Below are 55,589 nucleotides of genomic sequence, written 5' to 3' on the forward strand. Positions count from 1 at the left end.
TCGGCGTTCGACGCCACGCTCGACCTGGTGACCGGGCGGTACCCGAGCGACGAGTTCGCCGAACTCCGCCCGCGGTTGGTCTGGGACCGCGTGCACGGCACCCTGACCGGACGCCCCGGGGCCCAGCGCCTCGCGGTGACGAGCGGTGGCACGATCCCGGACCGCGGCATGTTCGGCGTGTTCATGGTGGGCGAGAAGGCGTCCCGGGTCGGCGAGCTCGACGAGGAGATGGTCTACGAGTCGCGCGTCGGCGACGTGTTCGCCCTCGGCGCCACGAGCTGGCGGATCGAGGAGATCACCCACGACCGGGTCATCGTCAGTCCGGCGTTCGGCCAGCCCGGCCGTGTGCCGTTCTGGAAAGGCGACGGCATCGGCCGTCCGGCCGAGCTCGGTCGGGCCACGGGTGCCTTCGTGCGCGAGGTCGAGGGCGCCTCGGACGACGACGCCCGCGCCCGGGTCGCCGCCGGCGGCCTCGACGAGCGCGCCGTCACGAACCTGCTGACCTTCCTGCGCGACCAGCGCGCGGCCACCGGTCACGTACCGAACGACACCACGCTCGTGGTCGAGCGCTTCCGCGACGAACTCGGCGACTGGCGGCTCATCCTGCACTCGCCGTACGGCATGCAGGTGCACGCGCCGTGGGCCCTGGCGGTCGCGGCACGTCTGCGCGAACGGCACGGCATCGACGGTGACGCGATGGCCGCCGACGACGGCATCGTGGTGCGCATCCCCGAGACCGACGCCGAACCGCCGGGTGCCGACCTGTTCGTGTTCGAGCGCGACGATCTCGAGGCGCTCGTCACCGACGAGGTCGGCGGGTCGGCCCTGTTCGCCGCGCGGTTCCGGGAGTGTGCGGCACGCGCCCTGCTGCTGCCTCGGCGGAACCCCGGCCAGCGGTCCCCCCTGTGGCAGCAGCGCCAGCGGGCCTCGCAGTTGCTCGAGGTGGCCCGGAAGTACCCGTCCTTCCCGATCGTGCTCGAGACCGTGCGCGAGGTGCTCCAGGACGTCTACGACGTGCCCGCCCTGCTCGCGATCGCCGACGAGATCGCCGGACGCCGCATCCGCCTGGTCGAGACCGAGACCGAGACGCCGTCACCCTTCGCCCGTTCCATCCTGTTCGGGTACGTCGCCGCGTTCATGTACGAGGGCGACTCGCCGCTCGCCGAGCGTCGGGCAGCGGCGCTCTCGCTCGACTCGACGCTGCTCGGCGAGCTACTCGGTCGGGCCGAACTGCGGGAACTGCTCGACCCGGCGGTCATCGCCTCGGTCGAACAGGACCTGCAGCGACTGTCGCCGGACCGCCGCGCCCGCGACGCCGAGGGACTCGTCGACGTGCTGCGGCTCGTCGGCGCCCTGGGCCTGGACGAGGCCGTCGACCGGAGCTGGCTCGCAGGGTCCCCGGACCGCGGGGCGGCCGACACCGAGGTCCAGGGGATCCTCACCGCGCTCGAGCGAGACCGCCGCGTGCTGTCCTTCTCGCACGCCGGGGCCACCCGCTGGGCCGTCATCGAGGACGCCTCGCGCCTGCGTGACGCGCTCGGGGTCCCGCTGCCGATCGGTGTGCCCACCGCGTTCATCGAACCCGTCGCCGACCCGCTCGGTGACCTGGTCGGCCGGTACGCCCGCTCGCACGGGCCGTTCTCGGCGCAGGAGGCCGCCAGCCGTCTGGGCCTCGGGATCGCCGTGGTGCAGGACACCCTGCGTCGGCTCGTCGCCGACCGCCGTGTCGTGGAGGGCGAGTTCCGCCCGGACCGCCAGGGCGCCGAGTGGTGCGACGCCGAGGTCCTGCGCCGGATCCGCACCAAGTCCCTCGCAGCCCTGCGGCACGAGGTCGAACCGGTCTCACCGGACACCCTCGCCCGGTTCCTGCCGGCGTGGCAGCACGTGCAGACCCCCGGCACTCGCGGTGGGCTGCGCGGCGTCGACGGGGTCCTGCAGGTGATCGACCAGCTCGCCGGGGTCGCCCTGCCCGCGAGCGCGTGGGAGACCCTGGTGCTGCCGTCACGCGTCACCGACTACTCCACGAGCATGCTCGACGAGCTCACCGCCACGGGTGAGGTCCTGTGGTCCGGCGGGGGCACCCTGCCCGGCAACGACGGGTGGGTGCGCCTGCACTTGGCGGACACGGCCGCGACCACGCTCGCCGAGCCCTCCGGCGACGAGACCACCGAGCTGCAACGCGACGTGCTCGGTGCCTTGGCCGGTGGTGGTGCGTACTTCTTCCGCCAGCTCGGGCAGGCCGTCGGCAGCACCGAGGACCAGGCCCTGACGACGGCGCTGTGGGATCTCGTCTGGGCCGGGCAGATCACGAACGACACGTTCGCTCCGCTGCGCGCGATGCTCGGCGGCAAGGCGAAGAGCAGCAGCGCTCCGCGAGCCCGCGCCTACCGCGGGCGCCGACGTCCGACGATGCCGACGCAGTCCGGTCCGCCGTCCGTCGGTGGTCGCTGGTCTCTGCTCCCCCTGGCCGAATCCGACTCGACCCTGCGGGCTGCCGCGACCGCCGAACAGCTGCTCGAGCGCTACGGGGTCGTCACCCGCGGTGCCGTGCAGGTCGAGGGGGTCCGGGGTGGGTTCGCGGGCGTCTACCGGGTGCTCTCGCGGTTCGAGGAGTCCGGCCGTGCCCGTCGCGGGTACTTCGTCGAGGGGCTCGGCGCCGCGCAGTTCGCCACCGGCCCGACGGTGGACCGGCTCCGGACCTACGCCCGCGACCTCGGTGAGGACGAGCGCGCCGAGCCGGACCGGAATCGCGAGGCCCTGACGCTCGCCGCGACCGACCCGGCGAACCCGTTCGGGGCGTCGCTGCCCTGGCCGACCGGGGACGCCGGTGCCGCCCCGGCGATCGATGCGGACGGGGCCGACGACGCCACCGGGAGCGGCCCGGAGAGCCCGAAGACCACGCGCGGGCACCGACCCGGGCGGAAGGCCGGGGCGCTCGTCACGACCGTCGACGGCAAGCTCACCGTGTACGTCGAGCGCGGCGGCAAGTCGGTGCTGACCTTCACCGACGATCCCGCGGACCTCGCCGCGGCCGCCGCGTCGATCGCCGGCATCGTCCGGACCGGGCTGCGGAAGCTGTCGGTCGAGCGCGTCGACGGCGACTTCGTGCTCGAGACACCGCTCGGCGGCGCACTCCGCGAGGCGGGGTTCACGGCGACCCCGCAGGGACTGCGGCTCCGTGTGTGAGGCGAGCCGCGCCTCCCGGCTGGTCCGCGCGCACGCACCGGCGGTGACCCGTGCCTGAAGGCGACACCGTGTACCGGGCTGCCCGCCGCCTGCACACCGCGCTGGCGGGGAAGGTCCTGACGAGGAGCGACTTCCGGGTGCCCGCCTTCGCGACCCTCGACCTGGTCGGCCGCACCGTGGACGAGGTGGTCCCGCGCGGCAAGCACCTACTGCACCGGATCGGGGACCTGACCGTGCACTCGCACCTCAAGATGGAGGGTCGGTGGGACGTCTGTGCGCCCGGCGACCGCTGGCGACGGCCGGCGCACCAGGCACGGGCGATCCTGGACGCCGAGGGGGTCTCGACCGTCGGCTTCGCGCTCGGGGTGCTCGAGGTCGTCCCCCGCGACCGGGAGTCCGAGGTCGTCGGACACCTGGGGCCCGACCTGCTCGGCCCCGACTGGGACGCCGACCTCGCGCTCGCCAACCTGATGCAGGACCCTGAGCGTCCGGTCGGGCTGGCGCTGCTCGACCAGCGGGTGCTCGCCGGGCTCGGCAACGTGTACCGGAACGAACTCTGCTTCCTGCGCGGCGTACTGCCGACGCGTCCGGTGGGACAGGTCCCCGACCCGGCGCGGACGATCACGCTCGCCAGCCGACTGATCCTGGCGAACCGCGACCGCAGTGCCCGGGTGACCACCGGCGTCGACCGCCCGGGCCGGCGGTTCTGGGTCTACGGCCGCGCTGGCAAGCCGTGTCTGCGGTGCGGGACCCCGATCCGACACGGCGAACTCGGCGACTCCGAGCTCACCCTGCGCGACACCTACTGGTGTCCGCGCTGTCAGACCTAGCCGGAGACCTCCCTCAGGCCGCGGATGCGGAGCGGCCGGGGAGCGTCCGACGGCGGAGTGCAGGGTCGAGGACGGCTGGCGGGTCGTACTGCTGGTCGAGCCGCCCGACGTCGGTCCCCGGTGGGACGATCGCGTCGATGCGGTCGAGCACGTCGTCGGTGAGTGCCACGTCGACGCCCGCGAGCAGGTCCTCGAGCTGCTCCATCGAGCGCGGTCCGATCAACGCACTCGTGACCCCGGGGTGCGCGATCGCGAACGCCATCGCCAGGTGGGTCATCGGGATCCCGGTGTCCTCGGAGAGCGCGATCACCTGCTCCACGGCGTCGATCCGGCGCTCGTCGCTGTTGTGCCGGAACATCTGCACGCGTGCGAGGTCGGACTCCTGTCCCCGGCGGAACCGCCCCGTGAGCATGCCGCCGGCGAGGGGACTCCAGACCAGTGCGCCCATCCCGTACCGCTGCACGACCGGGAGCACCTCGCGCTCGATGCCGCGGTTGAGGATCGAGTAGGTGGGCTGCTCGCTGCGGAAACGCTCGAGGCCGCGGCGCTCGGAGGTCCACTGCGCCTCGACCTGCATCGACGCCGGGAAGTCCGACGAGCCGATCGCTCGCACCTTGCCGCTCCGGACCAGGTCGGTGAGGGCGGACAGGGTCTCCTCGAGGTCGACGGTGTCGTCCGGCCGGTGCGCCTGGTACAGGTCGATGTGATCGGTCTGCAGGCGGCGCAGCGAGTCCTCGACCGCGGTCGTGATCCAGCGACGGGAGTTGCCGCGACGGTTCGGGTCGTCACCCATCGGGCCGTTGAACTTGGTGGCGAGGACGACGTCGTCGCGCCGCCCCTTGAGCGCCTTGCCGATCAGGGTCTCGGACCCGCCCTGCGAGTAGCGGTCTGCGGTGTCGATGATGTTGATGCCGGCGTCGAGCGCCCGGTGGACGATGCGGATGGAGTCCTGCTCGTCACCGTTGCCGATACGGCCGTCGGTGCCGAGCATCATCGCGCCGAGTGCGAACGGGCTGACCTGGATGCCGGTGCGGCCGAGGGTGCGGTACTGCATGTGCGTTCCTCCTGTCGATGGCGCTCCGGTGCACGGTGCCGTACTGTGGCCCGAAGTGGAACGCTCTTCCGGAACTATACGGAATGGCTTTCCGCTTACGCAAGAGGAGGATCCATGCGCGCCGACGCCCGTCGCAACGCCGACGCCCTGACCGACGCCGCCAAGGCCGTCTTTGCCAGTGACGGCGTCGATGCGCCCGCCAAGGTGATCGCAGAGCGGGCCGGAGTGGGCGTGGGCACGCTCTACCGACACTTCCCGCAGCGCTCGGATCTGGTCGTCGCAGTGTTCCAACAGGCCGTGGACACCTGCGCCGACGCCGCCGCCGAGCTCGCGGCGACCGCGGCCCCGGACGACGCCCTTGCCCTTTGGCTGCAACGGTTCACCGAGTTCGTCGCGACGAAGCGTGGGCTCGCCGCGGCGCTGCACTCCGGCGATCCGGCATTCGAAGCGCTGCCCGGGTACTTCCTCGGGCGACTCGGGGACGCCCTCACCGGCCTGCTCTCGGCAGCGGTCGAGGCGGGCACCATCCGGGCGGACGTCGATGCTCCACAGCTCCTCCGCGCCGTGGCGGACCTGTGCCACGGCGCACCCACCACCGAGCAGAGCCAACTCCTGGTCGGCCTGCTCGTCGACGGGCTCCGGTACCGCGCGACGGGCTGATCCGTGTCAGCGGATCTGGTGCAGTCGCTCCGCCGCGGTCGACCGGACGGCCTCGGTCACCCGTTCGAGCAGCGGTGACGCGAGGTTCCAGCGCTGCCACCACAGGGCGACGTCGGCGTGACGACCGGGGGCGAGTTCCACGAGGGCGCCGCGCTCGATCGCTCCGAGGCACTGGGCCTCGGGCAGCAGCCCCCATCCGAACCCGAGCGTGACCGCATGGGCGAAGTCGGCGGAGGTGGGCACGAAGTGGCGCGGCCCGCCGGGGGCGTGCCCGAGCACCTGGCGCAGGTACCCCTGCTGCAGGTCGTCGTCGCGGTCGTAGTCGACGAGCGGGACCTGATCGAGCCGCCGGAGCATCCGCCGTTCGGTCCCGGTGTCGCCGAGGTAGCGGGCGACGAACCCCGGCGATGCCACGGCCCGGTACCGGTCGATGCCGAGCGGCACGGACGAGCAGCCCTGCACGGGGTCCGCCTCGGCCGTCACCGCACCCATCACCGTGCCGGCACGCAGGAGTTCGGCGGTGCGGTCCTGGTCCTCGCGGTGCAGGTCGAAGACCACCTCGGTGTCGGCCCGGACGAGGGCGAGGGCGTCGAGGAACCAGGTGGCGAGCGAGTCGGCGTTCACGGCAAGCGGGATCGACGGCACGACCGAGCCCCCACCACCGAGGGCGCGCGTGGTCTCCTCGTCGAGCAGGCGCACCTGCCGCGCGTGCCGCAGGACCACCTCGCCGTCGGCGGTCGGCCGCACCGGGGTGGTGCGCTGGAGCAGCACGCGGCCGACCTGCTGTTCCATCGACTTGATCCGCTGCGACACGGCGGACGGCGTGATCGACAGCGCGCGGGCCGCAGCGTCGAGGGTGCCGTGGTCGACCGCGGCCAAGAGCGTCTCGAGGTGTTCGCGCTGGAACCGGGGCATGCAGCTGAGCTTACGGTGCTGCAGGAAGATGAGCTGTACTGCACGCTCGTCGCGCTCTAGCGTCGGTGGGGTGACCGATCTCCTCCCACTGCTCTCGGGCCTCGGCACGGGACTCGCCCTGATCGTCGCGATCGGTGCGCAGAACACCTACCTGCTCCGGCTCGCCGTCAGCGCGGGGCTCCGGGTCGTGGCGGCCGCGGTCGTGCTGTGTGCCGCCTCGGACGCGCTGCTCATCGTCGCGGGGGTGCTCGGGGTCGGCGCCGTGGTCGAGCGGTTCCCCGTCGCGCTCCTGGTGATCCGGTTCATCGGTGCCGCGTTCCTGCTCACCTACGGGGTGCTCGCGGCGCGGCGGGCGCTGCGGCCCTCGGGGGACGCGATGCGGGTGGCCGACGGGGCGGCGGACGACGGGGTGGTGGGCTCCGGCGCGGACGCGGGCGCGGGCGCGGGGGCCAGCGCGACCACCGGCACGGCGTCGGCGGCGGGGCGGACGCGCACCGTGCCTCCCGGCCAGGTGGTGACCATGCGGAAGGCCGTGCTGACCATGCTCGTCTTCACGTGGGCCAACCCGCACGTCTACCTGGACACGCTGGTGTTCCTCGGGTCGGTCGCGAACCAGCGGGGCCCGGACGACCGCTGGCTCTGGACGGTCGGCGCGGTCGCGGCGAGCTGCCTGTGGTTCGGTGCGCTCGGGTTCGGCGGGCGGCTGCTGCGGCCGCTGTTCGAGAAGCCGCTGACGTGGCGGGTGTTCGACGGTCTGGTCGCCGTGGTGATGCTCGCCTTCGGCGTCCTGCTGGTCGTCGGGGCCTAGCGCACCACGAAACGGACACAGCACCACGCGACGACGCGGTGCTGTGTCCGGAACCTGGTTCCGGCGGGAACGGGAACGGGAACGGGAGCGCCCCCTACTGCAGGCCCTTGCCGACGCGGCTGTTGCGGCGGCTGTAGCCGAAGTAGATCGCGAACCCGATGACGAGCCAGATGACGAACCGGAGCCAGGTCTCGACCTCGAGGTTCAGCATCAACCAGAAGCACAGCACCGCCGACAGGATCGGGATCACGGGCGACCACGGCACGCGGAACGAGCGCGGCGCATCCGGACGGGACCTCCGCAGCACGATGATGCCGATCGACACCAGCACGAAGGCCGACAGGGTGCCGATGTTGATCATGCCCTCGAGCTTGTCCACGGCGGTGAAGCCGGCGAGCAGTGCGACGACGACCCCCGCGACGACCTGCACGCGGACCGGCGTCTGGGTCTTCGGGTTCGTCTTCGAGAACCAGCGCGGCAGCAGGCCGTCTCGGCTCATCGCGAAGACGATGCGGGACAGACCGAGCAGCAGCACCATGACGACGGTGGTCAGGCCGATCAGGGAGCCGATGGCGATGATGCCGGCGGCCCACGGCAGCCCGACGATGTCGAACGCCGACGCCAGGGACGGCGCCTTCTCCTCCGCCAGGCGCTGGTACGACACCATGCCCGTGATGACGATGCTGACCCCGACGTAGAGCAGCGTCACGATGCCGAGGCCGATGAAGATGCCGCGCGGCAGCGTCTTCTGCGGGTTCTCGGTCTCCTCCGCGCTGGTCGCGACGACGTCGAACCCGATGAAGGCGAAGAACACCAGGGATGCTGCGGCGAGGAGCCCGAAGACGCCGTACTGGGCGGGCTCGGAACCGGTGAACCAGGACACGAGCGACTGGGTCCAGACGCTGCCCTCGGCGCCCTTGGCGGGCTCGGACGGCGGGATGAACGGGGTGAAGTTCGCAGCCTTGACGAAGAACGCGCCCGCGACGATGACGAACACGACGATCGCGACCTTGATCACCGTGATGACGGCCGAGACCCGCGACGACAGGCGGGTACCGAAGGCGAGCAGCACCGTGAAGACCCCGACGATGAGCACCGGCCCCCAGGTGAACGGGATCGGGCCGAGCTCGATCGTGCTCGGCAGGGTCACGCCGAAGACGTCGAACGCGGTGCTGAGGTAGATGCCCCAGTACTTCGCGATCACGGCGCTCGCGGTCAGGGTCTCGAGGATCAGGTCCCACCCGACGATCCAGGCGAGCAGCTCGCCCATCGTGGCGTAGGTGAACGTGTACGCGGAGCCGGCGACGGGGATCGTCGAGGCGAACTCGGCGTAGCACATGATCGCCAGGCCGCAGGTGACGGCGGCGAGCAGGAACGAGATGATGACGCCGGGTCCGGCGAAGTTCGCGGCGGCGTTCGCGCCGACCGAGAAGATGCCGGCGCCGACGGCGACCGCGATGCCCATCGCCGCGATGTCGAACGTCTTGAGGGAGCGTTTCAGGGACCTGCCCTGCTCCTCGGAATCGGCCAGGGAGGCCTCGATCGACTTGATGCGGAGCTTCGGTGCCATGGGTGGATCCCGTCATCGGCTGGCGGCGGACCCCGCGAGAGTACTGGTGTACCAGCCCGTCACGCAAACAGCGCGCATGCACGGCCCACGTCAGCACGTGGTGCCGGACGCGGCCAGGAGGCCCGGGTCGGCTCAGACGGACCGGCGCCAGTCCCGCAGGAACCGCGCTCCGGCCTCGTCGTGGATCACACCGTCGGGTGCGGTGAGCACCTCGTACGGCGTGGTCGGGACGCCGTCGGCGGGACGCACGTCGACGTGCGCGACGTCGTGACCGTGCGCGTGCAGCCAGTCGGCCATGGCGTAGTCGCTGCGGGAGTCGCCCATGGTGCGCCAGGCGATCGGGAGTTCGCCGTCCTGGCCGAGGAGCTCGAGGGAGCGCTCGGCACCGAGGTCCTTGCCGCTGCGGTCGGACTCGACGTCGGTCGAGATGATCGTCGGGTCGATCCGCCACTGCACGGCACCGTCGGCGTCGGGTCGCACGTCGTCGAGCCGGCGCACGCCGAGGCCGCGGCGCTCGAGGGCTGCCATCGCCTTCGCGTCGAACTCCGGCTGGCGGGCGAGGTACGTGGCGTTCGGCACCTCGACGCGCTGCTCGATGGACACCATCGCGCGCTTGGTCTCGTCGAAGAACACCAGGTCGGCGTACTCGGTGCGGACCAGCTCGCGCATCTCGTCGGCGTAGTCACGCGGGAGCGCCAGGTCCTCGGCGACGGTCAGCTCACCCATGCCGCCGTCGTACTGCGGGCCGATCGAGCACCACACGGCGCCCTTCTCGCAGACGGCGTGCACCCGGCCGCCCTCGGCGAGGCCACCGGCGAGCAGCGGACCGACGACCTCGGTGCGGATGAACGCGTCACTCCGTCCGGTGTTGAAGACGATCGGGATGCCCTCGGCGGCGAACGCCACGAGGTCCTCGACGATGCTCGGGATCGCGATCGTGCGGGAGACCGGACTGGCGATGGGTCCGTCGACGTCGAGCAGGAGACCGAGGCGGGGTGCGTTCACCCGACCATCCTCTCGCAGTCAGCTGCTGGGCGAGACGATCCGTCCGAGCACGCGGTCGATCAGGGTGGCCAGCGTCGCGGGATCCGGGACGTGCCCCTGACCCGGCACCTCGGTGTACTCGGAGCCGGGGACCGCCTCGACCACCGCGCGGGCCGCACCGCGCATCCACTCGAGGCCGTCGCCGCCCGCACCGACGAGCACGGGGACACCGACCGCTGCGGCGACCCGCTCGGGCACCGCGAGGCCGTTCATCACACGGACCTCGCGGCTGAGCACGTGGGCATCGACGACGAGGGACCGCCAGAGCGCCCCCTTCAGCCGGATCGCCGTGATCTGGCCCATCGGGATCCCGAGCACCTGCGCCAGGAACCCGCGCACGGCCTGGGCGCGACGGCCGGCGGCGACGTGCTCGTCGAGCAGGTCGGCGAAGACGACGTCGTCGGCGTGCGGGTCCACCGAGGCGCGGTACGGCGGCTCCCACAGGACGGCCCCGTCGACGGGGAGCCCGGTGGCGAGGCCGTGCAGGACGACACCGGCGCCGACGCAGATGCCGACGGCGGTGGTGGGCGCGCCGACGCTCTCGACGACGGCGCGGAGGTCGTCGACCTCGCGCTCGATCGACCACGGTGCCGTGTCGCCGCTGCCACCGCGGCCTCGCCGGTCGTAGGTCACGACCCGGTGGGCTGCGCCGAGCTCGGCGACCAGGCGGTCGACGTACGGGGTGCCTCGGTGGTCGAAGGCGCCGCCCACGACGACGACCGCCGGGCCGCTCCCTGCCTCGGACACGGCGATGGCGGTGCCGTCGGAGGAAACGACCGTTCGGTCGACGGGAGGGAGCATGGATTCCTTTGCGCGAGGTGGTCGACGGCGTTGCGTCGAGCCTCGGGCAGGCCGTGCGGGTACCGGTCTCCCGAGTGTCGCAGCCCCCGGTGCCGCTGTCTCCCCCCGCTTCGAGGGCAGAGCGCCCGGGAACGCCCCTCGGCGGTGCGGGCGGCGGAGCTGGTGACCGGCACCTGGACGGCGTCCGCTCGCCGCACGGTCGCCCCGCCAGCGGTCTCGGTAGATCTCCCGTCGGCGAGCACTTTGTACAAGTCAGACGAGCGCCGTCGTCCCGACCGACTCTCGTTCGAGCAGGGAGCGCTTCACGTCCAGCCCCCACGCGAAGCCGCCGAGCGTGCCGTCCGAGCGGAGCACCCGGTGGCACGGGACGAACAGTGCCGGGGCGTTCCGGGCGCAGACGCTCGCCGCTGCGCGGACCGCGTCGGGTCGCCCCATGGCCGCCGCGAAGCCGGTGTAGGTCAGGGTGCCGCCGGCCGGGATGCGCCGGAGCTGCCGCCACCCCTCGGTGAAGAGCTCGGTGCCGAACTGCCGTACGGGCACCTGCATCGCGTGCTCGACCTCGCCCGAGTAGAAGGCGTCGACCGCGTCCGCGGAGGCCACGACACCGTCGAGCACGCGGTCGGGCCGGTGCCGGTCGGTCAGGCGGCCGAGGATCCGGTCGAGGGAGTCGGTCCAGCCCGAAGCGAGGACGCGCCCCTCGGCATCTTCGAGCACGGTGAACGGCCCGTCGGGGGTGTCCAGGGTCTGGATGGTTGCGTCGGTCATCGGTCGTCCTTCCGGGAGTCCAGGGGTGCACGGTGTGCACGGACACCGGCGGTCGTGGTCATCGCGCGGTCGATGATCGGTCGCCAGCAGTGCATCGTGAGGTAGCTCCGCCAGGGGGCCACCTGCTCTGACCATAGGGAGAGCTCGCGCGCCGTACCGGGCAGCCCGAGTTCCTGTGCACCGTTCCGCACGGCGAGGTCACTGTGGAGGAAGATGTCGGGGTGGTGCCGGACCCGCAGCGCGACGTAGTCGGCCGTCCACGGCCCGATGCCCTTCACCGCGAGGAGTCCGGCGCGCAGGTCGCCGCGGGACTGCGCCCCGTCCACCACCAGGGACCCGTCGGCGAGCGCCGCGGCGACGCGCAGGATCGTGTCCACCCGCGCCGCCGGCCCGCGCAGGACCTCGTGCCCGCGCTCCGCGATGACCGCAGCGGGCGGGAACAGCAGCCCACCGGACAGGATCGCGTCGGGCACGCCCGCTCCGAGCGCTTCGACGAGCCGGGTCTGCGCCGTCCGTGCGGCCGCCACCGAGACCTGCTGCCCGATGAGGGTTCGGAACAGGACCTCGTGGGCGTCCACCGCCCCGGGCAACCGGAGGCCGGGCACCCGGGCGACGGGGCCGGCGAGCTCGGGCACGGCACTGAGGACGGCATCCACGGCGACGGGATCGGCGTCGAGGTCGAACAGCGAGCGGGCCCGCGCCACGAGCGCCGGCAGGTCGGCGAGGTCGGTGACCCGCACCCGCAGGTCGATCCCGGCGTCCCGCTCGGCCACGCCGGGGACGGCGGCCGACGCGCTGAACCAGCCAGGGCCTCCCGGCAGGCCCACCAGGCGTCCGTACGACACGACACGACCATCGGGGTCCACGTCCACCTGCTCGGTGCCCGGCAGGGCGTGCAACGCGTGCCAGTCGAGCAGGCCCTGCGCGTCGAAGGGCGCGCGGGCCGGCAGGTGCACGTGCAGTGCGCCGTCCACGCCACCCGTGCCGGGCCGCTCGCCCCGACCGCCGCGACCACCCCGCCGAGCGCGGAGTTCGGACGGGGTGACGGCGAAGACCTCGCGCACGGTGTCGTTGAACTGGCGGACGCTCGCGAACCCGGCGGCGAAGGCGACGTCCGTCATGGGCAGGTCCGACGACGTCAGCAGGGTCCGCGCCGTCTGCGCCCGGTGCGCCCGGCTGAGCGCCTTCGGGCCGGCGCCGAGTTCGGCGGTCATGATCCGGTTCAGCTGCCGCTCGGAGTACCCCACCCGCGCGGCGAGCCCGGGGACGCCGTCCCGTTCGACGACGCCGTCGAGGACCAGGCGCATGGCGCGGCCGGCGACGTCCTCGCGGAGGTCCCACTCCGGGCTGCCCGGGGTCGCCTCGGGCAGGCAGCGCTTGCAGGCGCGGAAGCCGGCGAGGTGTGCGGCGGCGCTCGTGCGGAAGAAGGTGACGCCGGTGATCCTCGGTGTGCGGGCGGGGCAGCTCGGCCGGCAGTAGATGCCGGTGGAGTGCACGGCGGTGACGAACTGACCGTCGAAGCGTGCGTCGCGCGACGCGACCGCGCGGTGCCGCTCGGCGTGCAGCGCGTCGGTCTCCGGCATGGTCATGCACTCAGCCTGACACGCGCCCCCGACGCCGACCGGCGGGAATCGGACGGAGCAGTGCACGGCCGGGAGGCGCGGATACCGTGGTCCGGATGACCCTCGCTGACGACGTGGCCGGCCTCGACGACCTGCCGTTCCGGACCGACGTGGAGATCGCACTGCTGCTCGTCTCGCGACGGCACCGCTACGAGGGGCGGCCTGCTGACGGCGCGCTGCCGGTCCGACCGACGGACCCGGACGAGCTGCGCGACCGGATCGAGTTGCGCGCTGGTCTGGGGATCGTCGGCGATCGGTACTTCGCGTCACGGGCGCACGTGCACGCCTCCGTCACCCTCATCGGTCTGGAGGGACTCGAGGCAGCGGCCGCCGAGATCGGAGCACCCGTGGACCCGTCCGCGACCCGTCGGAACGTGTTCCTGCGCGGCGCCGACGTCGAGGCCCTGCGCGGCGGACCGTTCGCGCTGACGAGCACGAGCGGCGGCTCCGGTCCGGTCCGGTTCCGCGGGTACCGGCCGGCGAACCCGTGCGCGTGGATGGACCACGAGGTGGCGGCTGGCGCGTTCCGGGCGATGCGCGGCCGGGGCGGGGTCCGGTGCGACCCGGAGTCCGACGGCATCCTCGCCCTCGGCCCCGCGGTGCTCCGCACGGCCCGCCCCGCGGCGCTCGGCTGACGCGCTGCGTCAGGCGGTGAGCGCCTGCTCGATCGCGTCGACGAACGCCGGCAGGTCATCCGGCGTGCGCGAGGTGACGAAGCCGCCGTCGACCTGGACCTCCTGGTCGACCCACTCGGCACCGGCGTTCCGGACGTCGGTCTGCAGCGACGGGAACGACGTGATCGTCTTCCCGGGCAGGACTCCGGCCTCGACCAGCGCCCACGGACCGTGGCAGATCGCCGCGACCGGCTTGTTCGCCTCGACGAAGGCCTTCACGAGCGAGATCGCCGAGTTGTCCTGACGCAGGGTGTCGGCGTTGATGGTGCCGCCGGGGATGACGAGGGCGTCGAACCCGGTCACGTTGACACCGGCGATGGTGGTGTCAGGTTCGAGGGACTTGCCGGGGTCCTTGTCGCCGACGAGGGTGTCGATCGATCCGGACTGCTGGGCCGCGACCGTCACGATCGCACCGCGCTCGCGGAGCTGCTCGGTGGGGACGACGATCTCGTCCTGCTCCACCCCGTAGTTCGTCGCGATGACGAGGACCTTCTTGCCGTCGAGGGTTGCCATGGTGGTCGCTCCTTCCGCGGCCCGGTCGTTCCGGCCGCACACCCGAGCGTCGTCGGGGCCGGCTGGGCAGGCGTGGAGGAGCGGCTCGGGGCCCGGTCGGGTGGTCGCGACACCCCGCTCACGTCCGCCGGGTGGTCACGAAGTGTCGCCTGGCGGCGGCGCAGCCGACGGTTCCTGACCACTCGGCGCAGGCCGCGCGGGTGTCCTGACCGGCTGGCAGGCGGCCGACGGGGCGTGCAGGACGGGCGCCGCGCTCAGCCGCGGATGCGGAAGGCGTCGCCGTCGCGCTCGACGGTGAGCCCGTCGTACCCGTGGACCCGGTGCAGGCCGGCCGTCACGGGGTCCTCGAGCGGACCGACGACGACGGTGGTGGCGCCGGAGGCGATCGCGGACTCGAGCCCGGCGGGGGCGTCCTCGAACGCCACGCAATCGGCGGCGTCGACGCCGAGCAGCGCCGCGCCGCGCAGGTACCCGTCGGGGTGCGGCTTACCCTGCTCGACGTCCTCGGACGGCACGAACGCCGCCGGCACCGCGAACCCCGCGGCGACCATCCGGCTCGCGGCGAGGTCGCGCGGCGCACTCGTCACGAGCGCCACCGGGACACCGACGTCGACGAGCCGCTGCACGAAGGCGACGGCGCCGGGGATCTCGGAGATGCCCTCGGTGTTCGCGCTCTCCTCGGCGACCAGCTCGGCGGCGATCCGCTGCTGCTCGGCGAGGGGCAGGTCGGGCAGGAAGCGCCGCAGGGTGTCGATCGCCTGCCGTCCGTGCGAGAACGCGAGGATGTCGGCCGGATCGATGTCCCGCGCCTGGCCGAAGCGGGTCCAGGTGGCCTCGACCACCGCGGTCGAGTCGACGAGGGTCCCGTCCATGTCGAAGAGGACCCCGGACGCCACGATGTCGATCACGCGCCCGACCCTAGCCCACCGCACCGGACCGCACCGCACCCGCACCCGCACCGAGTGTGCAGAAGACGTCGAGTCAGCGCGCGGGAGCCGACGTCTTCTCCTCACTCGATGGAAGAGCGCGCTCGGACGTACCGCGTCAGCAGCACGTCGCCCGCGCCGCGCAGCACGTGGACCGGCCGCATCCGCCGGAGCTCCGGGGACGCACCGCTGGCGATGCGGGGGCCGGCGCCACCCTCGAGCGACGGGTCGATCGTCAGGGTCAGCTCGTCGACGGCATCAGCCGCGATGAGCGCCCCGAGGAACGACGGACCGCCCTCGCAGTGGATCGTGCCGAGGCCACGTTCCGCCAGGGCACGGCGGACCAGCCCGACGTCCACCGAGTCCGGGTCCGAATGCGCGCTGCACGCCACAACGTCCGCGACCTCGGCCAGCGCACGACCGCGTGCGGACGCCGCCGCCGACACCGACGCCGACGTCAGCACGATCGGCCGGACCGGTGCCTCGGTGAACACCCTCGACGACGGATCGAGCGACAGGGAGCCCGTCACGATCGCGAAGACCGGGTGGTCGGGCTTGCCGTGCGCGCGTCGCCAGGTCACGTCGGCGTCGTGCAGGACCATCGGCCCGTACCCCTCGTCGCGGACGGTGCCGGCGGCGACGAGCACGACGTCGGCGACCCGGCGGAGCAGGTCGAACACACGAAGGTCGTCGTCGCCGCCGAGCGACCCCGACAGCCCACCGGCCGAGGCGGACCCGTCGAGGGTCGCGACGAAGTTCACCCGCAACCAGGGCTCCCCGGCCCCGGCGGTGTAGAGCCCGATCAGGTCCTCGTCGGACAGGTCGGCGATCGTGGGGGGCAGGACGTTCACGTGTTGTGCCTCGATTCCACCGGTGCCCGCCACCCGAGCGTGGCCTCGACCATGCGCATCGCGTCGACGCTCTCGGCGACGTCGTGCATCCGGACGATCCGGGCACCGAGCATCGCGCTCACGGTCGCGACGGCGAGGGACCCGGAGAGTCGTCCGCCACGGGGGCGTCCGAGCGACTCCCCCACGAAGTCCTTGTTCGACACGGCCGCGAGCACCGGGTACCCGAGCGCGACGACCTCGGGCAGCCGCCGGGTGAGTTCGAGCGTGTGCACGGTGTTCTTGTGCAGGTCGTGCCCCGGGTCGACGATGATCCGTGACTCCGGGATGCCCGCGGCGAGCGCCCGGTCGATCCGTTCGCGCAGGAACGCGACGACCTCGCCCGCGATGTCGTCGTAGTGCGGGGGCGCAGGCAGCGGGCGCCGGGGTGCGGCGAGCGAGTGCGTGATGACGATCGTGGCGTCGGAGTCCGCGACGACGGCCGCCATCCGCGCGTCGGACAACCCGGTGGTGTCGTTCACGACGCTCGCACCCGCAGCGATGGCCGTGGCCGCGACCTCGGGTCGGAAGGTGTCGACGCTGATGACGACGTCGGACTCCTGCGACAGCTGGGCGACGACGGGGACGACGCGGTCGATCTCGTCGGACGCGGGCAGCTCCGGCCCGGGGGCGAACTTCACACCGCCGATGTCCACCCAGTCGGCGCCCTGCTCGGCGGCGCGGACCGCGGCCGCGACTGCCCGGTCGAGCTCGAAGGTGGCCCCGCGGTCATGGAACGAGTCGGGGGTGCGGTTCACGATCGCCATGACGGCGATGCGGCGGTCGAAGTCGATGGTGCGGCGTCCGAGCGTGCGGACCGGGTGGCGCAGGTCCGGCACGACCCAGCCGGGTCCGTCGGGGAGGCCCGTCATGCGTCCGCCCCGGTGCTCGCGCCGTGCCCGGCGTCGGTCCCACGCCCGGCGCCGATGAGCGCGATGGCCTCGGCCCGCCCCGCGACGTCGGCCAGCGATCCCGTCGCCGCCACCGTCACGGTCGTCGAACCGGTCTGCCGCTCCCCACGGGTCGTCACGCACTGGTGCTGCGCGTCCAGGACCACGAGGACTCCCTCGGCGCCGAGCCCCTCGGCGATCGTCGCGGCGACCTGTTCGCCGAGCCGCTCCTGCAGCTGCGGACGCGACGCCACGGCGTCGAGCACGCGGGCGAGGGTGCCGAGTCCGATCAGGCGGTCGCCCGGCGCGTAGGCCAGGTGCGCGACCCCGAGGAACGGCAGCAGGTGGTGTTCGCAGACGGACCGGAACTCCACGTCGCGGACGATGACGAGCCGGCCGCGCTCGCCGTCCTCGGCGTGCACGGTGCCCTCGCGGGCGATGGCCACGGCGTCCGTGCCGATGCCGGAGAAGAACTCGGCGTACGAGTCGGCGACCCGAGCGGGCGTGCGTTCGAGTTCGGGGCGATCGGGATCCTCGCCGATGCCGAGCAGGAGTTCGCGCACGGCGGCCTCGACGCGGGCACGGTCCATGCGTGACATCACCCGCCCATCCAACACCAGCCATGGCCGGAGAACGCGAGCGCGGGCACAGCGTGACGTCCCCCGGAGACGCAGGCCGAGCCTCCCGGACGAACGTGAGTCCTGTGCGGATCCCGTGACACGCCCGAAACCCAGCAGCCTCTAAACTTGCTCGGTGAGCGCCCCGCAGACCGACACCCCGCCCCGGAACCGCTTCGCGACCGGCCTCGATCGATTCTTCTCCGTCACGCAGCGCGGATCGACGATCCCCCGTGAGGTCCGTGGTGGCCTCGTCTCGTTCGTGACGATGGCGTACATCGTCATCCTGAACCCGCTGATCCTCGGTGGGTTCAGCGCCGACCAGGCCGCGAAGGACGTCTCGGGCGGTTGGCTCGAGAACGCTCAGGTCGCCGCCGCCACCGGCCTCGTCGCCGGTGTCATGACGATCGCGATGGGGGTCATCGCGAACCTGCCGTTCGGCATCGCCGCGGGCCTCGGGATCAACTCGTTCCTCGCCGTGAGCGTCGTGCAGCAGGTCACCTGGGCCGAGGCCATGGGCCTGGTCGTCATCAACGGCGTGATCATCGTGGTCCTCGCGTTGACCGGCATCCGGACGATGATCTTCACCGCGGTCCCCGCCCAGCTCAAGGCCGCGATCACCGTCGGCATCGGCCTGTTCATCGCCTTCATCGGGCTCGTCGACTCCGGCTTCGTGCGGTCCTCCGGGCTCGCGTCGCCGCCGCTGCAGCTCGGCGAGGACGGCTCCGTCGGCGCCCTGCCGACCATCGTGTTCCTGATCGGGCTCATCATCATCGGGACGCTCATGGCCCGCCGGGTCAAGGGCGCGCTGCTCATCGGCATCGTCGCGACGACGATCATCGCGATCATCCTGCAGGCGATCTTCCAGGTGCCGACCTCGGTCGACTCGAAGACCGGCTGGAACCTCAACGCCCCGGGCCTGCCCAGTGCACTGTTCGCCCTGCCCGACCTGTCCCTCGTCGGGCACGCCGACGTCTTCGGCGCGTTCACCCGCATCGGTCCGCTGGCCGCGTCGATGCTCGTCTTCACCCTCGTCTTCACGAACTTCTTCGACGCGATGGGCACCATGACCGGGCTCGCCAAGGCCGCCGGCGTCGCGAAGCCGGACGGCACGTTCCCGCGCCTGAAGTCGGCGCTCGTCGTCGAGGGCGTCGGTGCGATCGCCGGCGGTGGCGCCTCGGTGTCGTCGAACACGGTGTTCATCGACTCGGCCTCCGGCATCGGCGAGGGTGCCCGGACGGGCATGGCCTCGGTCGTCACCGGCCTGCTGTTCCTGGCGTCGATGTTCCTGACCCCGCTCACCCAGGTCGTCCCGCTCGAGGTCGCGGCCGCCGGGCTCGTCGTCGTCGGTGCGCTCATGGTCGCGCAGGTGGCGGACATCTCGTGGAGCGACTTCGGGTCGGCCCTGCCGGCGTTCCTGACGATCGTCGTCATGCCGCTGACCTACTCGATCGCGAACGGCATCGGTGCCGGCTTCGTCAGCTGGGTGCTCATCAAGCTGCTGTCCGGCCGCGGTCGCGAGGTCTCGTGGCTGCTCTACGTCGTCGCCGCGGGCTTCCTGCTGTACTTCGCGCGGGGGCCGCTGGAGGCGTTGCTCGGCGTCGGCTGACGCTGTTCGCTGGGCCTGGCTGGGCCTGGCTGGGCCTGGCTGGGCCTGGCTGGGCCTGGCCTGGCGCAAGACGCCGTCGTGTCATCGAGGCGCCGCCGAATCCGGCGGCGTCTCGACGTTTCCGGGGCGTCTTCCGCAGGACGCCGGCGTCTTCCGCAGGCCGCGTCGGCCGCGTCGGCCGCGTCGGCCTGGAGGCCCGCGCTCAGTCCGGCAGGTCGCTCGGCGTCGCCTCGTGGTGGCGCTGGTCCTGGGTGCGACGGTCTTCCTTCATGCCCGCCTCGAACAGGTGGCGGCGGCCCTGCACGAGCTCGTCGCGCGCGGTGCGCTCGAGCTCCTTGGCCAGGGCGTAGTACCCGTCGTCGTAGTCCTCGACGATCTGGAACGTCCAGCGGCCCGCGATGACGTTGCGGCCCACGAGTTCGGTGTCGATCCGGTCGGCGAGCTCGGTGTGCCCGGCCTTCCGCAGCTGCTCGACCGCCTCGCCGAGGTTCAGGTCAGCGGTGCCGGTCAGCCGGTGGAACCCGTACAGCAGGCCGCGGGCGTGCTCGATGACCTCGACCGCGGCGGACAGGCTGCCGAGCGCCTCGACCGTGGCCTCGGACACCCCCTCGGGAACCTGGTGCTGCGCGTCGGGGCCCTGATCGTCGTTCGTCATGGGTCCCGTCTACACGACGGCTGCCGAGGCCGAGCGCAGTCACTTCGTCTGGTTGGGGTGGTGGGTGTGCACGTCGGTGATGCACACCACCCGGTCATCCACGTCGACCGTGAACCAGATCCGGGCGCCGCGCTTCAGCTCGAACTGACGACGCGTCCACTCCCGGCCGGAGTGTCGAACCACACCGAGTTCCCCGCGCAGGGCGTGGCAGGACAGGTCCTCGGTCAACGGATCCGTGGTCAGCCGATCCCACGCGGCAGCGACTGCGTTCCGCTGCACCGCCACCACGTCGCGCCACCCCTGTTCCGCGCCGCGCGTCCCGAAGACGATCGTGTACTCCGTCGAACGGATCGGCCGGGGGACCCCGCCGCGCCGGCCCGCCACCGCGTCAGGGCTTCTCGACGCGGATCGGCTCAGCGAGGATCTCCGGCTCTCCGGTGTCCCAGCCCGCTGCGATCGCCTCGGCACTGTTGCGCCACGCCTGCATCTCGAGCAGGAGCCTGCGCGGCTGCCGGAGCGAGAACGAGCCACGGGCGACGTCGACGATCTCCCGGGCGAAGCGCTGCTGGTCTGCGGCGCTGAGGAGCTTGATCCACGGGTACGGGATCGCCAGCCGATCGTGGAGTGGCAGTTGCTCGTTGAGCGTCACCGCGGCGATGAGCTGCGCCGCGATGTCCAGGACCGCGTCGTCGTCGTCGGACCGTTCCTTCGTGGTGAGGACGAGGGGCTTCCCGTCGCGACGGGTGACCTCGAGCGGGGCTTCTTCCGCGGCGGCGAACACCTGCCTGGCGTGGCGGGAGAGGTCAGAGGACTGCACCGACCGTCGGGATCGGGGCGGAGCGACGAGCGTCATGGATCCAGCCTATTCAGAACGTGTTCTGAACGCAACGGTCGGTTGCGACGCCGGAGGTCGACACCTACCATTCGAACACACGTTCGAACGAGGAGACCCCGATGATGATCACCGACACGGCTGCCACGGTGTGGTGGGCCGAAGGCACGCCGACCCGGCTGGTGTGGGCCGGACGGCGCTGGCGGGTGAGCGACACCCCCACGCGGTTGACCGTGACGCGTGCGGAGCTGCCCACCGCGATCACCCATGCGCCCGAACGCACCGTGGGCTGGCGGTTCCAGGCGACCAGCGACGACGGCGAGGCCCTGGTGGTCGACATCGTGCCGCAGGGTGCCGGCTGGGGCGTGGCCCGGACATGGACGTGACCGGCCCGGACCGCTACCGTCCGGACATGGACAGGTGGATCGCACTGCTGCGCGGGGTCAACGTGAACGGCATCACGATCCGGAGCGCCGAGCTCGCGGACCTCTTCCGAGGGCTCGGGTTCGACGACGTCCGCACCGTGCTCGCCTCGGGCAACGTCGTGTTCTCCGCCGACGTGCCCGCCGATCGGCTCAAGACGTCGATCGAGCAGGGGCTGCGCGACCGGTTCGGGTACGACGCCTGGATCGTGCTCGTCCGGCACGACGCCCTCGCGGCCGTGGTCGACGGTCTCCCCTTCGAGCGTGCCGACGATCGGCACGACTACGTCGTGTTCGGGTCCGACGACGGTGCGCTCGACGCCTTGGTCGCGGACCTCGGACTCGACGACTCGGTCGAGCAGGTCACCCGCGGGGACGGGGTCGTCTACTGGTCGTGTCCGAAGGGGTTGAGTACCGACACCGTGTTCGCCAAGCGGGCCGGCGCCGCACGCTTCAAGCGCTCGACGACGACCCGCAACACGAACACCCTGCGGAAGCTCCTGTGACACTCGGCACGCTGCACCACGTCGAGCTCCGCACCGCCGACCTCGACACCGCCGCCTGGGCCTGGGGCTGGCTGCTCGGAGAACTCGGCTACGAGCCGTTCCAGGGCTGGGAGCACGGCCGGAGCTGGCGGCTCGGCCCGTTGTACGTCGTCCTCGAATCAGCGCCACTGGACGGCGACCACGACCGCCGTCGGCCGGGGCTCAGCCACCTGGCGTTCCACGCCGGTGCTGCCGACACGGTGGAGCGACTCTGGGCCGAGGCTCCCGATCACGGCTGGGCACGCCTGTACGAGGACCGACACCCGTTCGCCGGTGGCCCGGAGCACCACGCGGCCTTCCTCGAGGACGCCGAGCGGTTCAAGGTGGAGCTCGTCGCCAGCTGACGGTGCCCCCGACGCCCGGGTGGCTCAGGCCTGGGGCGGCTGGCCGTTGCTCGCCATGGTGCCGCCGTCCACCGGCAGGATCGCGCCCGTGATGAACGAGGCCGCGTCGCTGGCCAGGAACAGCACTGCCTCGGCGACCTCCTCGGAGCGTCCGCCACGACCGAGGGCGATGCGTTCGACGAACTTCGACTGCAGTGCCTCGTCCTCCGCCTGCTCCTGCGTCAGGTCGGTCCAGATGAGCCCCGGCGCGACGGCGTTCACCCGGACACCGAACTGCCCGTTGTCGAGCGCAGCGGCCTTCGTGAAGTTCGTCACGCCGCCCTTCGCCGCGTTGTAGGGGCTCATCCGCCAGTCCGCGTCCTCGCCGGAGACCGATGAGGTGTTGACGATCGAACCCTTCGTCTCGCGGAGGAACGGCAGGGCCGCCCGGGTGCCGTAGAACACACCGGACAGGTCCGTCTCGATGACCCGGCGCCACTCGGCGGTGCTGATGTCGGTGATGTCGCCCGAGCTGAAGGTGCCGGCGTTGTTCACCAGGACGTCGAGCCGGTCGAACCGGTCGATCGCCGCCCCGACGACGGTCTCCCAGTCCTCCGGGCTGGCGACGTCGGCGTGCAGGGCGACGACCCGGTCGGTCGGCAGCGAGTCGCCCACCGCGCGCACCTTCTCCTCGACGCTGTCGGTCAGGACGACCGATGCGCCCTCGTCGATGAACGCCCGTACGGTCGCTTCACCGATGCCGGACCCTGCGCCCGTGACGATCGCGACCTTGCCCTCGAACCGGTTGCCCATGATGTCTCCTCTCGTTGCACGAACCGTGCCCGGGGAGACGCCATCGACCCCAGGGGCACGGCTGACCACGGTGCCCCGGGGCGACTGAACGGGTTCGGAGGCGCCCGGAACGGCAGCGAGATGCAACTCCGCCCCGGAACCGCGAGGCGGAACCGGGGCGGAGTGGCAACTGGGCGCGACGCGCGCGGTCCGTCAGCCGGTCGAGTCGTCGAGGTCGAAGTCGCGCTCCAGGGAGATCGTCGGGATCGACGCCGTGATGACCGACCCATCGGCACGCAGCGTGCCCTGGATGTCGCTCGTGGTCGGGGCGTGCCCGGACATCCGCGGTCCCTGGTGCGACAGCGACACCACAGTGGGCTCGCCCGCCGCGATGTCCCACTGCTGGTTGTGCACCCAGACGGTGAAGCCCGAACCGGTCTCGACGGTGAACGTCATGGTGTCCTGCTCGAGGTCGACCCGCACCCGCGACCCACGCACCGTCAGGCGGTAGGTCAACCGGTCCCAGTGCCGCGGCAGCCGCGGGTTGAAGGTCATCCGCCCGCCGTGGTCGCGCATGCCGCCGAAGCCGTTGACGAGCGCGCCCCAGATGCCACCGGTCGACGCGATGTGCACGCCGTCCGACGTGTTGCCGTGCAGGTCCGCCAGGTCGACGTAGAGCGCCGTCTGGAAGTACTGGTCGGCGAGGTCGTGGTACCCGACCTCGGCCGCCATGATCGACTGCACGACCGCGGACAGTGTGGAGTCGCCGGTGGTCAGCGCGTCGTAGTAGTCGAAGTCGCGGCGCTTCTCGGCCGCCGTGAACTCGTGCCCCTGCAGGAACAGGGCCAGCACGACGTCGGCCTGCTTGAGCACCTGGAACCGGTAGATCACCAGCGGGTGGTAGTGGAGCAGCAGCGGGCGCTTCGACTCGGGGGTGTTCTCGAGGTCCCACAGTTCCTTGTCCAGGAACTGGGCGTCCTGCGGGTGGATGCCGCGGTGCGGGTCGAAGGGGATCTCCATCGATTCGGCGGCGTGCTCCCACTCGACGACCTCGTCGGGGCGCAGACCGGTCCTGCGGACCATGCGGTCGTACTCTTCCGCATCGTCGGCGGCGAGCTCGCGGCAGGCGTTGACGGCGAACCACAGGTTCGCCCGCGCCATCACGTTCGTGTAGAGGTTGTCATCGACGACAGTGGTGTACTCGTCGGGTCCGGTGACGCCGTCGATGTGGAACTTCTTGTCGCCGTTCGAGCGCCAGAAGCCGAGGTCGGCCCACAGACGCGCGGTCTCCACCAGGACGTCGATCGCACCGCGCTTCAGGAACTCGCGGTCGCCCGAGGCCTGCACGTACTGCATCAGGGCATGCGCGATGTCGGCGTCGATGTGGTACTGCGCGGTGCCGGCGGCGTAGTACGCGCTCGACTCTTCGCCGTTGATCGTCCGCCACGGGAACAGGGCTCCGCGCTGGTTCAGCTCGCGGGCACGGGCCCGCGCCGCGTCGAGCATGTTGTAGCGGAAACGCAGTGCGTTCCGGGCGACGATCGGCGCCGTGTACGACAGGAACGGCAGGACGTAGATCTCCATGTCCCAGAAGTAGTGGCCGCCGTAGCCGGAGCCGGTGACGCCCTTCGCCGCGATGCCGTGCCCGTCGGTGCGGGCGGTCGCCTGCGCGAGCTGGAAGAGGTTCCAGCGGACGGCCTGCTGGATAGCGGGCTGGCCGGCGATCTCGACGTCGCTGCGGGCCCAGTAGTCATCGAGCCACCCGCGCTGCTTCGCGAAGGTCTCATCGACGTTCTCGGCGTGTGCACGGTCGAGCGTGCGGTCGCAGCGGTCGGCGAGTTCGCGCACCGGTACCCCGCGGGAGGTGTGGTACACCACGTGCTTGACGAGCCGGATCGGCTGCCCGGCGCGGGCCTGCACCCGGTACACGTGCTTCGCCAGGTCGTCCTCGATCGACGAGGACTCGTCCCAGCTGTTCTCGGTCTCGAGGTGGTGCTCGACGCCCACGCAGATCGTCATGCCGGAACTCGCCGCCTGGTAACCGAGCACCGCGCGGCCGCCGGTGCTCCGCTTGAGCTTCGGCAGGAGCACGCGCTCCGTGAACGACTCGGCCTTGCGCGGGTCGAAGGCGTTCGCCGCCGCCCGCATCCCCGCGTGGTACTCGTCCTGCACGTCCTGGCGGTTGAGGATCTGGCTGGACAGCAGGATCGAGGCGTCCGCGTCGAGCACGGTCACCTCGTAGTCGATGACGGCGAGGTGCCGGTCGGTGAACGACACGAGTCGGCGCGAGCGGATGAGCACGCGTTTGCCCGACGGCGTCGACCACTCGGTCTCGCGGAACAGGTACCCGCCGCGGAACTCGAGCCGACGGGTGTGCCGGAGGATGTCGGCTTCGGCCAGGACGAGCGGCTCGTCGTCGACGTAGAGGCGGATCACCTTCGCGTCGGGCGCGTTGATGATCGTCTGCCCGGTCTTCGCGAAGCCGAAGGCGTCCTCCGCGTGGCGGATGGGCCAGGTCTCGTGGAACCCGTTGATGTACGTGCCGTACTGCACGCCGCCGCGCCCCTCGTCGAGGTTGCCGCGCAGGCCGAGGTACCCGTTGCCGACGGCGAAGTTCGTCTCGGCGACGCCCTGCTGGTCGGGGGAGTACTCGGTCTCGACGAGTGCCCACTCGTCGATCGGGTAACGGACGCGGTCGAGGGGGTCCGAGGTGATGGGGTTCATGCTGCTCCGTGGAAGGGAGGGAGATTGGGGGGCGTCGATGTGGCCGAGAGGCGCGGCTCGCCTCGGCCTGCCGGTCTACGTCGTGCTCGTGGCCGGGGCGGGCAGCTCGTCGAGGAGTTCGGCGAGGTCGGACACCACGACGTCCGCGCCGTGCGCACGCAGGGCATCAGCACCGGCGCCGCGGTCGACACCGACGACGAGGCCGAACGCCCCGTTCCGACCGGCTTCGACCCCGCTGGTGGCGTCCTCGACCACGACGCACTCGGCGGCCGTGAGCCCGAACCGCGTCGCAGCGTCCAGGTAGGTGTCCGGGGCGGGCTTGCCGGCCAGGCCGTCCTGACGTGCGACGAGCCCGTCGACCACCACGGGGAACCGGTCGAGGATGCCGGCAGTCCGGAGCACCGAGGTGGCGTTCGCCGAGCTGGAGACCACGGCGACGGCCATGCCGGCATCGATCGCCGCGGTGAGGAACCGCAACGACCCGGGGTAGGGCTCCACCCCGTGCTCGTCGAGCTCGGCCGTGAACTCCGCGTTCTTCCGGTTGCCGAGACCGCACACCGTGTCCGCGTCTGGCGGGTCGTCGGGGGTGCCCTGCGGCAGGTCGACGCCGCGGGACTCGAGCAGGGACCGGACACCGTCGTAGCGCGGCTTGCCGTCGATGTACGCGAAGTAGTCCTGCTCCGTGTACGGCGCGACACCGTGCGCGGCCAGGTACGGGGTGAAGAGCCGGCTCCACGCCCGCATGTGCACGTCGGCGGTCGGGGTGAGCACGCCGTCGAGGTCGAACAGGAGCGCTCGCTGGTCGGCGAGTCGCGCGGGCGTGCGCTGGTCCTGCGTCGTCATCTGCGGTCCTCCGGGGACGGTGTCGTGGGACGTTGGCTCCCGCCGAGTCTAGGACCGGTCCAGTGGGCGTGTTCCGATGCGCCGCACCCTGTGGACGGAGTCCACCCGGGCGTCGAGTGTGGAGGACGAGTCTCGACCACGATCCACCTGTGAGGGCTCGGAGAGACGCACGGGCACGCTGACCCGGACGAAAGGCACGACCATGACCAGCGACACCGCAGCCCCGCCGCACGACGGCACGCAGTCGAAGCTCCGACAGGCGATCACCGGCCCGCTGCTGTACCTCTTCATCCTCGGGGACGTCCTCGGCGCCGGTATCTACGCCCTGATGGGGACCCTGTCGAAGGACGTCGGCGGTGCGCTCTGGGCACCGCTCGTCCTCGCGCTCCTGCTCGCCCTGCTGACGGCCGGCTCGTACGCCGAACTCGTGACGAAGTACCCGAAGGCTGGCGGCGCAGCGGTCTTCGCCGAGCGCGCGTACAAGTCGCCGATCGTCTCGTTCCTGGTCGGCTTCAGCATGCTCGCGGCCGGTGTCACGAGCGCCGCGGGCCTGTCGCTCGCGTTCGCCGGGGACTACCTCGGCACCTTCGTCGACCTGCCGCCGGTCCCGACCGCGATCGTCTTCCTCGCCCTGATCGCGTGCCTGAACGCCCGCGGCATCTCCGACTCGCTCAAGAGCAACGTCGTGATGACGATCATCGAGGTCACCGGCCTCGTCATCGTGATCGTGGTCGTCGCGGTGATGCTCGGCGGCGGTGGCGGTGACGTCTCGCGCATCGGGGAGTTCCCGGCCGACGCGAACCCCGCGCTCGCGACCCTGAGCGCCGCGATCGTCGCGTACTACTCGTTCGTCGGCTTCGAGACCTCGGCGAACATCGCGGAGGAGGTCCGCGAGCCCCGCCGTGTGTACCCGAAGGCCCTGTTCGGTGCCCTCGCCACGGCCGGCGTCGTCTACGTCCTCGTCGCGCTCGCCAGCTCCATCGCGCTCCCCGCCTCGGAGCTGTCCGACTCGAGCGGTCCGCTGCTCGCCGTGGTCTCCGCCAGCGGCGTCCCGATCCCCGACTGGGTCTTCAGCCTCATCGCCCTGGTCGCTGTCGCGAACGGTGCCCTGTTGACGATGATCATGTCGAGCCGCGTCACCTACGGCATGGCCGAGCAGCGACTGCTGCCCGGCCTGCTCGCGAAGGTCCTGCCGAACCGGAAGACCCCGTGGACCGCGATCATCGCGACCACCATCGTCGCGATGCTCCTGACCCTCGTCGGTGACGTCGGAGTCCTGGCAGAGACGGTCGTCCTCCTGTTGCTCTTCGTGTTCATCAGCACCAACGTCGCCGTCCTGGTGCTCCGCCGTGACCGCGTCGAGCACGACCACTTCCGGGTCTGGACGTTCGTCCCGGTCCTCGGCGTCCTGTCGTGCATCCTCCTGCTGACGCAGCAGAGCGGCCAGGTGTGGCTCTACGCCGCGATCCTGCTCGCCGTGGGTGTGGTGCTGTACTTCGTCGCCCGGTTCACCGGTCGCCGTTCCGGCCGCGACCACGAGGCGGGCGTGATCCACTGATGCCAGCGCACCACGGGCCTCCAGGCAGACCGTCTGGAGGCCCGTGGTGCGTCCGCCGGGCAGCACACGTGCTCAGCGCAGGTCGCGCACCCAGGCCTCGACCGCGTCCGCGATCTGCTGGCGGGCATCAGCACGGCTGATGGTCGCCGTGCGGTCGCCCGGCTGGTCGCCGTAGGCGCCGAAGTCGGCGTGGTTCGCCCCCTGGATCTCGGTCATGGTCGCGGTCGACGGCAACCGGTGCCGTGCCGCGTCGACCTTGGCCGGTGTCGACAGACCGTCACGCGAACCGGAGACGCTCAGCACGTCGATGTACGAGCGGCTGACGTCGTTCGCGCAGTAGCTGCCGAACAACAGCAGACCGTCGGCGTCCTCGGCGAGCTGGCACGCGCGGACGCCCCCGAGCGAGTGTCCACCGACCGCCCACCGCGTGACGGACGGGGCGTGCGCCTCGAACGTCGACAGCGGGCGGGTGTCGAAGAACGCGAGGTTGAGCGTGGGCTTCGTGATGACCACGGTCGTGCCGTTCGCCACCACCTGCCGGAACGTTGCCAGGTAGGCGTACGGATCGACCTTCGCGCCCGGGATGAAGACGATCCCGACCCCGTCGGCCTGGCCGGTCGGCGTCATCACCACCGAGTCACCGGCGTCCCGCACCGCGATCCGGTCATCGCGCCAGACCTGCAGTGCCGCACCACGGGTGCCCGGCATGACGATGTGTGCCCAGACGAGGAACACCACCGTGAGCAGCACGAGGACCGCGACGATCCACGCGGTCCACCGCAGTACTCGGTTCATGGGGCCACCGTACGGCGCATCCGGGCGGGCGTCATTCGCTTCGTGAGCTTCGTGAGCTTCGTGAGCTTCGTGAGCTTCGTGAGCTTCGTGAGCAGGAAAGGTCGGGTGCGACGTGCACACCCGACCATTCCTGCTCCCGATGTCGCCCGGGGCGGGCGACCGTGACGAGCTACGCCGTGATGGCGGCGCGCAACTCGGCGGCGGCGGCACCGACGTCCGAGGCGCTGTAGATGGCGCTGCCGGCGACGGCGATGCGCGCGCCCGACTCCTGCACCGAGGCGATCGAGGAGGCGTTCACGCCACCCGCGATCGAGAACGGGACACCCGACTCCTTGCCGGCGTCGAGCAGCGTCGAGAACGTGAAGCCCTCTTCCGCCTGCTCGTCGAGCCCGGCGTGGACCTCGACGAACTCGGCGCCGAGGGCGACGACCTCGCGGGCACGGGCGGCCTTGTCGGAGACGCCGATCAGGTCGACGACGATGCCCTTGCCGTGCTTCTTCGCGGCCTTGACGGCACCGACGATCGTCGAGTCCCCGGCGACACCGAGGACGGTGACCAGGTCGGCTCCGGCCGAGAAGGCGATGTCGGCCTCGAGCTCACCGGCGTCCATGGTCTTGAGGTCGGCGAACACGATCTTGTCGGGGTGCGCTTCCTTGATCGCGGTGACCGCGGACAGGCCCGCGCTCTTGATCAGGGGCGTGCCGAGCTCGAGGACGTCGACGTGCGGCGCGGCCGCAGCGGCGAGCTCGAGGGCGGCTTCGGTGGTCAGGGTGTCCATGGCGAACTGGAGCTGCATGGGTGTGCCTTTCATTCGAGGTTGGCGTGTCGGGGCCAGAGGTCGTCGGCGGACTGCCCGCCTCGGGCCCACAGGGTGTGGAAGAGTGCGTCGCCGATCAGGGCGACGGCCTGTTCGAAGAGGCTGCCGGCGTACTGGGCCGAGGCCGTACCGGAGCGGTCGGTCTTCGTCGCGGCCGGCAGCACGATGGTGACGTCGGCCAGCTCGGCGAGCGGGGAGTCGTCGGTGGTCGAGAGCGCCACGACGGCGGCACCGACCTCGTGCGCGGTCCGCGCGGCCTGGACGATCCCGGTCGTGGTGCCCGAGCCGCTCGCGACGAGGAGCAGGTCGCCCGGTCGGATGGCCGGGGTGGTGACCTCGCCGACGACGTGCGCGTCGAGTCCGAGGTGCATGAGCCGCATCGCGGTCATGCGGAGGGCGAGTCCGGAGCGGCCGGCGCCGTGCACGAACACCCGGTCCGCGCCCTCGATCAGGTCGACTGCGCGCTGGGCCGGAGCGTCGTCGAGGCGTGCGGCCAGTTCGCCGACCTCGCGGACGACCAGGTCGAGCGCTGCGGAGACGGTGGGTTCTGCCATGCCCTCGATCCTTCCGTCGCGGGGACGGCTGCGCCGCTACCCGCCCCGGCGGGCGTCCCACCCCATCGGGTGGGCCTGCCCGCACGGGTGGGACGGGTAGGTTCGGCTTCCATGGACGCACCAGCAGCTGGCCTGGAGGCCCGGGGCGGCTCCGCCAGTCGACGTGCGGCCGCGGAGCACGCCCGGACCGTCGCCGAGCAGGCGGACCGCCATGCCCTCACCCTGGAGTCGGTGCTCGCCGTGCTCCGATCGCCGCGGGTGACCGACGCCGCCGCCCGTGCCGAGGCCGTCGAGATCGCCTCCGCCGCGCTCGTCGACCTGCGGACCGTGACCGACCAGCAGCGGACCACCCTGCTCGAGCCCGTCGCCGGCGCGTTCTCGCGGCTGCGCGCGGACCTCCGCCCCCTCGTGCGCTTCGGGGACCTGGACGTGCAGTTCATCGAACCGCCCGCCACCGGTCGCGCGCTGCCCGGTGACGTCGCGCACGCGGCACGCGCGATCGTCCGGACCGCCGTGCTCGCCCTGGTCGACGACGGCGCGGCCAAGCGGGTGCGGATCCAGTGGGACTGCGACGGCCGGAACCTGCTCATGCAGCTCCGCGACGACGGCTCCGGCACCCTCGACGTGCACGACGACGCCGTGCGGCCGATCGCGGAGCGCGTCGTCACCCTCGACGGCCGCGTCCAGGTGTCGAGCACCCCGGGCTGGGGCTCGGTCCTCGACATCTCGCTGCCGCTCGACCCCCGCCCGACCGACGTGGACCCGGTCGACGACGGCGACCTGACCCCGCGGGAGCGCGACGTGCTGCGGCTCGTGGCGACGGGCGTCGGCAACCGGGAGATCGCCGAGGGCCTCGGGATCAGCGTGAACACCGTGAAGTACCACGTGGCGAACCTGCTGCGGAAGCACGGTGCCCGGACCCGGGCGGAGCTCGCGGCCTTTAGTTCCCGGACGTGACCCCGGCCGGCGTGAAGCGGTAGCCCATGCCGGACTCGGTGACCAGGTACCGCGGGTGCGCCGGGTCGGGCTCGAGCTTCCGCCGCAGCTGGGCCATGTAGAGCCGCAGGTACCCGGAGTCGTTGCCGTGCGTCGGACCCCAGACCTCGGTCAGGAGCATCTCGCGGGTCATCAGTCGGTCGGGGTTCGTGACCAGGACCTCGAGCAGCCGCCACTCGGTGGGCGTGAGACGGATCGCGGGCCCCTCGGCCGGTGTGACCTGCTTCGCGACCAGGTCCACGAGCAGCGGTCCGATCGCGATCGTCGGGGTCTCCTCCGACGCCACCACCCGCCGCCGTCCGAGTGCCCGCAGCCGGGCGAGGAGCTCATCCATCTGGAACGGCTTCGTCACGTAGTCGTCGGCACCGGCGTCGAGCGCGTCGACCTTGTCCGACGAGTCGGTCCGGCCGGAGAGCACGAGGACCGGCACCTGCGACCAGGCGCGGACGCCCTCGAGCACGCCGATGCCGTCGAGCCGGGGCATGCCGAGGTCGAGCAGGACGAGGTCCGGGCGCTCCGTGATGACGGCGTCGATCGCCTCGCGCCCGTCCCGCGCCGTCACGACGTCGTACCCGCGCGCCGAGAGCGTCACCGAGAGCGCGCGGACGAGCTGCGCGTCGTCGTCAGCGATCAGGACCTTCATCGGATCTCCACTCCCACGTGCCCGGCGATCGGCAGCCGCACCACCACGGTGAGCCCACCGCCCGGGGTGTCGTCGACCTCGATCGTGCCGCCCATGCCCTCGGTGAACCCGCGCGCGAGGGCCAGGCCGAGCCCGAGGCCGGTCTCGTTGTCGGTGTCGCCGAGTCGCTGGAAGGGCTGGAACACCTCGTCGCGGCGGTCCTCGGGGATGCCGGGGCCGTGGTCGGCGACGCGGAGTTCCACCCCGCCGGCGAACGCGCTCGCGGCGACCCGGACGTGGGTGCCGTCCGGGGCGTACCGCGCCGCGTTGGCGAGCAGGTTCACGACGACGCGCTGCAGCAGGACCGGGTCGGCGAGCACCGGTGGCAGATCCGCGGGCAGGTCGAGGTCGACGTCGTCCGGGCCGAGCTCCAGCTCGTCGAGTGCCGGGGCGACCACCGTCTCGAGCGCGATCGCCGCCGGGGTGACCGCGAGGACACCGGCCTGGACCCGGCTGACGTCCAACAGGTCTGCCAGCAGCACCGCCAGCTGACCGAGGCTCTCGTCGGCGGTCGCGAGCAGCGCCTCCCGGTCGGCCCCGGACAGGTCGATGTCGGGCGCACGCAGCGTCTGCACGGCGGCGGAGGCCGCTGCGATGGGGCGGCGCACGTCGTGGCCGACGGCCGCGAGCAGCGCGCTCCGGACCCGGTCGGCGGCGGCGATGCGCTCGGCGCCGACGGCGGTGCGTGTCAGCTCACGGTGCTCGACGGCGGCGTCGAGCTGCTGCTCGACGACGCGCAGCAGTCGGCGCTGGATCGGGTCGTCGGGCGCACCGGCGAACTCGAGCACGGCACCGGACGCCAGCGTCGTCGACGCGTCCGGCGTCGCACCGAACTCGCCGGAGGTCGCCGGCACCTCGTCACCCTGGCGGATCCGGACGCCGGCGAAGCCGAAGGCCTCTCGTGTGCGGTCGAGCAGTGCCTGCAGGGCGTCGTCGCCGCGGAGCACACTGCCGGCGATGCCCATCAGGAGCCCGGACTCGGCCGAGGCCCGTCGGGCAGCGCGTGACCGCCGGGCGGACCGGTCGACCACGAAGCTGACCAGCACCGCACTGATCACGTACATGACCAGGGCGAACAGGTGCCACGGCTGCTGGACGGTGACCATGTAGAGGGGTTGCACGAAGAAGTAGTCGAGGCTCAGCCCGGACAGCACGGCCGTGAACACCGCCGGCCACATCCCGCCCACGAGCGCCACGACGAGGACGAGCAGCTGGTACGCCAGCACGTCCACCGTGATGGCGTCCGGGTCGCTGCCGATCGACAGCACCCAGGTGAGCAACGGTCCGACCAGGACCGACAGGACGAACGCGGCGACGACCCGCCCGCGGGACAGGCTGCCCCCGAGCTTCGGCAGGGCGATCCCGCCGCCGGCCCGCTCGTGCGTGACGACGTGCACGTCGATGTCGCCGGACTCGCGGATCACGGTGTTGCCGATCCCCGGACCGGTCATGGCGGCCGCGAGCCGGCTGCGGCGACTGACCCCGATCACGATCTGCGTGGCATCGATCGACCGCGCGAACCGCACCAGCGTGCTCGGCACGTCGTCGCCGACGACCTGGTGGTACGTCCCACCGAGTTGCTCGAGCAGGGTCCGCTGCGTGCCGAGCGCGCCGGGGTGCCGGACGCGCAGGCCGTCGTTCGTCGTCACGTGCACGGCTGCGAGTTCACCACCGGCGCTGCGGGCGGCGATCCGGGCGCCGCGGCGCAGCAGGGTCTCGCCCTCGGGGCCGCCGGTCAGGGCGACGAGCACGCGTTCGCGGGTCTCCCACCGGTGCTCGATGCCGTGCTCGGCGCGGTAGGCCTTCAGCGCGTCGTCGACCTCGTCGGCCAGCCAGAGCAGCGCGATCTCGCGCAGGGCCGTGAGGTTCCCGAGGCGGAAGTAGTTCGACAGCGCCGCGTCGATCCGGGCCGCCGGGTACACGAGCCCGTCGGAGAGTCGTTCGCGCAGCGCCGCCGGGGCCAGGTCGACGACCTCGATCTGGTCGGCCGCCCGGACCACGGCGTCGGGGACGGTCTCGCGCTGCACGGTGCCGGTGATCTCGCGGACCACGTCGCCGAGGGACTGCATGTGCTGCACGTTGACGGTCGAGATGACGTCGATGCCGGCGTCCCGCAGTGCCTCGACGTCCTGCCAGCGCTTCTCGTTCGGGCTTCCCGGGGCGTTCGTGTGCGCGAGCTCGTCGACCAGCGCGACCTCGGGTGCCCGGGCGATCACGGCGTCGAGGTCGAGGTCGTCGAGGTCGACGCCGCGGTGGGACACGGTGCGGCGGGGGACGACCTCGAGCCCGTTCACCAGCGCTGCGGTGGCGGCGCGCTCGTGCGTCTCGACGACGGCGACGACCACGTCGCGACCCTCGTCGAGCAGCCGGCGGCCCTCCTCGAGCATCGTGAACGTCTTGCCGACGCCCGGTGCGGCACCGAGCAGGACCCGCAGCTTGCCGCGCTTCACGTGCCCATCCTCTCGCGTGCGGGGGTCGGCGCGGGGGCTGCGCACAACCAAAGTGACCTCGCGCCGCGCGATTCCGCGGTTCCGCGCGACCTCGGTTGTGCGCAGCGCACTCGCGCCGGGTCACCCACGCTCAGGACGCCTTCGCCAGCGCCAGGTTCAGCGCGAGCACGTTCACCACGGGCTCACCGAGGAACCCGAGCTGCCGCGACTCGGTGTGCGACTGCACGAGCGCCCGCACCGTGTCCTCTGACAACCCCCGCGCCGACGCCACACGGGCCACCTGCTGGAGCGCGTACGAGGGGCTGATGTCCGGGTCGAGCCCCGAACCCGACGCCGTGACCGCGTCCGCCGGCACCTGCGCGGCGGAGACCCCGTCGGCCTTCGCCAGGGCAGCACGACGCTCCTCGACGGCCTTGAGCAGGTCGGCGTTGTTCGGTCCGAGGTTCGAGCCGGAGGACGCTCCCGCGTCGTAGCCGTCCCCGGCGGCGGACGGCCGCGACTGGAACCAGCGGTCGGCCTGCTTCCCCGTGAAGGACTGCCCGATCAACGAGGAACCGACGACCTTGCCGGACGAGTCCGTGGCCATCGAGCCGTTGGCCTGGTCGTGGAACGCCGCCTGGCCGACACCCCACACGGCGAGCGGGTACCCGACGCCCAGGACGACGGTGGCGAGGAGGGTGAGGCGGATGGCCACACCGGCGGAACGGAAGGTGGAACGTGCAGATGCCATGACTAGAACCCCGGGATGAGACCGACCACGAGGTCGATCAGTTTGATGCCGATGAAGGGGACGACCACGCCGCCGAGCCCGTAGACGAGCAGGTTGCGGCCGAGGATCGACGACGCTGACGCCGCGCGGTACTTGACGCCACGCAGGGACAGCGGGATGAGCGCCACGATGACGAGCGCGTTGAAGACGACCGCCGACAGGATCGCGGACGACGGGCTGTGCAGGCCCATGATGTTGAGCGCCGCGAGCCCGGGGAACGCGAGCTGGAACATCGCCGGGATGATCGCGAAGTACTTCGCGACGTCGTTGGCGATGGAGAAGGTGGTCAGGGCACCGCGGGTGATGAGCAGCTGCTTGCCGATGCGGACGACGTCGATGAGCTTGGTCGGGTCGGAGTCGAGGTCGACCATGTTGCCCGCCTCCTTCGCCGCCGTCGTGCCGGTGTTCATCGCGACACCGACGTCCGCCTGTGCCAGGGCCGGGGCGTCGTTGGTGCCGTCACCGGTCATGGCGACGAGGTTGCCGCCCTCCTGCTCGCGCTTGATGTACGCGAGCTTGTCCTCCGGCGTGGCCTCGGCGAGGAAGTCGTCGACGCCGGCCTCGTGGGCGATGGCGGCAGCGGTGCGGGGGTTGTCGCCGGTGATCATCACCGTGCGGATGCCCATCGACCGGAGCTCGGCGAACCGCGACGCCATGCCGTCCTTGACGACGTCCTTCAGGTGCACGACACCGAGCAGGGTGACCGCGCCGGTGGGCGAGCGGCGACCGACGACGAGCGGGGTGCCACCCTGGTCGGAGATCTCCGCGACGGTCGCGTCGATCACGGCTACCAAACCGGCATCGGGGGTGTCTGCCCAGGCCAGTACCGCCGCAGCGGCACCCTTCCGGATCTGCGACCCGTCCGGCAGGTCCAGACCGGACATGCGCGTCTGCGCCGTGAACGGCACCTCGACGGCGCCGTCCGGCAATGCCGGCGTCACCCCTGCGTCAGCAGCGAGCGACACGATCGAGCGACCTTCTGGCGTCCCGTCGGCGGCGCTCGACAGCGCGGCGGCCTCCATCAGCGAGGCCTCGCTCACTCCCGGCACCGGCACCACGCGGGACGCCCGGCGGTTGCCGTACGTGATCGTCCCGGTCTTGTCGAGCAGCAGCGTGGTGATGTCGCCGGCGGCCTCGACCGCGCGGCCCGACATCGCGAGCACGTTGTGCTGCACGAGCCGGTCCATGCCGGCGATGCCGATCGCGGAGAGCAGGGCCCCGATGGTGGTCGGGATGAGGCAGACGAGCAGGGCGATGAGGACCGGCACGCTGACCGTCGCGCCGACGAGCCCCGCGATGGGCTGCATCGTCAGGCAGACGATCACGAAGACGATCGACAACGAGGCGAGCAGGATGTTCAGCGCGATCTCGTTCGGCGTCTTCTGCCGGGCGGCGCCCTCGACGAGCCGGATCATCCGGTCGATGAAGGTCTCACCCGGGGTGGAGGTGATGCGGACCACGACGCGGTCCGACAGCACGCGGGTGCCACCGGTGACGGCACTGCGGTCGCCACCGGACTCGCGGATGACCGGTGCGGACTCACCCGTGACGGCCGACTCGTCGACGGAGGCGATGCCGTCGATGACGTCCCCGTCACCCGGGATGACCTCGCCGGCGACCACGACCACCACGTCGCCCTTGGCCAGGTCGACCGATGCGACCTCCTCGGTCTCGTTGCCGACCGCTGCAGCGTCGGCCTGGTCGTAGCGGAGCACCCGTCGGGCGCTCGTGGTCGACCGGGTCTTCCGCAGCGTGTCCGCCTGCGCCTTGCCCCGACCCTCGGCCACCGACTCCGCCAGGTTCGCGAAGACGACGGTCAGCCACAGCCAGACGGCGATGGCGATCGCGAACGCGGACGGCTCGACGACGGCGGCCGCCGTCGTCAGCGCCGCGCCGACCTCGACGATGAACATGACGGGGTTCCGCCACATGAGTCGCGGATCGAGTTTCCGCAGGGCGCCCGGGAGGCCCGCCACCAGCTGGCGGGGTCCGAATGCGGACGAGCGGGTGGCCGGTTCCACGGCGGTGCGCGGCTCCGACTCCATGGTCACGGGGGCGGTCATGACAGTCCTTCTGGGAGCGGACCCAGTGCGAGCACCGGGAAGTAGGTGAGTGCGGTGACGATGACGGCGACGCCGCCGAGCAGCCCGATGAAGAGCGGGCGGTGGGTGGGCAGCGTGCCGGCGGTCTCCGGCACCCGGTCCTGGGCTGCGAGGGACCCGGCGAGCGCCAGGACGAACACCATCGGCAGGAAGCGGCCGAGCAGCATCACGACACCGAGCGAGGAGTTCATCCACGTGGTGTTCGCGGTGAGCCCACCGAAGGCCGAACCGTTGTTGTTCGCGCCCGAGGTGAAGGCGTAGAGCAACTCGGAGAGCCCGTGGTTGCCGGGGTTGAAGATCGACGTCCCGAGCACCTGTTCGCGGACCCCGGGGATCACGAGCGAGAGCCCGGTGGCCAGGAGCACGAGCGTCGGCGTGACGAGGATGTACAGCGCCGCGAAGGTCATCTCCTTGGCGCGGATCTTCTTGCCGAGGTACTCCGGGGTGCGACCGACGAGCAAGCCGCCGATGAACACCGTGATGACGGCGAGCACGAGCATGCCGTACAGGCCGGAGCCGACGCCGCCGGGGGTGACCTCGCCGAGCATCATGTTGACGAGCGCCATCATCCCGCCGATCGGGGTGTAGCTGTCGTGCATCGCGTTGACGGCGCCGGTGGACGTCGAAGTGGTCGCGGTCGAGAAGAGCGTCGAACCGAGGATGCCGAAGCGGCTCTCCTTGCCCTCCATCGCGGCCCCGGCCGCCTGGGTGGCGACACCGGCCCCGCCGAGCTCGGCGATCGACATCACGGACAGCGACACGAGGAAGATCGCGCCCATCACGGCGAGGATCGCGGAGCCCTGGCGGTCGTCACCGACGAGCCGTCCGAAGGTGCGCGGCAGCGAGAACGGGATGACGAGCATCAGGAAGACCTCGACGAGGTTCGTCCACGCCTGCGGGTTCTCGAACGGGTGCGCCGAGTTCGCGTTGAAGTAACCGCCACCGTTCGTGCCGAGTTCCTTGATCGCCTCCTGCGAGGCGACGAACCCGTCGGGGATGTGCTGGGTGCCACCGATCAGCGTGGTGACGTCGGTGCCGCTCCCCCACGACTGGACGACCCCGCCGGCGACGAGCACGATCGCGAAGACGAACGCCCCCGGCAGCAGCAGCCGGCCGAGTCCACGGACGATGTCCACCCACACGTTGCCGAGCGTGCCGGACTTGCGGCGGGCGAACCCGCGCACCAGCGCCACGGCGACCGACAGGCCGACGGCGGCGGACAGGAAGTTCTGCACCGCGAGTCCGGCCATCTGCACCGTGTAGCCGACGGTGACCTCGGGCGAGTAGGACTGCCAGTTCGTGTTCGCGACGAACGACGCCGCGGTGTTGAACGCGAGCGAGGGCCCGACCGCCGGGAGTCCGAGGTCGCCGGGCAGGACGACCTGGATGCGCTGCAGCAGGTAGACGAGCAGGAGTCCGACGACGCTGAAGAGCAGCACGCCCCGCAGGTAGACGGGCCAGGACTGTTCGGCGTCGGGGTCGACCCCGATCAGCCGGTACACCCCGCGCTCGACCCGGTTGTGCCGGACGGGTGTGAAGACCTTCGCCATCCAGTCACCGACCGGGCGGTAGGCGACGACGAGCAGCAGGACGAGCGTGGCGACCTGGGCGATGCCCGCCCAGACATCCGCGGCGCCCACTAGAAGCGCTCCGGACGCACGAGCGCCCAGACGAGGTACACGACTGCGGCGACACCGAGGACGGCGGCCGCGATGGTGATGCCGATCACAGCCGTTCCACCCCCTTGGCGATCAGTGTCAACACGCCGAACACGGCGAGGACACCGGCGACGACGAACACGTCGAACACGAGGGACTCCAGAAGGTCTGCGGTGTCCGCGCCGAGTGACGCGGACCGGCACCACTTGTGGTGCCGAACTGATGCTGGGTCCTGCGCCGCGCCTCCAGACCGGTCCTAACGGATCCCTGACGCCGCCCTGGCGGACGCATGCACGCTCCTAACGCGCGTGACCGAGGCGGCTCAGTCGGCCGCGGTCGCGAGTCGAGTCGACAGGTCGCGGACCGCGCCGCGCAGCGCGTCCGGCCCCTCGACCCGGATCGGCACGGCCAGGCCGGCAAGCGCTCCGGCGAGCCCGTCCCACGACCACGATCCGAGGGTGACGCGGGCCCGGTCGTCCTCGAGATGCTCGACCACGGCTTCCTCGGGCAGGTACGGCGCGATCCGCCGCGCGTCGCCGGCCGTCGTGGTCACCGAACCGGTGCACGGCCACACGTCGTCGACCGCCGACCCCTTGAACCGCGCGGACACGAACGCGGCCGCATCGCCACCGGGGATCGGACGTGGCGTGAAGGGGACGCGGGTACGCTTCCGGGGCGTGATCCGGTCGATGCGGTGCGTGCGCCAGTCATCGCGGTCGGCATCCCAGTCCAGCAGGTACCAGCGACCGTTCCGGGCGACGACGGCGTGCGGTTCCACCCGCTGCGGAGTCTCGTCCTCGCCGTACCCGAAGCGGAACACCTCCTGCAGGTGGACGGCCTCGCTCACCGCCACCAGGACGTCCGGGTCGGTCCGGGTCCGGCTCGTCGCGGTCACGGCCTGCACCGCGTCGACCCGGGACCGCAGCCGCGCGGGCATCACCTGCCGGACGGTCGCGAGGGCACGGGCCGCCGACTCGGCGACGTCCGCCCCCGATGCCGGCGCCACGGCGAGCGCCAGGGCGATGGCGACGGCCTGGTCGTCGTCGAAGAGCAGCGGGGGCAGGTCGGAGCCCGCCTCGAGCCGGTAGCCGCCGGCCGGCCCACGGAGGGCCTCGACCCGGTACCCGAGGCCTCGGAGCCGATCGACGTCGCGGCGGACCGTGCGGGGGCTGACCTCGAGCCGTCCGGCGAGCTCGTCGCCCGGCCAGTCGCGGTGCACCTGGAGCAGGGAGAGCAGCGCGAGCATCCGTGCGGAGGGTCCGGCCATGGCGTCCATCCTCGTCCGAGAAGCGGACACGATCTGACCGCATTGCCCGTCATCCTCGTCCCCATGAGCATCGAAACGACAACCCACCTCAACTTCGACGGCGACGCCCGCGCGGCGCTCGACTTCTACGCATCGGTCTTCGGCGGCGAGGTCACCGCCGCCACCTACGGCCAGATGGGCGCCCTGGACGACCCGGCCTGGGCGGACCACATCGTCTTCGGGCAGGTTTCCACGGCGGCCGGCTTCCGCGTCATGGCCTTCGACGTCTGGCCCGGGCAGCCCTACGACCAGGGATCGAACGCCTTCTACGTGTTCGTGCACGGCGACGACACCGCCGAGATCGAGCGGTACTGGGCCGCGCTGTCCGACGGCGCCGAGGTCCGGCAGCCCCTGGAACCCTCGGCCTGGGCACCGTTGGCAGGGCAGCTGCGCGACCGCTTCGGCGTGGTCTGGCAGCTCGACGTCGCCCCGGCTGGCGACTGACGACCTTGTGAAACGGCGAATGCCCCGTTCTTCAGTGAGAACGGGGCATTCGCCGTCCACCGCCGTCAGTCCCGTCGACCGTGGCGCCGGGAGCGGCGGTACCGCACTGCTGATGCCGTGCACGCGCCCCCGCAGACTGCAGCGGCCCCGACGGCTATCCCACCCCACGACTGCGCGGTTGTTCCGTTGACACCGGCGTAAACGGCGGCCCCGATGAGCACGAGCCCGACGGCGGCGCAGATCGCGAGCGGGAGACTGGTCAGGATCTTCGACATGAGGGGCTCCTCCTAGACGCAGCGACTCGCGCCCGCGCTGCGAGCTTCGTCGATGGCCTGTGCGATCAGAACTCGGGTGACGAGTGGTGCTTCGGACTCCGCCTCGACGACCTTGGTGCCGGCCTGTTCGGCGCTGGCAGCAGGGGCGGTCAGGCCGCCGCCCGCGATCAGCGCGGCGCTCAGGAGGATTCCAGCGCAGGTGGTGGTTCGCTTCGACATGTGCAGCCTCTCCGTGTCGGAGCCGCCCTCATTGGCGACCCGTGCCGACACACTAGAACATCAGATCCCAGCTGCCAGGGCTGAAATGCACATTTCCTCGCGTGGTCGCGGTCAGCGCATCGGCGTCCACGTCGACACGGTGACCGCGGCCGTCACCGTCGCCGGCTCGAACACGGTGTCCGCCGCGACGTGGTGGTGGCTCGGCCCCATGTGCACGACGTCGTGGACGTCCTCCGCCGGCAGCTCCATCGTCCACGTCAGGTCCTCGGAGGACCGCAGCGCGAACGACGGCGCCAGGGAGTCGTGCAGCCGGCGCTCCTTCTCCGGGTCGACGCTGATCGTCGCCTCGGCGAGCTCCGCCAGGTGGCCGGTCCGCGGGGTCACCACCGCGAGCACGCCGTCGGCATGCAGGACGCGGGAGTACTCGGTCTGGTTGCGGGGGGCGAAGACGTCGAGCAGGACGGCGGCAGCGCCGTCGACGACCGGGAGGCGCTCGGTCACGTCCCCGACGACGGCCCCCGCGCGCTCGTGGGTGCGTGCCGCACGCCGGATCGCGACGGCCGACAGGTCGAGCGCGACCCCGAGCCTCCCGTCCGCCGCGCGCAGCGCATGCGCCAGGTAGGTCCCGGGGCCCGAACCGACGTCGAGCACGATGCCGGGCGCGGTGGCGTCCGCGACGATCGCGGCGAGCGCCCGCTCGACGGGCGCGTAGTGTCCGCGCCCCAGGAACCGCAGCCGGGCGTCGACCATCTCGGGGGTGTCCGCGGTGAGCGCGCGCCGCTTCGCGGGCAGGAGCGTCAGGTGTCCCTGCTTCGCCTCGTCGAACCGGTGTCCGTTCGGGCAGCCGACCTGGCCGCCGTCGACGCGGCCGAGGGGCTCGGCGCACACGGGGCAGGCGAGCATCGGCAGCAGATCGTCACGCACCGGCCCAGCGTACGGGCCTCGGTAGCCTGACCGGATGTCGCTGCCTGCGCTGCGGCAGTACGGTCAGGACATGGCCGTCATCGAGCAGGCAACGCTCCGCCCCTCCAAGGCCGAGGCGCTCGCCGCCTGGCTCCCCGTCCAGGCGTGGAGCGGCGTCGTCGCGGGAGCGCCGCTCCAGGTCGTCGGGCAGTTCCGGTTCGACGACCCCGCGGGCGAGGTCGGCGTCGAGGTGCTGCTCGTCCGCACCGAGGACGGCCGGGTCCTGCAGGCGCCACTGACCTACCGGGATGCACCGCTGCCCGGCGCCGACGCGTTCCTGGTCACCGAGATGGACCACTCGGTGCTCGGACGACGGTGGGTGTACGACGCCGTGGGCGATCCCGTCCACGCCGACGTGCTGCGCCGGGCGATCGTCACCGGCGGGCACGAAGCGGAGCTCGAACTGGCGAACGGGGCCGGGCGGCGGCCGAAGGACGCCTGGGCCCGCGGCAGCGGCTCCGCACCAGACTCCCCCACCGTCACCTCGGTGCGGGCGACCGCTGCGGACGCTGTGACGTCGATCGCGACCGACCACGGCACGATCGTCATCGCTCGGGTCGTCGGCGCACCCCTGCCCGAGGGCGAGACACTGACCGGTACGTGGGCCGACGGCTCCGGGGCGCTCGCCGTCCTGCTGCCCGAACGCGCCTGAGGTACTGGCAGGGCCTGCCTGCACCGGGGACCGGCTGGCAAGATCGGGGGCGTGAAGACACTGGAGTTGCCACAGACAGACCTCGCCGCTTCCGACGTCGTCGTCGGACTGATGCGGATCAACGACATGAGCGACGAGGACATCCGTTCGCTCTACAGCGCCTCGCGAGATGCGGGCGTGAACATGTTCGACCACGCCGCGGTCTACGGCGAGTGGCACGGCTGCGAGGAGCGCTTCGGCGCCGCCGTCACGCTGACGCCCGCGGAACGCGCCGAGATCGTGCTGCAGACCAAGGTCGGCATCCGGCCGACGCCGAAGGGCGCGTACTTCGACTTCTCGTACGAGCACATCCTCGAGTCCGTGCACGAGTCGCTCGAGGCACTGCAGACCGAGTACGTCGACGTCCTGCTGCTGCACCGCCCCGACGCCCTGGTCGAGCCGGAAGAGGTCGCGAAGGCCTTCGACGAACTGCACGCCGCCGGCAAGGTGCACCACTTCGGCGTCTCCAACCACACCCCCGGCCAGGTCGACCTGCTCAAGAAGCACGTCCGCCAGCCGCTCGCGTTCAACCAGGTGCAGCTGAGCATCACCCACGCCAACGTGATCTCGCAGGGCCTGACCGCGAACATGGGCGGCCTCGAGCAGTCGGTCGACCGCGACAACGACATCCTCAACTACTCGCGGATCAACGACATCACGCTGCAGGCCTGGTCGCCGTTCCAGAAGGGCTTCTTCGACGGCGTCTTCCTGGGCGACCGTGAGCAGTACGCCGAGCTGAACGACGTGCTCGAGGAGGTCGCCGCCGCCCACGATGTGACGCCGACGGGCATCGCCGTCGCCTGGATCACCCGCCACCCCGCGCACTTCCAGGTCGTCCTCGGCACGACGAACCCGCAGCGTGTGCGGGACTCGGCGGCCGGCTCGGACGTCGCCCTGTCGCGCGAGGAGTGGTACCGGATCTTCACCGCGGCCGGACACACCGTTCCCTGAGCCGGAACGGCCCCGTCGGGTCGGGCAGGGTGGGGTCGTGCTCCACGACCTCGCCCTGCCCGTCCGGCTGTCCGCCCGCAGTGGCGAGGTGACGCTCCGGAACGCCACGGAAGCTGATCTCGACGCACTCATGACGCTGTTGTCCGACGACCCGATCAGCGCCGCCCGCGGTGACGTCGCCGCACCGGAGGACCGTCCGCAGTACGCCGAGGCGCTCCGGTCGATCGTCGATGACCCGGCGAACGCGCTGTTGGTCGCCGAGGACGCTGACGGTCGGCTCGTCGGGACGCTGCAACTCACCCGGATCCCGGGGATGGCCCGACGCGGTGCCACCCGGCTGCTCGTCGAGGCCGTGCGGGTCAGCAGCGCGCTCCGTTCCGGCGGCATCGGGAGCGCCCTGATGCGCTGGATCACCGACGTCGCTGCTCCGGACCTCGGGACCCCGCTCGTGCAGCTCACGTCGGACGCTGCACGGACCGATGCGCACCGGTTCTACGAGCGCCTCGGCTTCACCGGCTCGCACGTCGGGTTCAAGTACCGCGTGCCTGACCCTTCCGCGCACTGAGGTTTCTTCCCAGAACGCGCGCGATGCAACGTCATTTCGGGCGTACCAGGTCAGAACTTTCGACCGGGTACGCCCGGTTCGACCAGGTAGGCCCTAGTCGTCGGAAGCGGACGCGGGAGACCTCGGGCTCGGGACGCTCACGTCGACCGGGGACACCGCCGACGGGTCCGCCGAGGCACCGCCCACGACGTCGAACGAGATCCCCAGCATCGCCGGGTCCTCGTCGAGCTCGAGCCCGTCCTCACGGACCTGGTCCTCGGGGATCGCACGGCCACCGGACGGATCGAACGAGTTCGCAATCGACATGCGGACGAGCATGCCGGTCGTGCATGAGCGACGCCTCTGAATCGCCGCAGAGGCCCCGATCACCCGCTCAGCGGGCCGACCGCTCAGTCGGCCAGGTCCTCCGGACGGAGTCGTTCGCCGACCTGCGGCCGCCGGAACACGGGGCCACCGCCGGCCTCGTCCTCGTCGTGGTGGTCGACGGGTGAGGCGCTCGGGTCGACGGACTCGTCGCCGACGTCGGCCCCGCGGTCTTCCTCCATCTCGAGCTCGGACTCGTCGCTGCCGTCCACGGGGATGGACCGGCCCTGCTGTTCTGGATCGAACGGTGCGCTCATCGACATGGACCGAGCATGCTCCGGTTCGGTGAACGGCGGGTCAACGCTGTCCGTCGGCCGCGATGAGCTCGAGCTGCGTCACCGGAACGTCGGTGCCCGCGGTGAAGGTGAACGACGGGCCGCCGCCGATGATCCGGAAGACCCGGGTCTGCCCGGCCCAGGTGAACTCGGCCCCGTCCACCGCCGTGACCACGTCACCGAGGGCCACCTGCCACGAGTACGACCCCGGCGATGCGACCGTCACGGTGTACAGCGACGCGGCCGGACAGGATACGTCGAAGGAGACCGACTCCCCCGCCTCGAGCACGGTGACGGTGCGGCCGGTGTCGTCCGCGAGCGGTGAGGTCCCCACTGGCAGCAGGTCCACCGGGGTGTCCCGGTACCCGTGCACCTCGGACGCCGAGACCGGGCGCGTGTCCGATGCCCAGCCCTGCGGCTCGCGCGACAGCGTGAACTCGATCCGCGACGCGGCCACGACCACCGCGTGCGGGATGCTGACCGATGTCCAGGGCAAGCCGTCGACCGTCACCGACGCCACGTACGCGCCTGCGGAGCCGGGGGCGACCTGGATGACGGTGGCAGTCCCTCCCGGCTGCTGCAGCACCGTCCGGCGGACCGACGGCGGCACGAGCACGTAGGTGCCGGTCGACGGCGCCAGGGGGTACAGGCCGATCATCGCGAAGACGTACCAGGCGCTCATCTCGCCGTTGTCCTCGTCACCGGGGTACCCCTGGCCGAGGTCGGAGCCGACGAACAACCGCTCCAGCGTTTCCCGCACGATGCGGTGCGCGTCGTCGTGTCGGCCGGTGAACATCGGGAAGAACGGGATGTGGTGCGCTGGCTGGTTCGACAGCCCGAGCATGCCCATGCGGATGTCGCGCGCCTCGGTCATCTCGTGGATCGGGAACCCGTAGGAGCCGGAGCGGGCCATGGCACCGGTTTCCGCAGTGGCGAAGAACCCGTCGAGTGCCGCGTCGAACCACTCCGGCCCGCCGTGCAGGTCGACGACGCCGGCGCCGTCGTGCGGAGCCGTGAACGCCGTGCCCCACGCGTTCGTCTCGGTGTAGTCGTCGCCCCAGTCACGCGGGTCGAACTCGGCGCCGACCCGCCACGATCCGTCGGGGTCGCGGCCGATGAAGAACCCGCGCTCGGAGTCGAACACGTTCCGGTACTGCAGAGACCTCCGGGCGAACCACTCGGCCTCGGCTCCGTACCGCGACAGGTCGGCGGGTGTCTCCGCGCGTGATGCGAGCAGGCCCGCCATCACGGCCAGACCCCAGTCGTTGATGGCCGCGTCGAGGGTCCAGGACATCCCCTCGTGCGTCGCCGTGTCGACGTGGCCGCGGAAGGCTCCCGGGAGGCTCCCCTTCCGTCCGACACGCTCGTCGCGCGGCGGGACGGTCGCGTTCCGGACCGCACTCCGGTACGCCTCGGCCAGGTCGAAGCCGCGCACGCCCTTCACGGCGAGGTCGGCGAAGACGGTGTCGCTCGTGGTGCCCGTCATGCAGTCCTCGGCGCCGGGGGCGCTCCAGCGCGGGGTCCACCCGCCGTCGTGGTGGTGCTCGACGAAGCCCTGCGCGAGCTCGCCGGCCGTCTCCGGGGTGAGGAGCCCGAGGAGTGGCCAGGCCGTGCGGTAGGTGTCCCAGAACCCGTTCGTGGTGGTGAACGGACCCTCGACGACCTCCGGGCCGGGTTCGTCGCGGATCGGTTCCGCCAGGACGTCGCCGTAGGGGGAACGGTGCCGCGGGGTGCCAGTCAGTGCGGTCTCGCCGGCACGGTTCGGGTAGAGGAACAGCCGGTACAGGCCGGAGTACAGGCTCGTCAGCTGGTCGGGGGTCGCGCCGTCGAAGGAGAGCGTCGCGAGCTTCTCGGTCCACAGCTGCTCGGCGCGGGAGCACATGGCGTCGAACGAGCCGGCCGCGTCGAGGTTCGCGCGGGCGTCCTCGATCGAGACGGTCGAGATGCCGAGCAGGACGTCGACGGCGTCGTCCGCTGCGCCCGCGACGGACAGCCAGCCGCCCAGCTCGTGCTCGCCGGTCGTCGTGTGGTCGGCGGTGACGCCCGCGACCCGGACGTGCACGTGGTGCGGGGGCGTCCCGGGACGGTCGTCGAGGACGACTTCGACCACGGCGGTCCCCTCGGTGACCGTCACGGAGACGTCGGACACCCGGCCGTGGTGGTCGAGCACGATGCTGCGGGTGCCGGTGAACCGGAAGGCGAGGGCGAACTCCCCCGCGGTCATCTCGGCAGTCACCCCGTGCTCGAGGGCGACCCGGTAGCGGTGCGGACCGTCCTGCTCGTCGTCGTGGTCGAACCCGAGCGCCCGGGCGACCCGATCGGCATCAGGGGTGGCGAACGGCGACGGCATCACCTGGAACACCCCGCGGTCCCCCATCCACGGCGACGGGATGTGACTGGTCGCGAAGGCCTGGATGGCCGGGCGCAGCCGTCCCTCGGCGTCGAGCCGGTCGTGCTCCTGGTAGGCGTAGGGCCAGCGGTTGCTCGACGCGTCGGTCATCGGCAGCCCGAAGACGCCGCCGTGCGGGACGCCGACGAGCGGGGCGTTGTTGCCGCGGGAGAACCGGGAGGACGCCTGCGTGCCGCGGGTCGTGCGGACGTGGCCGAGCGGCGTCGTCGGGGCTGGGCGCGGGGGCTCGATGCGGACGGCGTCGAGCCAGCCGCGCAGCGCCGGACGCTCACCGTCGGCGTCCGCAGCCGAGGTGGCGGAGCCGAGCCGGGCCTCCAGACGGTCGATGACCAGCCCGGCGAACGGCGTGAGGTCCACCGCGCGACGGTTCCACTGGTCGACCCACTGCTTGCGGGCCGTGTCCTGCGCGTCCGGGGTGACCGCGTCGCCGTACTGGTCGCGGATCCCGGCGTGCTCGTTCAGCCGCGAGCCGTCGGTGAACACGACGTCGAGGGCGAAGGCCGTGGCGTCCCAGAAGTGCGGCAGATCGGCTTCGGACGGTTCGGTGGCCCCGTCGGGGAGCGTGCGTTCCGGGAACCACACCCAGGAGAGCTCGTCACCGGACGCGACCGTTCGACCGGCGAACCCGGGGACGACCGCCTCTGCCGTCGTCTGGCCCGCTGGCCGTTCGACCAGCCACCCTGCCGTCGACCCGAACCCGACACCGTTCCGCGCCGCGACGGCCGTCGTCGGCCCACCGCTCCGTTGCAGTTCTCGCACGTCGTGAGCCTATTTGCTCCAGTGTCTGGAGGAAAACCGCGGCGTGTCAGCCCTTGTTCTGGCCCGGCGCGCTTCCGGACTTGCCCGGGGCGTTCCCCGAGTTGCCGGGTGCGGTGTCCGCCGAGGTGTCGACGGCGTCGGTGCTGTCCTGCGGTTCCTCCACGGGGTTCGACGCCGGAGCGCTCGGCTCGGGGCCGACGGGCGCGTCCTGGGTGGGCTGCGCGGGTTCGCTGGGTTCCTCGCTCGGTTCCTCGGCGGGCTGGGACGGCTGCTGCTCCGGCTGGGAGGGCTGTTGCTCGGACGGCTGGCTGGGCTGCTGCTCCTCGCCCGGGTCCTCGCTCGGCTGTTCCTCGTCCGGCTGCTGGTCGGTCGGGGCGGTCGAGGTCGTGTCCGTGGGCGTCGGTGTGCCGTCGTCGTCGCCGTTCAGGGCGAACACTGCGACCCCGATGCCGATGAGCACCAGCACGATCACGATGATCGCGGCGATGAGCGGTCCACGCTTCTTCTTCGACTCGTCGTCCTCGGGCGACGCAGGGACCGGAACGGCTGGGGGCGGTGTCACTCCCCCGCCACCGCCCGACGCACCGTCCGCTGGGCCGCCGCGGCCCGCCTGTGCCCCGAGCACCGTCGTGGACACGTCGTCCGCGGGGTTCGGGCGCTGGGCGTCGAGCACGCGCGTGGCGCCGTCGCCGGGTGCTCCGTCGGGTAGCTCGCCCAGCGGCATCGCCTGGGTCCGGTCGTCGGCGCTCGCGGCGGCTGCGGCACCGACGCCGGCTGCGGCAGCTGCCCCCGCGACGCCAGCGGCCGCCGCCGTCATCGCGCCGGGCGTGCCGGGCAGGAGTTGCGTGGCGTTCGTCGGTTCGTCGCGATCCAGCGCACGCAGGCGCTCGGCCGCTTCGGCAGCGGTCGGTCGCTCCGCAGGGTCCTGCGCGGTCATCACGTGCAGGAGAGTTCGCCAGGCCGTCGGCAGGCTCCGGTCGATCTCCGGCGAGCGGGTGAGTCGTGCGGTGGCCGACTCGACGGCGCTGCCGGGGAAGGGCTGGCGGCCGGTCAGGCACTCGAGCAGCACGAGGCCGAGCGAGTAGACGTCGGCCTTGCCGGTGATCTCCTGCGCCAGGACCTGCTCCGGGGCCAGGTACGCGGCGGTCCCCATCACGGTGCCCGTCCCCGTCACGCGCGAGGCGTCACGGAGCAGGGCGATCCCGAAGTCGGCGAGCTTGACGTGCCGTCCGTCGCGCTCGAGCAGCACGTTCGCGGGCTTCACGTCGCGGTGGACGATCCCCTGCGCGTGCACGGCACGCAGACCGTCCGCGACCTGCGCTCCGAGCCGGGCGGCGGTCGCGGTGTCGAGCGGGCCCTCGCGCAGCCGTGTGGCGAGGTCGCTGCCGGGTACGAGCTCCATGACGAGGTAGGAGTCGCCGTCGACGTCGTCGAGCGCGGCGTCGTACAGCGTGACGAGTTCGGGGGCGCGGAGGGTCGCGAGGGTCTGGATCTCGGCCTCGGCGCGGGCGCGCTCACCGCGGTCGACCGGGCCGATGCGGAACACCTTGACCGCGACCTCGCGACCGAGCTGCTCGTCGACGGCGCGGTACACGGACGCCATGCCACCGTGTCCGAGCGTGCCCGTGACGCGGTACCTGCCGCCGAATACCCGTTCTTCCATGCCCGGCAACCTACCTGTAGCGGCTGACGGCGCTCTGCCGTTGGGTGGGCTCGGGCCGGCTCGGCCGGCCCGGTGGGCTCGACGTGCTCGGCGGGCTCGGGCCGGCGACTTCGTGAGCAGAAGACGTCGGGTGCGGGCGAGCGACCCGACATCTTCGGCTCACGAAGTGATGCGGCCGACGTGCGGCGCGGGCTCGGCACCGTGGTGGAGCGCCGTCAGGTACAACCGGTGCGCCGTGATCACGAGCGCGAGCCACGCCAGCCCGAGCGCCCACGCCGCCAGCACGTCGGTCAGCCAGTGGTGCCCGAGGAACACCCGCGACGCCCCCACCGACAGCACGAACAGGGTGCCCACGACGATCGTCCACACCCGGGTGACGACGCGCGACTGCCGCAGGAGCAGCAGGTACACGATCGTGCCCACGATCACCGTGGAGTTCAGCGTGTGCCCGGACGGGAACGACGGCGACGTCTCGTACGGGGGCACCGCGTCGGACAGCGGCGGGCGGGCCCGACCGATGAGGTCCTTGCCCGCGATCGTCATGAGCAGCGACCCACCGCTCGCGGCGACGAGGAGCACCAGGGGCGTCCACGCCCGGCGCTGGATGGTGAAACCGACCAGGAACACGAGCGCGACGATCGGCATCCCGATCGTGCCGGCGATGTCCGTCCACCACGTGACCAGCCGGTCCGCCGTGGGTGACCGGAGCGTCAGCGCCCAGTCGAGGACGGGCCGGTCGAGCACGGCGACGTCGTCGGCCTCGCGGACGGCGTCGTAGACCTCGGACGCGACCCACGTGGCGAGGACGGCCACACCCAGCCCGATGGCCAGCGTGAGCAGCAGGAGCGGCATCGCCCCGTACCGCTTGCCGAGCACGGTCCACGCTCCGGCGACGCTGCGTCCGAAGCGGGAGCGCCAACGGGTCAGGTCGACGTCGCCGACACTGCGGTCAGCGGCGTCCCCGCGTTCGGTGTACATCGGTCCACCCTGCCCGAAGCCCCCGGGAGCCGTCCCGGCCGTGCGCCCCTCTCGTATCATTCGAGACGCTACCCGTCCTCGAGCACGCGGCACCCGACCAGGCGCCGCCCCGGCCGCCGCCTCAGTCCTTCGCCTCCGAGTACGCCCCGACCACCGCGACCGACAGCGGGAACGTCACCGGGAAGTCCTGGAACAGCAGGCGTCCGGCATCCACCGCGGCCTCCTTGATCTGCTGCGCCACCCACTCCGCGTGCTCCGCCGGGGCGTGCACCACGATCTCGTCGTGCACGAAGAACACCAGGTGCGGCCCGTCCGTCACGGCTCCGGGGAACCGTGCGAGCAGCCGCGAGCGCAGGGACCCCATCCACGCGAGTGCCCACTCTGCCGCGGTCCCCTGCACCACGAAGTTCCGGGTGAACCGCCCCCAGCTGCGGGCACGGGACTCGACCGCACGCTGCATCGCCGGGGTGCCCTCGACCGTGTAGGCCTGGTTCCGGGCCTCGAACCACGAGTCCTCCGGCACCGGCGACGTCCGCCCGAGCAGCGTGGTCACGGGTTCACCGCGCTCCCCCGCCCGCGCCGCGCGCTCCACCATGTCGAGCGCCTGCGGGAACGCCCGCACCAGGCGTGGCACGAGCCGACCGCCCTCGCCCTGGGTCGCGCCGTACATCGCACCGAGCATCGCGACCTTGGCCTGCTGCCGGGTCTCGACCGCGCCCGATGCGACCACGCCGTCGTACAGGTCGCGCCCGTCCCCGGCGGCCGCCATCGCCCGGTCGCCGGACATCGCCGCGAGCACCCGGGGCTCCAGCTGCGCGGCGTCCGCCACGACGAGCTTCCACCCGGGGTCGGCGATGACCGCCCCGCGGATGCCCTTCGGCAGCTGCATCGCTCCCCCGCCGTCGGCTGCCCACCGACCGGTCACGACCCCGCCGACGACGTACTTCGGGTGGAACCGTCCGTCGTGGATCCAGTCGTCGAGCCAGGTCCAGCCGTTCGCGGTCAGCAACCGCGCCAGTCGCTTGTACTCGAGCAGCGGTTCGATCACGGGGTGCTCGATCTCCTGCAGCTCCCACTTCCGCGTGCTCGTGACCATCAGGCCGACCCGACGGAGCGCCTTCAGCACGTCGGCGGGTGAGTCCGGGTTGAGCGACGGGTCGTCGAGGCGGTCCCGCACGACGGCGGCGATCTCCTCGAGCCGCCGCGGTCGCACCCCGTAGGGCACGCGCGGCCCGAGGGCGTCCTCGAGCAGCCGCTCGTGCACGTCGGCCCGCCACGGCAGCCCGGCGTGCAGCATCTCGGCCGCCACGAGCGCGCCGGCAGACTCGGCGGTCAGCAGCAGGCGGAGTGCGCCGGGAGCGCTGGACCCCGCCACCGCTGCGAGCTGCGCGCGGAACTCCGCCACCGGGTCGACCTCGTCGTCGGGCACGGACGCGGTGAACAGGGCGTCGTCGAAGAGCTGAGCCTGCGTCGGTCGGACCACGCGGGGTTCCGGGACCGGTGCGTCGAGCGCATCGGCGGGCGCGGCGGCGAGCGCCGATCCCCGTGCTGCGAGCGCGGCCCGCAGGACGCGGCGGCCGAGCCGCAGGTCGACGCACCGCCCCACACGCCCGCCCGAGGCGAGCACGGTTGGGTACCAGCGCGAGGTGTCGTCCCACACCCAGCGCACACCCGGTGCATCGTGCGCGGCGACGAAGGCCGGGAGGCCCGGCTCGTCCACGCGGATCGGCTCGCCCTGGGCGGTCCCCGAGTCGGTCAGGGGCGTCGCGAGGACGCGACCGTCGACGCGGCGGAGGACGAGGTACACGGATCGATCATGCCGTGTCCCACCGACCCCGGCGGACCGGGGCCGGAGCGGCCGTCACTCGCCGGGTCGGACCGCCGCGGTGTCGGCGACGTCGATGCGGACGTCGCCGTCCTCGGCGCGGGAGACCTCGACGCGGGGGTCGGCGTCGTGCTCGTCGGATCCGGACATGCGTCGGAAGGTGTCCTGTCGGCGCTCCTCGAACGTCATGTCGACGCCGTCGTCGAGGTGGTCGTGGTCGGGCTTCGTCATGGGGTGCACGGTACGCGGCCGTCGCTGCGGGTGGTCAGGCGACGGGTGCCGTGCCCGTCCGTTCGGTCCAGTGTCCACCGGTCGCCCACCGCTCGAGCACGGCGGCGCGCAGGCGTCCGGACGGCGCCGAGGCCCGCGCGGTGGCCAACGGCACGCCGAAGACGAACTTCGCCACGCTCTCGTCTCCCTCGGCAGCATCGTGCGGGCCGGGGGGCGCGAGCCGGAAACGTCGAGCGAAGCGCACCAGGTTCGCGTCGGGACCGAGCACGGCGGCCAGGCCGGGGTCGAGCATCCACGAGCGGCACTGCCACCGCTCCGCGTCGAGCGCCGGCTGGAAACCCCGGAGGATCGCGGGGGCGCGGTCGAACGCGTGGTCGCAGGCGTCCGGGTCCAGCGGCCCGGTCTCCGGCACGTGGACACCCCACGCCGGGGTGCCGTCCGCCAGGTGGTCGCCGAGTTCGAACTGGAGGCGCTCCACGGCCACCACGCGCCCGGTCGCCACCGCGACGAGCCAGTCCAGCCCCGTGCCGCGCAGTCCGTACCGGGCGAGCTTCCGCTCGACATCGGCGACGGAGGCCTCGGCCACGGTCCGGGTGAGGCCTCGTGCGCCGAGCTCCGCGGCGGTCATCGGGACCGCGGCCCGGAGCGCGGCCACCAGCAGCGCGTCGCGATGCGCGGGTCCGGCGTCGGCGACGGTGGCGGCGAGCGCCGCCGCCACCGTCGCGGCGTCGTCGGGTGACCCCACGGCTTCGGTGAGGACCGCGACCGACGCAGGACGGGCCTCCAGGCCGGCGGTGTCGGCGGTCACTTCAGACCCGACGAGGCGAGCCCGTCCATCACCCGCCGCTGCAGCACGATGAACATGATGAGCACGGGGGCCATCGCCATCAAGCTGGCAGCCATGAGCACCGGGTAGTCGATCGTCCGGTCGCTCGACAGGGTTGCGAGCCCCGCGGCCAGGGGCATGTCCTCGGCGCGGGTGGAGACCACGAGCGGCCAGAGCAGCTCGTTCCAGGACCACAGCACGGTCGTGATCGCGAGCACGCTGATCGAGGGACGGGCGAGTGGGAGCATGATCCGCCAGAAGGTCTGGAACGGGTTGGCGCCGTCCATGCGCGCGGCTTCCTCGAGTTCGGGCGGCATGTTCAGGAACGCCGTCCGCATCAGGAAGGTGCCGAACGCACTGAACAGGCCCGGCGCGACGATCCCCATCAGGGTGTCGAGCCATCCGAGCCCCTGCACGATCTGGTACTGCGAGATCAGGTAGACCTGCGACGGCACGAGCAGGATCGACAGGACGATCGCGAGCAGGGCCGCCCGCCCACGGAACCGCATCCGGGCGAAGGCGTAGCCGGCGAGCGTGCACAGGACGATCTGGGCGAGCGTCCGGATGATCGTGACGGACACCGACGTGCCGAGCTGGCTGAGGAACGGCAGGCGTTCGAAGACCTGCGCGTAGTTCTGCCACTGCAGTTCTCCCGGCCAGAACACCGGCGTGACGGACTGCACCTGCGCGTTCGTGGACAGGGACATGATGATCTGCCACACGAACGGGAACGCCATCGCGAACCCACCGACGCCGAGGACGACGTGGATCCACCAGTGGCTGCCGCCGCGACGGCCGGGTCGACGAGCGGCCCGTGGCGGTGTGACGGTGGCGGTCATCCCTGTACCCACTTCCGTTGGACGCGGAACTGCACGAGCGTGATGATGCCGATGAGCAGGAAGATCACCATGGCGATCGCGGCCGCGAAGCCCTTGTCGTTGTCGATGAACCCGGCGCTGTAGAAGTAGAAGACGAGCGACATCGTCTTCGGGATCACCGGGTTGGTGCTGCCGAGGATGGCGTAGAGCAGGTCGAACAGCTGGAAGCTCGAGATCGTCGTGACGATCACCACGAAGAAGATGCTCGGGCTGAGCAGCGGCACGGTGATCGAGCGGAACTGCCGCCAGCGGCTCGCGCCGTCGAGCTCGGCTGCTTCGTAGAGCTCCGGCGGGATGTCCTTCAGGCCGGCGCCGAGGATGATCATCGAGAACCCGAGCGACGACCACAGGCCGACGAGACTGACCGCGACGAGCGCGAAGCCGGGGGTCGAGATCCAGTACGGGCCCGCGATGCCGAACAGCCCGAGGAACCAGTTCACGATGCCGTAGTCGCCGTTGAACATGATGCGCCACACCAGGGCGATCGCGGCCGGCATGGCGACGTACGGCAGGAAGAAGAGCACTCGGTAGAACTGCGCGAACCGCAGACCGGGGGTGTTCAGCAGGCTCGCGAGCCACACGGCGATCGGGATCCCCGCGAGGACGATGACGGTGTAGATCACCGTGTTGAGCAGCGACTGGTACAGCTGCGGGTCACCGACGAGTCGGACGTAGTTGGCGACGCCACTGAACGTCGCGCCGCCGAAGACACCCCAGCTGGTGAACGAGTACCAGAACGTCTGGATGATCGGCCAGATGTAGAACGTGCCGACGCCGATGAGCAGCGGGAGGACGAACAGCCACGGCCACCAGCCGTCGGTCCGTCGGGATGCGGGTCGGCCGTCGGTGCGTGGGCCGGGCCCGCCCCGCCCGGACGAGCGCGTCATCCGGGCCGGGGCGGGCGGGGTGGGAACGGGGGGCCGCTCGGTGTTGATCGTCACGCGCTGGACCTACTGTTCCTTCGCGAGGGCGGCGTCCATCTTCTGCGCGAGGTCCTCCGCCACCTGGTCGACGGGCTTCGATCCATCGAACGCGCTCGGCAGTAGGGTGGTCTCGAGGGTGTTCCACGCGGCGGTGTT

57 protein-coding genes (2 of these 57 running past the window's edge) are annotated in these 55,589 nt (G+C 71.8%); 15 read left to right on the forward strand and 42 right to left on the reverse strand.

The window, feature by feature from the left end:
- Together ITJ56_RS07260 and ITJ56_RS07265 are read left to right on the forward strand one after the other, a co-directional pair.
- Positions 1-3,186 carry the 3' portion of an ATP-dependent helicase gene (locus tag ITJ56_RS07260; protein ID WP_194629168.1) on the forward strand. It extends 1,584 nt beyond the left edge of the window, so only the last 3,186 of its 4,770 coding nucleotides appear in the window; the start codon falls outside the window, past its left edge; the stop codon is at positions 3,184-3,186.
- 50 nt (positions 3,187-3,236) lie between these two features.
- Complete coding sequence (locus ITJ56_RS07265) at positions 3,237-4,016, forward strand: Fpg/Nei family DNA glycosylase (RefSeq protein WP_194629170.1); 780 nt, start codon at positions 3,237-3,239, stop codon at positions 4,014-4,016.
- 13 nt (positions 4,017-4,029) lie between these two features.
- Here the strand turns inward: ITJ56_RS07265 and ITJ56_RS07270 are convergent, their stop codons facing one another.
- Positions 4,030-5,070 carry an aldo/keto reductase gene (locus ITJ56_RS07270; protein WP_194629171.1) on the reverse strand — a complete coding sequence of 347 codons (1,041 nt, stop codon included), beginning with the start codon at positions 5,068-5,070 and terminating at the stop codon, positions 4,030-4,032.
- Between the two features lie 114 nt (positions 5,071-5,184).
- Here ITJ56_RS07270 and ITJ56_RS07275 point away from each other — a divergent pair, with 114 nt between their 5' ends.
- On the forward strand, positions 5,185-5,730 hold the full coding sequence (locus tag ITJ56_RS07275; RefSeq protein ID WP_194629173.1) for a TetR/AcrR family transcriptional regulator: 546 nt from the start codon (positions 5,185-5,187) through the stop codon (positions 5,728-5,730).
- 6 nt (positions 5,731-5,736) lie between these two features.
- Here ITJ56_RS07275 and ITJ56_RS07280 read toward each other — a convergent pair whose 3' ends face one another.
- Positions 5,737-6,645, reverse strand: coding sequence for a LysR family transcriptional regulator ArgP (locus tag ITJ56_RS07280; protein WP_194629174.1), 909 nt, complete (start codon positions 6,643-6,645; stop codon positions 5,737-5,739).
- A gap of 70 nt (positions 6,646-6,715) precedes the next feature.
- Here ITJ56_RS07280 and ITJ56_RS07285 point away from each other — a divergent pair, with 70 nt between their 5' ends.
- The gene (locus ITJ56_RS07285) at positions 6,716-7,453 is read left to right on the forward strand and encodes a LysE/ArgO family amino acid transporter (RefSeq protein ID WP_194629176.1); all 738 of its coding nucleotides are present in this window, start codon (positions 6,716-6,718) and stop codon (positions 7,451-7,453) included.
- Positions 7,454-7,547: 94 nt separating this feature from the next.
- Here ITJ56_RS07285 and ITJ56_RS07290 read toward each other — a convergent pair whose 3' ends face one another.
- From ITJ56_RS07290 to ITJ56_RS07310, 5 genes are all read right to left on the reverse strand, one after another.
- Positions 7,548-9,023 carry an APC family permease gene (locus ITJ56_RS07290; RefSeq protein ID WP_194629178.1) on the reverse strand — a complete coding sequence of 492 codons (1,476 nt, stop codon included), beginning with the start codon at positions 9,021-9,023 and terminating at the stop codon, positions 7,548-7,550.
- 132 nt (positions 9,024-9,155) lie between these two features.
- Positions 9,156-10,028: a hypothetical protein gene (locus ITJ56_RS07295; protein WP_194629180.1), complete on the reverse strand. Its 873-nt coding sequence runs from the start codon at positions 10,026-10,028 to the stop codon at positions 9,156-9,158.
- An 18-nt stretch (positions 10,029-10,046) separates the two neighbouring features.
- Positions 10,047-10,868 carry an alpha/beta fold hydrolase gene (locus ITJ56_RS07300; RefSeq protein WP_194629182.1) on the reverse strand — a complete coding sequence of 274 codons (822 nt, stop codon included), beginning with the start codon at positions 10,866-10,868 and terminating at the stop codon, positions 10,047-10,049.
- A 252-nt stretch (positions 10,869-11,120) separates the two neighbouring features.
- Complete coding sequence (locus ITJ56_RS07305) at positions 11,121-11,633, reverse strand: methylated-DNA--[protein]-cysteine S-methyltransferase (RefSeq protein ID WP_194629184.1); 513 nt, start codon at positions 11,631-11,633, stop codon at positions 11,121-11,123.
- Entirely contained in the window at positions 11,630-13,216 is a 1,587-nt protein-coding gene (locus ITJ56_RS07310; RefSeq protein WP_416354760.1) for an Ada metal-binding domain-containing protein, read from the reverse strand. The genes ITJ56_RS07305 and ITJ56_RS07310 overlap by 4 nt, the downstream gene beginning before the upstream one ends.
- A gap of 95 nt (positions 13,217-13,311) precedes the next feature.
- On the opposite strand from ITJ56_RS07310, the gene ITJ56_RS07315 reads away from it, so the two are divergent.
- Positions 13,312-13,890 carry a molybdenum cofactor biosysynthesis protein gene (locus ITJ56_RS07315; RefSeq protein WP_194629188.1) on the forward strand — a complete coding sequence of 193 codons (579 nt, stop codon included), beginning with the start codon at positions 13,312-13,314 and terminating at the stop codon, positions 13,888-13,890.
- A gap of 9 nt (positions 13,891-13,899) precedes the next feature.
- Here the strand turns inward: ITJ56_RS07315 and ITJ56_RS07320 are convergent, their stop codons facing one another.
- From ITJ56_RS07320 to folE, 5 genes are all read right to left on the reverse strand, one after another.
- A complete protein-coding gene (locus tag ITJ56_RS07320) occupies positions 13,900-14,442 on the reverse strand; it encodes a type 1 glutamine amidotransferase domain-containing protein (RefSeq protein WP_194629190.1) in 543 nt (180 codons plus the stop codon).
- 254 nt (positions 14,443-14,696) lie between these two features.
- Positions 14,697-15,350, reverse strand: a complete 654-nt coding sequence (locus ITJ56_RS07325) for an HAD-IA family hydrolase (RefSeq protein WP_194629192.1) — start codon at positions 15,348-15,350, stop codon at positions 14,697-14,699.
- Between the two features lie 101 nt (positions 15,351-15,451).
- Positions 15,452-16,219, reverse strand: a complete 768-nt coding sequence (locus tag ITJ56_RS07330; RefSeq protein ID WP_323749747.1) for a pyrimidine reductase family protein — start codon at positions 16,217-16,219, stop codon at positions 15,452-15,454.
- Positions 16,216-17,127: a dihydropteroate synthase gene (folP, locus tag ITJ56_RS07335; protein WP_194629193.1), complete on the reverse strand. Its 912-nt coding sequence runs from the start codon at positions 17,125-17,127 to the stop codon at positions 16,216-16,218. The genes ITJ56_RS07330 and folP overlap by 4 nt, the downstream gene beginning before the upstream one ends.
- Positions 17,124-17,744 (reverse strand): GTP cyclohydrolase I, encoded by a 621-nt coding sequence (gene folE / locus ITJ56_RS07340; protein WP_194629195.1) that lies wholly within the window; start codon positions 17,742-17,744, stop codon positions 17,124-17,126. Before folE ends, folP begins: the two co-directional genes overlap by 4 nt.
- 154 nt (positions 17,745-17,898) lie before the next feature.
- Here folE and ITJ56_RS07345 point away from each other — a divergent pair, with 154 nt between their 5' ends.
- Entirely contained in the window at positions 17,899-19,371 is a 1,473-nt protein-coding gene (locus tag ITJ56_RS07345) for an NCS2 family permease (RefSeq protein WP_194629197.1), read from the forward strand.
- Positions 19,372-19,573: 202 nt separating this feature from the next.
- Here the strand turns inward: ITJ56_RS07345 and ITJ56_RS07350 are convergent, their stop codons facing one another.
- From ITJ56_RS07350 to ITJ56_RS07360, 3 genes are read right to left on the reverse strand one after another with little or no spacing between them, the layout of a single operon-like run.
- Positions 19,574-20,026 (reverse strand): hypothetical protein, encoded by a 453-nt coding sequence (locus ITJ56_RS07350; protein ID WP_194629199.1) that lies wholly within the window; start codon positions 20,024-20,026, stop codon positions 19,574-19,576.
- Positions 20,027-20,065: 39 nt separating this feature from the next.
- Entirely contained in the window at positions 20,066-20,410 is a 345-nt protein-coding gene (locus tag ITJ56_RS07355) for a hypothetical protein (protein ID WP_027466784.1), read from the reverse strand.
- A gap of 4 nt (positions 20,411-20,414) precedes the next feature.
- Positions 20,415-20,879, reverse strand: a complete 465-nt coding sequence (locus tag ITJ56_RS07360; RefSeq protein WP_194629200.1) for a prevent-host-death protein — start codon at positions 20,877-20,879, stop codon at positions 20,415-20,417.
- A gap of 101 nt (positions 20,880-20,980) precedes the next feature.
- Here ITJ56_RS07360 and ITJ56_RS07365 point away from each other — a divergent pair, with 101 nt between their 5' ends.
- The 3 genes from ITJ56_RS07365 to ITJ56_RS18360 are packed head-to-tail and all read left to right on the forward strand — an operon-like array spanning position 20,981 to position 22,169.
- Positions 20,981-21,244 (forward strand): hypothetical protein, encoded by a 264-nt coding sequence (locus ITJ56_RS07365; RefSeq protein WP_194629202.1) that lies wholly within the window; start codon positions 20,981-20,983, stop codon positions 21,242-21,244.
- A 26-nt stretch (positions 21,245-21,270) separates the two neighbouring features.
- Positions 21,271-21,786, forward strand: coding sequence for a DUF1697 domain-containing protein (locus ITJ56_RS18355; protein ID WP_228517312.1), 516 nt, complete (start codon positions 21,271-21,273; stop codon positions 21,784-21,786).
- Entirely contained in the window at positions 21,783-22,169 is a 387-nt protein-coding gene (locus ITJ56_RS18360; protein ID WP_323749748.1) for a VOC family protein, read from the forward strand. The genes ITJ56_RS18355 and ITJ56_RS18360 overlap by 4 nt, the downstream gene beginning before the upstream one ends.
- Before the next feature lie 24 nt (positions 22,170-22,193).
- Here the strand turns inward: ITJ56_RS18360 and ITJ56_RS07375 are convergent, their stop codons facing one another.
- The 3 genes from ITJ56_RS07375 to ITJ56_RS07385 form a co-directional block, all read right to left on the reverse strand.
- Positions 22,194-22,961 carry an SDR family NAD(P)-dependent oxidoreductase gene (locus tag ITJ56_RS07375; protein ID WP_194629204.1) on the reverse strand — a complete coding sequence of 256 codons (768 nt, stop codon included), beginning with the start codon at positions 22,959-22,961 and terminating at the stop codon, positions 22,194-22,196.
- A 192-nt stretch (positions 22,962-23,153) separates the two neighbouring features.
- A complete protein-coding gene (locus tag ITJ56_RS07380; protein ID WP_194629206.1) occupies positions 23,154-25,664 on the reverse strand; it encodes a glycoside hydrolase family 65 protein in 2,511 nt (836 codons plus the stop codon).
- A 75-nt stretch (positions 25,665-25,739) separates the two neighbouring features.
- Positions 25,740-26,507, reverse strand: coding sequence for an HAD family hydrolase (locus tag ITJ56_RS07385; RefSeq protein ID WP_194629208.1), 768 nt, complete (start codon positions 26,505-26,507; stop codon positions 25,740-25,742).
- 202 nt (positions 26,508-26,709) lie between these two features.
- Between ITJ56_RS07385 and ITJ56_RS07390 the strand changes: the two genes are divergently transcribed.
- A complete protein-coding gene (locus tag ITJ56_RS07390; protein WP_194629210.1) occupies positions 26,710-28,065 on the forward strand; it encodes an APC family permease in 1,356 nt (451 codons plus the stop codon).
- A gap of 72 nt (positions 28,066-28,137) precedes the next feature.
- Here ITJ56_RS07390 and ITJ56_RS07395 read toward each other — a convergent pair whose 3' ends face one another.
- The 3 genes from ITJ56_RS07395 to hxlB all read right to left on the reverse strand — a co-directional run bounded on the left by ITJ56_RS07395 (position 28,138) and on the right by hxlB (position 30,231).
- On the reverse strand, positions 28,138-28,860 hold the full coding sequence (locus ITJ56_RS07395; protein ID WP_194629212.1) for an alpha/beta hydrolase: 723 nt from the start codon (positions 28,858-28,860) through the stop codon (positions 28,138-28,140).
- 169 nt (positions 28,861-29,029) lie between these two features.
- Entirely contained in the window at positions 29,030-29,656 is a 627-nt protein-coding gene (gene hxlA / locus ITJ56_RS07400) for a 3-hexulose-6-phosphate synthase (protein ID WP_194629213.1), read from the reverse strand.
- 11 nt (positions 29,657-29,667) lie between these two features.
- Entirely contained in the window at positions 29,668-30,231 is a 564-nt protein-coding gene (hxlB, locus tag ITJ56_RS07405; protein WP_194629215.1) for a 6-phospho-3-hexuloisomerase, read from the reverse strand.
- 111 nt (positions 30,232-30,342) lie between these two features.
- Between hxlB and ITJ56_RS07410 the strand changes: the two genes are divergently transcribed.
- Positions 30,343-31,188: a helix-turn-helix transcriptional regulator gene (locus tag ITJ56_RS07410; RefSeq protein ID WP_194629217.1), complete on the forward strand. Its 846-nt coding sequence runs from the start codon at positions 30,343-30,345 to the stop codon at positions 31,186-31,188.
- Here the strand turns inward: ITJ56_RS07410 and ITJ56_RS07415 are convergent.
- The 7 genes from ITJ56_RS07415 to ITJ56_RS07445 form a co-directional block, all read right to left on the reverse strand.
- A complete protein-coding gene (locus tag ITJ56_RS07415; protein ID WP_194629219.1) occupies positions 31,172-31,870 on the reverse strand; it encodes a response regulator in 699 nt (232 codons plus the stop codon). The two genes, ITJ56_RS07410 and ITJ56_RS07415, sit on opposite strands and share 17 nt — an antisense overlap.
- Positions 31,867-34,359: an ATP-binding protein gene (locus tag ITJ56_RS07420; RefSeq protein WP_323749749.1), complete on the reverse strand. Its 2,493-nt coding sequence runs from the start codon at positions 34,357-34,359 to the stop codon at positions 31,867-31,869. Before ITJ56_RS07420 ends, ITJ56_RS07415 begins: the two co-directional genes overlap by 4 nt.
- A 130-nt stretch (positions 34,360-34,489) precedes the next feature.
- A complete protein-coding gene (kdpC, locus tag ITJ56_RS07425; RefSeq protein WP_194629223.1) occupies positions 34,490-35,089 on the reverse strand; it encodes a potassium-transporting ATPase subunit KdpC in 600 nt (199 codons plus the stop codon).
- A gap of 2 nt (positions 35,090-35,091) precedes the next feature.
- Positions 35,092-37,191 carry a potassium-transporting ATPase subunit KdpB gene (gene kdpB, locus ITJ56_RS07430; protein WP_416354758.1) on the reverse strand — a complete coding sequence of 700 codons (2,100 nt, stop codon included), beginning with the start codon at positions 37,189-37,191 and terminating at the stop codon, positions 35,092-35,094.
- Complete coding sequence (gene kdpA / locus ITJ56_RS07435; RefSeq protein ID WP_194629225.1) at positions 37,188-38,870, reverse strand: potassium-transporting ATPase subunit KdpA; 1,683 nt, start codon at positions 38,868-38,870, stop codon at positions 37,188-37,190. The genes kdpB and kdpA overlap by 4 nt, the downstream gene beginning before the upstream one ends.
- Positions 38,870-38,959 carry a K(+)-transporting ATPase subunit F gene (gene kdpF, locus ITJ56_RS18900; RefSeq protein WP_194629227.1) on the reverse strand — a complete coding sequence of 30 codons (90 nt, stop codon included), beginning with the start codon at positions 38,957-38,959 and terminating at the stop codon, positions 38,870-38,872. The genes kdpA and kdpF overlap by 1 nt, the downstream gene beginning before the upstream one ends.
- Before the next feature lie 251 nt (positions 38,960-39,210).
- Positions 39,211-40,155: a helix-turn-helix transcriptional regulator gene (locus ITJ56_RS07445; protein WP_194629234.1), complete on the reverse strand. Its 945-nt coding sequence runs from the start codon at positions 40,153-40,155 to the stop codon at positions 39,211-39,213.
- Between the two features lie 63 nt (positions 40,156-40,218).
- Here ITJ56_RS07445 and ITJ56_RS07450 point away from each other — a divergent pair, with 63 nt between their 5' ends.
- Positions 40,219-40,638 carry a VOC family protein gene (locus ITJ56_RS07450; protein WP_194629236.1) on the forward strand — a complete coding sequence of 140 codons (420 nt, stop codon included), beginning with the start codon at positions 40,219-40,221 and terminating at the stop codon, positions 40,636-40,638.
- 65 nt (positions 40,639-40,703) lie between these two features.
- On the opposite strand, the gene ITJ56_RS07455 is transcribed toward ITJ56_RS07450, so the two are convergent.
- The 3 genes from ITJ56_RS07455 to ITJ56_RS07465 form a co-directional block, all read right to left on the reverse strand.
- Positions 40,704-40,913, reverse strand: coding sequence for a hypothetical protein (locus tag ITJ56_RS07455; protein WP_194629238.1), 210 nt, complete (start codon positions 40,911-40,913; stop codon positions 40,704-40,706).
- Between the two features lie 12 nt (positions 40,914-40,925).
- Positions 40,926-41,132, reverse strand: coding sequence for a hypothetical protein (locus ITJ56_RS07460; RefSeq protein ID WP_194629240.1), 207 nt, complete (start codon positions 41,130-41,132; stop codon positions 40,926-40,928).
- A gap of 111 nt (positions 41,133-41,243) precedes the next feature.
- A complete protein-coding gene (locus ITJ56_RS07465) occupies positions 41,244-42,056 on the reverse strand; it encodes a putative RNA methyltransferase (RefSeq protein ID WP_194629243.1) in 813 nt (270 codons plus the stop codon).
- A gap of 34 nt (positions 42,057-42,090) precedes the next feature.
- On the opposite strand from ITJ56_RS07465, the gene ITJ56_RS07470 reads away from it, so the two are divergent.
- From ITJ56_RS07470 to ITJ56_RS07480, 3 genes are read left to right on the forward strand one after another with little or no spacing between them, the layout of a single operon-like run.
- A complete protein-coding gene (locus ITJ56_RS07470; protein WP_228517313.1) occupies positions 42,091-42,747 on the forward strand; it encodes a CG0192-related protein in 657 nt (218 codons plus the stop codon).
- A 51-nt stretch (positions 42,748-42,798) separates the two neighbouring features.
- A complete protein-coding gene (locus ITJ56_RS07475) occupies positions 42,799-43,737 on the forward strand; it encodes an aldo/keto reductase (protein ID WP_194629245.1) in 939 nt (312 codons plus the stop codon).
- A 37-nt stretch (positions 43,738-43,774) separates the two neighbouring features.
- A complete protein-coding gene (locus ITJ56_RS07480; protein ID WP_194629247.1) occupies positions 43,775-44,302 on the forward strand; it encodes a GNAT family N-acetyltransferase in 528 nt (175 codons plus the stop codon).
- Positions 44,303-44,395: 93 nt separating this feature from the next.
- On the opposite strand, the gene ITJ56_RS07485 is transcribed toward ITJ56_RS07480, so the two are convergent.
- From ITJ56_RS07485 to ITJ56_RS07535, 11 genes are all read right to left on the reverse strand, one after another.
- On the reverse strand, positions 44,396-44,608 hold the full coding sequence (locus ITJ56_RS07485; RefSeq protein WP_194629249.1) for a hypothetical protein: 213 nt from the start codon (positions 44,606-44,608) through the stop codon (positions 44,396-44,398).
- A gap of 83 nt (positions 44,609-44,691) precedes the next feature.
- Positions 44,692-44,928, reverse strand: a complete 237-nt coding sequence (locus ITJ56_RS07490; RefSeq protein ID WP_194629251.1) for a hypothetical protein — start codon at positions 44,926-44,928, stop codon at positions 44,692-44,694.
- A 34-nt stretch (positions 44,929-44,962) separates the two neighbouring features.
- A complete protein-coding gene (locus tag ITJ56_RS07495) occupies positions 44,963-48,109 on the reverse strand; it encodes a GH92 family glycosyl hydrolase (protein ID WP_323749750.1) in 3,147 nt (1,048 codons plus the stop codon).
- Positions 48,110-48,155: 46 nt separating this feature from the next.
- Positions 48,156-49,772 (reverse strand): serine/threonine-protein kinase, encoded by a 1,617-nt coding sequence (locus tag ITJ56_RS07500; protein ID WP_194629253.1) that lies wholly within the window; start codon positions 49,770-49,772, stop codon positions 48,156-48,158.
- Positions 49,773-49,931: 159 nt separating this feature from the next.
- Positions 49,932-50,750, reverse strand: a complete 819-nt coding sequence (locus tag ITJ56_RS07505) for a phosphatase PAP2 family protein (protein WP_194629255.1) — start codon at positions 50,748-50,750, stop codon at positions 49,932-49,934.
- A gap of 121 nt (positions 50,751-50,871) precedes the next feature.
- A complete protein-coding gene (locus ITJ56_RS07510) occupies positions 50,872-52,557 on the reverse strand; it encodes a bifunctional 3'-5' exonuclease/DNA polymerase (protein WP_194629257.1) in 1,686 nt (561 codons plus the stop codon).
- Positions 52,558-52,611: 54 nt separating this feature from the next.
- Entirely contained in the window at positions 52,612-52,806 is a 195-nt protein-coding gene (locus ITJ56_RS07515) for a hypothetical protein (RefSeq protein ID WP_017887924.1), read from the reverse strand.
- Between the two features lie 34 nt (positions 52,807-52,840).
- Entirely contained in the window at positions 52,841-53,614 is a 774-nt protein-coding gene (locus ITJ56_RS07520) for a hypothetical protein (protein WP_194629259.1), read from the reverse strand.
- On the reverse strand, positions 53,611-54,471 hold the full coding sequence (locus ITJ56_RS07525) for a carbohydrate ABC transporter permease (protein WP_194629261.1): 861 nt from the start codon (positions 54,469-54,471) through the stop codon (positions 53,611-53,613). The genes ITJ56_RS07520 and ITJ56_RS07525 overlap by 4 nt, the downstream gene beginning before the upstream one ends.
- Positions 54,468-55,451 (reverse strand): carbohydrate ABC transporter permease, encoded by a 984-nt coding sequence (locus ITJ56_RS07530; RefSeq protein WP_194629263.1) that lies wholly within the window; start codon positions 55,449-55,451, stop codon positions 54,468-54,470. The genes ITJ56_RS07525 and ITJ56_RS07530 overlap by 4 nt, the downstream gene beginning before the upstream one ends.
- A gap of 9 nt (positions 55,452-55,460) precedes the next feature.
- On the reverse strand, positions 55,461-55,589 hold the 3' end of the coding sequence (locus ITJ56_RS07535; RefSeq protein WP_194629265.1) for an ABC transporter substrate-binding protein. Its footprint extends 1,197 nt past the window's final position; only the last 129 of its 1,326 coding nucleotides appear in the window; its start codon lies off the right edge, out of view — the gene reads right to left on this strand; its stop codon occupies positions 55,461-55,463.

Origin of the sequence: Curtobacterium sp. VKM Ac-1376 (assembly GCF_015351025.1) — a bacterium.
Classification (GTDB): Bacteria; Actinomycetota; Actinomycetes; order Actinomycetales; family Microbacteriaceae; genus Curtobacterium.

Bases quoted from the DNA above. Each gene is read 5' to 3' on its own strand.
- ITJ56_RS07270 (WP_194629171.1), bottom strand. From the start codon at position 5,070: ATGCAGTACCGCACCCTCGGCCGCACCGGCATCCAGGTCAGCCCGTTC.
- ITJ56_RS07275 (WP_194629173.1), top strand. From the start codon at position 5,185: ATGCGCGCCGACGCCCGTCGCAACGCCGACGCCCTGACCGACGCCGCC.
- ITJ56_RS07280 (WP_194629174.1), bottom strand. From the start codon at position 6,645: ATGCCCCGGTTCCAGCGCGAACACCTCGAGACGCTCTTGGCCGCGGTC.
- ITJ56_RS07290 (WP_194629178.1), bottom strand. From the start codon at position 9,023: ATGGCACCGAAGCTCCGCATCAAGTCGATCGAGGCCTCCCTGGCCGAT.
- ITJ56_RS07300 (WP_194629182.1), bottom strand. From the start codon at position 10,868: ATGCTCCCTCCCGTCGACCGAACGGTCGTTTCCTCCGACGGCACCGCC.
- ITJ56_RS07305 (WP_194629184.1), bottom strand. From the start codon at position 11,633: ATGACCGACGCAACCATCCAGACCCTGGACACCCCCGACGGGCCGTTC.
- ITJ56_RS07310 (WP_416354760.1), bottom strand. From the start codon at position 13,216: ATGCCGGAGACCGACGCGCTGCACGCCGAGCGGCACCGCGCGGTCGCG.
- ITJ56_RS07315 (WP_194629188.1), top strand. From the start codon at position 13,312: ATGACCCTCGCTGACGACGTGGCCGGCCTCGACGACCTGCCGTTCCGG.
- ITJ56_RS07320 (WP_194629190.1), bottom strand. From the start codon at position 14,442: ATGGCAACCCTCGACGGCAAGAAGGTCCTCGTCATCGCGACGAACTAC.
- folP (WP_194629193.1), bottom strand. From the start codon at position 17,127: ATGACGGGCCTCCCCGACGGACCCGGCTGGGTCGTGCCGGACCTGCGC.
- folE (WP_194629195.1), bottom strand. From the start codon at position 17,744: ATGTCACGCATGGACCGTGCCCGCGTCGAGGCCGCCGTGCGCGAACTC.
- ITJ56_RS07350 (WP_194629199.1), bottom strand. From the start codon at position 20,026: ATGACGAACGACGATCAGGGCCCCGACGCGCAGCACCAGGTTCCCGAG.
- ITJ56_RS07360 (WP_194629200.1), bottom strand. From the start codon at position 20,879: ATGACGCTCGTCGCTCCGCCCCGATCCCGACGGTCGGTGCAGTCCTCT.
- ITJ56_RS07365 (WP_194629202.1), top strand. From the start codon at position 20,981: ATGATGATCACCGACACGGCTGCCACGGTGTGGTGGGCCGAAGGCACG.
- ITJ56_RS18355 (WP_228517312.1), top strand. From the start codon at position 21,271: ATGGACAGGTGGATCGCACTGCTGCGCGGGGTCAACGTGAACGGCATC.
- ITJ56_RS07375 (WP_194629204.1), bottom strand. From the start codon at position 22,961: ATGGGCAACCGGTTCGAGGGCAAGGTCGCGATCGTCACGGGCGCAGGG.
- ITJ56_RS07380 (WP_194629206.1), bottom strand. From the start codon at position 25,664: ATGAACCCCATCACCTCGGACCCCCTCGACCGCGTCCGTTACCCGATC.
- ITJ56_RS07385 (WP_194629208.1), bottom strand. From the start codon at position 26,507: ATGACGACGCAGGACCAGCGCACGCCCGCGCGACTCGCCGACCAGCGA.
- ITJ56_RS07390 (WP_194629210.1), top strand. From the start codon at position 26,710: ATGACCAGCGACACCGCAGCCCCGCCGCACGACGGCACGCAGTCGAAG.
- ITJ56_RS07395 (WP_194629212.1), bottom strand. From the start codon at position 28,860: ATGAACCGAGTACTGCGGTGGACCGCGTGGATCGTCGCGGTCCTCGTG.
- hxlA (WP_194629213.1), bottom strand. From the start codon at position 29,656: ATGCAGCTCCAGTTCGCCATGGACACCCTGACCACCGAAGCCGCCCTC.
- hxlB (WP_194629215.1), bottom strand. From the start codon at position 30,231: ATGGCAGAACCCACCGTCTCCGCAGCGCTCGACCTGGTCGTCCGCGAG.
- ITJ56_RS07410 (WP_194629217.1), top strand. From the start codon at position 30,343: ATGGACGCACCAGCAGCTGGCCTGGAGGCCCGGGGCGGCTCCGCCAGT.
- ITJ56_RS07415 (WP_194629219.1), bottom strand. From the start codon at position 31,870: ATGAAGGTCCTGATCGCTGACGACGACGCGCAGCTCGTCCGCGCGCTC.
- kdpC (WP_194629223.1), bottom strand. From the start codon at position 35,089: ATGGCATCTGCACGTTCCACCTTCCGTTCCGCCGGTGTGGCCATCCGC.
- kdpB (WP_416354758.1), bottom strand. From the start codon at position 37,191: ATGACCGCCCCCGTGACCATGGAGTCGGAGCCGCGCACCGCCGTGGAA.
- ITJ56_RS07445 (WP_194629234.1), bottom strand. From the start codon at position 40,155: ATGGCCGGACCCTCCGCACGGATGCTCGCGCTGCTCTCCCTGCTCCAG.
- ITJ56_RS07450 (WP_194629236.1), top strand. From the start codon at position 40,219: ATGAGCATCGAAACGACAACCCACCTCAACTTCGACGGCGACGCCCGC.
- ITJ56_RS07455 (WP_194629238.1), bottom strand. From the start codon at position 40,913: ATGTCGAAGATCCTGACCAGTCTCCCGCTCGCGATCTGCGCCGCCGTC.
- ITJ56_RS07460 (WP_194629240.1), bottom strand. From the start codon at position 41,132: ATGTCGAAGCGAACCACCACCTGCGCTGGAATCCTCCTGAGCGCCGCG.
- ITJ56_RS07470 (WP_228517313.1), top strand. From the start codon at position 42,091: ATGTCGCTGCCTGCGCTGCGGCAGTACGGTCAGGACATGGCCGTCATC.
- ITJ56_RS07485 (WP_194629249.1), bottom strand. From the start codon at position 44,608: ATGTCGATTGCGAACTCGTTCGATCCGTCCGGTGGCCGTGCGATCCCC.
- ITJ56_RS07490 (WP_194629251.1), bottom strand. From the start codon at position 44,928: ATGTCGATGAGCGCACCGTTCGATCCAGAACAGCAGGGCCGGTCCATC.
- ITJ56_RS07500 (WP_194629253.1), bottom strand. From the start codon at position 49,772: ATGGAAGAACGGGTATTCGGCGGCAGGTACCGCGTCACGGGCACGCTC.
- ITJ56_RS07505 (WP_194629255.1), bottom strand. From the start codon at position 50,750: ATGTACACCGAACGCGGGGACGCCGCTGACCGCAGTGTCGGCGACGTC.
- ITJ56_RS07515 (WP_017887924.1), bottom strand. From the start codon at position 52,806: ATGACGAAGCCCGACCACGACCACCTCGACGACGGCGTCGACATGACG.
- ITJ56_RS07525 (WP_194629261.1), bottom strand. From the start codon at position 54,471: ATGACCGCCACCGTCACACCGCCACGGGCCGCTCGTCGACCCGGCCGT.